The 43,081-nt window shown below is 71.1% G+C and carries 42 protein-coding genes, 1 other RNA gene and 1 riboswitch; of the genes, 33 read left to right on the top strand and 10 right to left on the bottom strand.

Annotated elements, in window-relative coordinates; genetic code table 11:
• Positions 1–136 precede the first annotated feature (136 nt).
• The 3 genes from AC1DXK_RS16125 to AC1DXK_RS16115 are packed head-to-tail and all read left to right on the top strand — an operon-like array spanning position 137 to position 3,870.
• Positions 137–1,765, top strand: coding sequence for a CTP synthase (locus AC1DXK_RS16125; protein WP_457105282.1), 1,629 nt, complete (start codon positions 137–139; stop codon positions 1,763–1,765).
• A gap of 57 nt (positions 1,766–1,822) precedes the next feature.
• Positions 1,823–2,275 (top strand): DNA polymerase III subunit chi, encoded by a 453-nt coding sequence (locus AC1DXK_RS16120; RefSeq protein ID WP_457105281.1) that lies wholly within the window; start codon positions 1,823–1,825, stop codon positions 2,273–2,275.
• Positions 2,275–3,870 (top strand): S10 family peptidase, encoded by a 1,596-nt coding sequence (locus tag AC1DXK_RS16115; protein ID WP_457105280.1) that lies wholly within the window; start codon positions 2,275–2,277, stop codon positions 3,868–3,870. The genes AC1DXK_RS16120 and AC1DXK_RS16115 overlap by 1 nt, the downstream gene beginning before the upstream one ends.
• 51 nt (positions 3,871–3,921) lie before the next feature.
• Here AC1DXK_RS16115 and AC1DXK_RS16110 read toward each other — a convergent pair whose 3' ends face one another.
• The gene (locus AC1DXK_RS16110) at positions 3,922–5,280 is read right to left on the bottom strand and encodes a coagulation factor 5 8 type domain-containing protein (protein ID WP_457105279.1); all 1,359 of its coding nucleotides are present in this window, start codon (positions 5,278–5,280) and stop codon (positions 3,922–3,924) included.
• A 167-nt stretch (positions 5,281–5,447) separates the two neighbouring features.
• A riboswitch (cobalamin riboswitch) is annotated at positions 5,448–5,641 on the top strand.
• 36 nt (positions 5,642–5,677) lie between these two features.
• Here AC1DXK_RS16110 and AC1DXK_RS16105 point away from each other — a divergent pair.
• From AC1DXK_RS16105 to cobJ, 9 genes are all read left to right on the top strand, one after another.
• A complete protein-coding gene (locus AC1DXK_RS16105) occupies positions 5,678–5,860 on the top strand; it encodes a CbtB domain-containing protein (protein WP_457105278.1) in 183 nt (60 codons plus the stop codon).
• A 16-nt stretch (positions 5,861–5,876) separates the two neighbouring features.
• Positions 5,877–6,614, top strand: coding sequence for a CbtA family protein (locus AC1DXK_RS16100; RefSeq protein ID WP_457105277.1), 738 nt, complete (start codon positions 5,877–5,879; stop codon positions 6,612–6,614).
• Positions 6,607–7,008, top strand: a complete 402-nt coding sequence (locus tag AC1DXK_RS16095; protein ID WP_457105276.1) for a DUF1636 family protein — start codon at positions 6,607–6,609, stop codon at positions 7,006–7,008. Before AC1DXK_RS16100 ends, AC1DXK_RS16095 begins: the two co-directional genes overlap by 8 nt.
• Entirely contained in the window at positions 7,005–8,039 is a 1,035-nt protein-coding gene (gene cobW, locus AC1DXK_RS16090) for a cobalamin biosynthesis protein CobW (protein ID WP_477298330.1), read from the top strand. The genes AC1DXK_RS16095 and cobW overlap by 4 nt, the downstream gene beginning before the upstream one ends.
• Before the next feature lie 68 nt (positions 8,040–8,107).
• Entirely contained in the window at positions 8,108–11,461 is a 3,354-nt protein-coding gene (cobN, locus tag AC1DXK_RS16085; RefSeq protein WP_457105274.1) for a cobaltochelatase subunit CobN, read from the top strand.
• A complete protein-coding gene (locus AC1DXK_RS16080) occupies positions 11,458–12,822 on the top strand; it encodes a precorrin-3B synthase (RefSeq protein WP_457105273.1) in 1,365 nt (454 codons plus the stop codon). The genes cobN and AC1DXK_RS16080 overlap by 4 nt, the downstream gene beginning before the upstream one ends.
• Positions 12,819–13,511: a precorrin-8X methylmutase gene (locus AC1DXK_RS16075; protein WP_457105272.1), complete on the top strand. Its 693-nt coding sequence runs from the start codon at positions 12,819–12,821 to the stop codon at positions 13,509–13,511. The genes AC1DXK_RS16080 and AC1DXK_RS16075 overlap by 4 nt, the downstream gene beginning before the upstream one ends.
• The gene (locus AC1DXK_RS16070; RefSeq protein WP_457105271.1) at positions 13,511–14,290 is read left to right on the top strand and encodes a precorrin-2 C(20)-methyltransferase; all 780 of its coding nucleotides are present in this window, start codon (positions 13,511–13,513) and stop codon (positions 14,288–14,290) included. Before AC1DXK_RS16075 ends, AC1DXK_RS16070 begins: the two co-directional genes overlap by 1 nt.
• Positions 14,287–15,048, top strand: coding sequence for a precorrin-3B C(17)-methyltransferase (gene cobJ / locus AC1DXK_RS16065; RefSeq protein WP_457105270.1), 762 nt, complete (start codon positions 14,287–14,289; stop codon positions 15,046–15,048). Before AC1DXK_RS16070 ends, cobJ begins: the two co-directional genes overlap by 4 nt.
• Here the strand turns inward: cobJ and AC1DXK_RS16060 are convergent.
• Positions 15,015–15,812, bottom strand: a complete 798-nt coding sequence (locus tag AC1DXK_RS16060) for a cobalt-precorrin-6A reductase (protein WP_477298327.1) — start codon at positions 15,810–15,812, stop codon at positions 15,015–15,017. The genes cobJ and AC1DXK_RS16060 overlap by 34 nt on opposite strands.
• Between AC1DXK_RS16060 and cbiE the strand changes: the two genes are divergently transcribed.
• Genes cbiE through AC1DXK_RS16040 form a run of 4 tightly spaced genes read left to right on the top strand, consistent with a single transcriptional unit; the run spans position 15,811 to position 19,533 of the window.
• The gene (cbiE, locus tag AC1DXK_RS16055; protein ID WP_457105268.1) at positions 15,811–17,043 is read left to right on the top strand and encodes a precorrin-6y C5,15-methyltransferase (decarboxylating) subunit CbiE; all 1,233 of its coding nucleotides are present in this window, start codon (positions 15,811–15,813) and stop codon (positions 17,041–17,043) included. The two genes, AC1DXK_RS16060 and cbiE, sit on opposite strands and share 2 nt — an antisense overlap.
• Complete coding sequence (locus AC1DXK_RS16050) at positions 17,040–17,444, top strand: cobalamin biosynthesis protein (protein WP_457105267.1); 405 nt, start codon at positions 17,040–17,042, stop codon at positions 17,442–17,444. The genes cbiE and AC1DXK_RS16050 overlap by 4 nt, the downstream gene beginning before the upstream one ends.
• A complete protein-coding gene (cobM, locus tag AC1DXK_RS16045; RefSeq protein WP_457105266.1) occupies positions 17,441–18,217 on the top strand; it encodes a precorrin-4 C(11)-methyltransferase in 777 nt (258 codons plus the stop codon). Before AC1DXK_RS16050 ends, cobM begins: the two co-directional genes overlap by 4 nt.
• Positions 18,214–19,533 (top strand): cobyrinic acid a,c-diamide synthase CobB, encoded by a 1,320-nt coding sequence (locus AC1DXK_RS16040; RefSeq protein WP_457105265.1) that lies wholly within the window; start codon positions 18,214–18,216, stop codon positions 19,531–19,533. The genes cobM and AC1DXK_RS16040 overlap by 4 nt, the downstream gene beginning before the upstream one ends.
• Before the next feature lie 72 nt (positions 19,534–19,605).
• On the opposite strand, the gene AC1DXK_RS16035 is transcribed toward AC1DXK_RS16040, so the two are convergent.
• A complete protein-coding gene (locus AC1DXK_RS16035) occupies positions 19,606–20,040 on the bottom strand; it encodes a helix-turn-helix domain-containing protein (protein WP_457105264.1) in 435 nt (144 codons plus the stop codon).
• Between the two features lie 355 nt (positions 20,041–20,395).
• Between AC1DXK_RS16035 and hmuQ the strand changes: the two genes are divergently transcribed.
• Together hmuQ and AC1DXK_RS16025 are read left to right on the top strand one after the other, a co-directional pair.
• Entirely contained in the window at positions 20,396–20,743 is a 348-nt protein-coding gene (gene hmuQ / locus AC1DXK_RS16030; protein ID WP_477298324.1) for a heme-degrading protein HmuQ, read from the top strand.
• Between the two features lie 357 nt (positions 20,744–21,100).
• Entirely contained in the window at positions 21,101–22,606 is a 1,506-nt protein-coding gene (locus AC1DXK_RS16025) for an undecaprenyl-phosphate glucose phosphotransferase (RefSeq protein ID WP_457105262.1), read from the top strand.
• Between the two features lie 24 nt (positions 22,607–22,630).
• On the opposite strand, the gene AC1DXK_RS16020 is transcribed toward AC1DXK_RS16025, so the two are convergent.
• Positions 22,631–23,116 carry a transcriptional repressor gene (locus AC1DXK_RS16020; RefSeq protein ID WP_457105261.1) on the bottom strand — a complete coding sequence of 162 codons (486 nt, stop codon included), beginning with the start codon at positions 23,114–23,116 and terminating at the stop codon, positions 22,631–22,633.
• 124 nt (positions 23,117–23,240) lie between these two features.
• Between AC1DXK_RS16020 and AC1DXK_RS16015 the strand changes: the two genes are divergently transcribed.
• Genes AC1DXK_RS16015 through AC1DXK_RS16005 form a run of 3 tightly spaced genes read left to right on the top strand, consistent with a single transcriptional unit; the run spans position 23,241 to position 25,050 of the window.
• Positions 23,241–23,375, top strand: a complete 135-nt coding sequence (locus tag AC1DXK_RS16015; RefSeq protein ID WP_457105260.1) for a hypothetical protein — start codon at positions 23,241–23,243, stop codon at positions 23,373–23,375.
• Positions 23,372–24,178, top strand: coding sequence for a metal ABC transporter ATP-binding protein (locus AC1DXK_RS16010; protein ID WP_457105259.1), 807 nt, complete (start codon positions 23,372–23,374; stop codon positions 24,176–24,178). Before AC1DXK_RS16015 ends, AC1DXK_RS16010 begins: the two co-directional genes overlap by 4 nt.
• Positions 24,178–25,050 (top strand): metal ABC transporter permease, encoded by an 873-nt coding sequence (locus AC1DXK_RS16005; protein ID WP_457105308.1) that lies wholly within the window; start codon positions 24,178–24,180, stop codon positions 25,048–25,050. Before AC1DXK_RS16010 ends, AC1DXK_RS16005 begins: the two co-directional genes overlap by 1 nt.
• Here AC1DXK_RS16005 and AC1DXK_RS16000 read toward each other — a convergent pair whose 3' ends face one another.
• Genes AC1DXK_RS16000 through AC1DXK_RS15990 form a run of 3 tightly spaced genes read right to left on the bottom strand, consistent with a single transcriptional unit; the run spans position 25,051 to position 27,778 of the window.
• Positions 25,051–25,914: an SDR family oxidoreductase gene (locus tag AC1DXK_RS16000; protein WP_457105258.1), complete on the bottom strand. Its 864-nt coding sequence runs from the start codon at positions 25,912–25,914 to the stop codon at positions 25,051–25,053.
• On the bottom strand, positions 25,911–27,056 hold the full coding sequence (gene queG, locus AC1DXK_RS15995) for a tRNA epoxyqueuosine(34) reductase QueG (protein ID WP_457105307.1): 1,146 nt from the start codon (positions 27,054–27,056) through the stop codon (positions 25,911–25,913). The genes AC1DXK_RS16000 and queG overlap by 4 nt, the downstream gene beginning before the upstream one ends.
• Positions 27,057–27,085: 29 nt before the next feature.
• Positions 27,086–27,778 (bottom strand): glutathione S-transferase family protein, encoded by a 693-nt coding sequence (locus AC1DXK_RS15990; RefSeq protein WP_457105257.1) that lies wholly within the window; start codon positions 27,776–27,778, stop codon positions 27,086–27,088.
• Between the two features lie 250 nt (positions 27,779–28,028).
• Here AC1DXK_RS15990 and AC1DXK_RS15985 point away from each other — a divergent pair, with 250 nt between their 5' ends.
• The 5 genes from AC1DXK_RS15985 to AC1DXK_RS15965 all read left to right on the top strand — a co-directional run bounded on the left by AC1DXK_RS15985 (position 28,029) and on the right by AC1DXK_RS15965 (position 32,658).
• Positions 28,029–28,832 carry an undecaprenyl-diphosphate phosphatase gene (locus AC1DXK_RS15985; protein WP_457105256.1) on the top strand — a complete coding sequence of 268 codons (804 nt, stop codon included), beginning with the start codon at positions 28,029–28,031 and terminating at the stop codon, positions 28,830–28,832.
• Between the two features lie 156 nt (positions 28,833–28,988).
• The gene (locus tag AC1DXK_RS15980; protein WP_457105255.1) at positions 28,989–30,878 is read left to right on the top strand and encodes a methylmalonyl-CoA mutase family protein; all 1,890 of its coding nucleotides are present in this window, start codon (positions 28,989–28,991) and stop codon (positions 30,876–30,878) included.
• Between the two features lie 40 nt (positions 30,879–30,918).
• Entirely contained in the window at positions 30,919–31,293 is a 375-nt protein-coding gene (locus AC1DXK_RS15975) for a hypothetical protein (protein WP_477298320.1), read from the top strand.
• A gap of 147 nt (positions 31,294–31,440) precedes the next feature.
• Complete coding sequence (locus AC1DXK_RS15970) at positions 31,441–31,890, top strand: hypothetical protein (protein WP_457105253.1); 450 nt, start codon at positions 31,441–31,443, stop codon at positions 31,888–31,890.
• A 48-nt stretch (positions 31,891–31,938) separates the two neighbouring features.
• Complete coding sequence (locus AC1DXK_RS15965; RefSeq protein WP_457105252.1) at positions 31,939–32,658, top strand: glutathione S-transferase; 720 nt, start codon at positions 31,939–31,941, stop codon at positions 32,656–32,658.
• A 15-nt stretch (positions 32,659–32,673) separates the two neighbouring features.
• Here AC1DXK_RS15965 and AC1DXK_RS15960 read toward each other — a convergent pair whose 3' ends face one another.
• Both AC1DXK_RS15960 and AC1DXK_RS15955 read right to left on the bottom strand, forming a co-directional pair.
• Positions 32,674–34,434 (bottom strand): bifunctional protein-serine/threonine kinase/phosphatase, encoded by a 1,761-nt coding sequence (locus tag AC1DXK_RS15960; protein WP_457105251.1) that lies wholly within the window; start codon positions 34,432–34,434, stop codon positions 32,674–32,676.
• The gene (locus tag AC1DXK_RS15955) at positions 34,431–35,969 is read right to left on the bottom strand and encodes a YifB family Mg chelatase-like AAA ATPase (RefSeq protein WP_457105250.1); all 1,539 of its coding nucleotides are present in this window, start codon (positions 35,967–35,969) and stop codon (positions 34,431–34,433) included. The genes AC1DXK_RS15960 and AC1DXK_RS15955 overlap by 4 nt, the downstream gene beginning before the upstream one ends.
• 145 nt (positions 35,970–36,114) lie before the next feature.
• On the opposite strand from AC1DXK_RS15955, the gene AC1DXK_RS15950 reads away from it, so the two are divergent.
• The 4 genes from AC1DXK_RS15950 to AC1DXK_RS15935 all read left to right on the top strand — a co-directional run bounded on the left by AC1DXK_RS15950 (position 36,115) and on the right by AC1DXK_RS15935 (position 38,816).
• On the top strand, positions 36,115–36,375 hold the full coding sequence (locus AC1DXK_RS15950) for a PepSY domain-containing protein (protein WP_457105249.1): 261 nt from the start codon (positions 36,115–36,117) through the stop codon (positions 36,373–36,375).
• 41 nt (positions 36,376–36,416) lie between these two features.
• An RNA gene (gene ffs, locus AC1DXK_RS15945) (signal recognition particle sRNA small type) lies at positions 36,417–36,515 on the top strand.
• 35 nt (positions 36,516–36,550) lie between these two features.
• Positions 36,551–38,413, top strand: coding sequence for a DNA polymerase III subunit gamma/tau (locus tag AC1DXK_RS15940; RefSeq protein ID WP_457105248.1), 1,863 nt, complete (start codon positions 36,551–36,553; stop codon positions 38,411–38,413).
• Positions 38,414–38,492: 79 nt separating this feature from the next.
• On the top strand, positions 38,493–38,816 hold the full coding sequence (locus tag AC1DXK_RS15935) for a YbaB/EbfC family nucleoid-associated protein (RefSeq protein ID WP_457105247.1): 324 nt from the start codon (positions 38,493–38,495) through the stop codon (positions 38,814–38,816).
• 165 nt (positions 38,817–38,981) lie between these two features.
• Here AC1DXK_RS15935 and AC1DXK_RS15930 read toward each other — a convergent pair whose 3' ends face one another.
• The gene (locus AC1DXK_RS15930; protein WP_457105246.1) at positions 38,982–40,601 is read right to left on the bottom strand and encodes a phosphoenolpyruvate carboxykinase; all 1,620 of its coding nucleotides are present in this window, start codon (positions 40,599–40,601) and stop codon (positions 38,982–38,984) included.
• 405 nt (positions 40,602–41,006) lie between these two features.
• Here AC1DXK_RS15930 and recR point away from each other — a divergent pair, with 405 nt between their 5' ends.
• From recR to fmt, 3 genes are all read left to right on the top strand, one after another.
• Positions 41,007–41,612, top strand: a complete 606-nt coding sequence (gene recR / locus AC1DXK_RS15925; RefSeq protein WP_477298315.1) for a recombination mediator RecR — start codon at positions 41,007–41,009, stop codon at positions 41,610–41,612.
• Positions 41,613–41,716: 104 nt separating this feature from the next.
• Complete coding sequence (def, locus tag AC1DXK_RS15920) at positions 41,717–42,232, top strand: peptide deformylase (protein ID WP_457105244.1); 516 nt, start codon at positions 41,717–41,719, stop codon at positions 42,230–42,232.
• A gap of 7 nt (positions 42,233–42,239) precedes the next feature.
• Positions 42,240–43,081, top strand: an 842-nt coding sequence (gene fmt, locus AC1DXK_RS15915; RefSeq protein WP_477298313.1) for a methionyl-tRNA formyltransferase, incomplete at its 3' end; no start/stop codon positions are given.

Raw genomic sequence — 43,081 nt, 5'->3', positions numbered from 1 at the left:
CAGGCGTCTCACCCTTGCCCAGCCGGACCGGCGCCCCGCCGGTCCGCGCCATGCGTTCCGTGATCCCCAGCCCATGCGCGGGCCGGGGCCTCCGTCGTTTGGCAAACGCCAGCAGCTTCTTTATGGACCGAGGCCCATGACGCGGTACGTTTTCATCACCGGCGGCGTGGTCTCCTCCCTCGGCAAGGGTCTCGCCTCGGCGGCCCTGGCGGCGGTGCTCCAGGCCCGAGGCTATCGGGTTCGGATGCGCAAGCTCGACCCGTATCTGAACGTCGATCCGGGCACGATGAGCCCGACCCAGCACGGCGAGGTCTTCGTCACCGACGACGGCGCCGAGACCGATCTGGACCTCGGCCATTACGAGCGGTTCACCGGCGTGCCGGCGAGCCGGGCCGACAACATCACCACCGGCCGGATCTACCAGGACATCATCGCCAAGGAGCGCCGGGGCGACTATCTCGGCGCCACGATCCAGGTGATCCCGCACGTCACCAACGCCATCAAGGACTTCGTTCTCGACGGCAACGACGCGTTCGATTTCGTGCTCGTCGAGATCGGCGGCACGGTGGGCGACATCGAGGGCTTGCCGTTCTTCGAGGCGATCCGCCAGCTCGGCCAGGAGCTGCCCCGCGGCACCTGCTGCTACGTGCACCTGACGCTGCTGCCCTACATCCCGTCCGCCGGTGAGCTGAAGACCAAGCCGACGCAGCATTCCGTGAAGGAGCTCCGCTCCATCGGCATCCAGCCCGACATCCTCCTCTGCCGCTGCGACCGCGACATCCCGGTCGACGAGCGCCGCAAGCTCGCGCTGTTCTGCAACGTCCGAGAGACCGCGGTGATCGAGGCCCGGGACGTGGCCTCGATCTACGAGGTGCCCCTGTCCTACCGTAAGGCCGGCCTCGACAGGGAGGTGCTCGGCCATTTCGGCCTGGAGCACGGCGAAGAGCCGGATCTCGTCCGCTGGCAGACGATCTCAGAGCGCGTCCGCAACCCCGAGGGCGAGGTCTCCATCGCCATCGTGGGCAAGTACACGGGCCTCAAGGACGCCTATAAGTCGCTGACCGAGGCGCTGACCCACGGGGGCATCAGCCATCGGGTGAAGGTCAACCTCGAGTGGATCGAGGCCGAGGTGTTCGAGCGCGAGGACCCCGCGCCGTTCCTGGAGGGTCTGAACGGCATCCTGGTGCCGGGCGGGTTCGGCCAGCGTGGCGCCGAAGGCAAGATCCGCGCGGCCCGCTACGCCCGCGAGAAGCGGATCCCCTATCTCGGGATCTGCTTCGGGATGCAGATGGCCGTCATCGAGGCCGCCCGCTCCCTCGCCGGAATGCCGGATGCGAACTCCACGGAGTTCGGCGAGACGTCCGAGCCGGTGGTCGGCCTGCTCACCGAATGGCTGCGCGGCAACGAGCTCGAGCGGCGTGCCAAGGCGGGCGATCTCGGCGGGACCATGCGGCTCGGCGCCTACGAGGCCAGGCTCGACTCCGATTCGAAGATCGCCCGGATCTACGGGTCGGAGACCATCTCGGAGCGTCACCGCCACCGCTACGAGGTCAACATGGCCTATCGGGAGCGTCTCGAGGCCACGGGCCTGCGCTTCTCCGGCGTCTCGCCCGACGGGCTCCTGCCCGAGACGGTGGAGCATGCCGGGCACCCGTGGTTCATCGGCGTGCAGTTCCATCCGGAGCTGAAGTCGCGCCCCTTCGAGCCGCATCCCCTGTTCAAGGGTTTCGTCGGCGCGGCGATCGAGCAGAGCCGGCTGGTCTGAGCCGCGGCGGCGCGCCGCTGCTCGCCCGGCCGCCCGGAGACCTATATCCTCGGGACCGTGACCGAGATTCTCTTCTACCACATGCAGCGGCAGCCCCTGGAGAAGGTGCTGCCCAACCTCGTCGAGCGCTCCCGCGAGCGCGGTTGGCAGGCCGCGATCCAGGCGGCGAGCGAAGAGCGTCTGCAGGCGCTCGACGACCACCTCTGGACCTACACCGACGAGAGCTTCCTGCCGCACGGCACCGACCGCGAGCCCGATGCGGCCAGCCAGCCGGTGGTGCTGACGCTCCGGGACGTGAACCCCAACGCGGCCTCGATCCGCTTCCTGGTCGAGGGCGCCGACCTGCCGCCGGATGCCGGTGCCTACGAACGGATCTGCATCCTGTTCGACGGGAGCGATCAGGACGCCCTGCTGCGCGCCCGCGAGCAGTGGAAGCAGGCCAAGGCTGCCGGTCACGAGGTCGCCTATTGGCAGCAGGACGAGTCCGGACGCTGGAACAAGAAGGCGTGATGGTGACCCTCAGCAGATCTCTCGCGCACGTCGCGCTCGCCTTCGCCCTCACGGTCGCGGCGCCCGCGACGGCCCCGGCGCAGGACGCGCCGACGGGTCATCCCTCGACGGAGACCAAGCCGGCGCCGCGCGGCCCGGAGGGTCGGCGCCTCCCGCCCGACTCGACGACGAAGCAGAGCGTCACGCTGCCGGACGGCAGGACCCTCGACTTCACCGCCACAGCCGGCAGCCTGCCCCTCGTCGACGAAGGCGGGAAGCTGCAGGCCGAGATCGCCTACGTCGCCTACACGATGGCGCCGAAGGACGGCCAGGCGCGCCCCGTGACCTTCGCGGTCAATGGCGGCCCGGGGGCCTCGTCGGCCTATCTCAATGTCGGGGCGATCGGCCCGTGGCGACTTCCCGTCGGCGGCGACAGCATCAGCCCGTCCCAGCCGGTGGCGCTGACACCCAACGACGGCACGTGGCTCGGCTTCACCGATCTGATCTTCATCGACCCCGTCGGGACCGGCTACAGCCGGTCCGCGGACGGCAACAGCAAGACCTACTGGTCGGTCGAGTCCGATGCCTCAACGCTCGCGGCGGCGATCGCCCGCTACCTGCGCGTCAATGATCGGATGGCGAGCCCGAAATTCTTCGTCGGCGAGAGCTATGGCGGGTTCCGTGGCCCACTCATCACCGAGAAGCTGCAGGAGGAGGTCGGCGTCGGCCTCTCCGGCATGGTGCTGCTCTCACCGGTTCTGGACTTCGGCTGGCTCGAGACGCCACGGGCCAATCCCTGGGGGTACGTGCTGAAGCTGCCCTCCCTGGCGGCCGGCGCCCTCGAACGGGCCGGCACGGTGCCGACGTCCGCCCTCCTCGGTGACGCGGAAACCTACGCGGTCGGCTCCTATCTGGCCGACCTCCTGAAGGGTCCGAGCGATGCGGCCGCCGTTGCGCGCATGACCGAGAAGGTCGCCCCCCTGGTCGGCCTGGATCCCGCGATCGTGCGTGCGCAGGCGGCGCGGCTCTCCACGCGGAGCGCCCAGCGCGAGATCGATCGCGCCGAGGGTCGGGTCACCAGCGCCTACGACACCGGCATCACCGGGTGGGATCCGAACCCGGACGCGGCGCAATCGAGCTTCGAGGATCCGCAGCTCACGGCGCTCCAGGCACCGCTAACCAGCGCCATGATCGAGCTCTACGGGCGCACGCTGAAATGGCCGGTGCCCAACATGCGCTACGAACTGCTCAACGGCGCCGTGAATCGCGGCTGGAGCTGGGGTTCGGGCCGGCAGGCGCCGGAGGTTCTCTCGAACCTGAAGGGCGCCCTGGCGCTCGACGGCCATCTGCGCGTCCTCGTGGCGCACGGGTTCACCGATCTGGTGACGCCGTATTTCGCCTCGAAACTCCTGTTGGCCCAGGTTCCCGCCTATGGTGCCGGCCGCCTGAGCCTCGCGGTCTATCCCGGAGGCCACATGTTCTACACGCGTCCGGATTCCCGCGCTGTGTTCAAGGCGGACGTCGAACGGATGTACACCGAGGCCCTGACGGTCCGCGATACCGGCGCGACACGCCCCGCCGGAACGCCGGCGGAGCAGCTCAGGAAGGCGCCGTGAGACCACGGGTCCGCCACGATTGCGGGCCGCGGTCGACCGGCGCGTGAGGGCTCAGGCATCATCGAAGGCGAGCGCCTCCGCGGGGTAGTCGATCATGGTCCGGCGCTGCGCGTCGCTGTTCTGCCATTCGCCGACCTTCATGTAGCGCCCCTCGAGGTCCCGGACCTCGATCACCTTTCCGATGGTGGGAATCGACTGGAAGCCCTGCGGCCAGTTCGACGCGAAGTAGAACACCTGCTCGACATGGTCCGACAGGTGGCAGATCGCCGGTCCGAACGTACCCAGGCCGAAGACGAGGTAGCGGCCGTTCACCAGGGCGGTGACGTCGGCGATCAACGATTCGCTCTGGATCTCCACCGGCAAGCCACGCCGTTCCGCGTAGGCTTCGACCTCGGCGATCACCGGATTCAGTCGGTTCTCGAAGACGAGCTTCACCGATTGGATCCGCCCTTCCGCCAGGAGGCGGTCGATCACCATCCGGTAGAACGCGAAGGGCGGCTGCGGGTAGTGCGGGTCGACCCAGGTGCTGAAGATGTCCCCCGAGCGGATGTGGATCAGGAGCTGATCGTCGGGCTTGTTCGGGACGCTCCGCGGCAGACCGTTGAACAGGGGCCGGATCACGCCCTGAACGATCGCTCGGGAATCGATCGGTCCCTGCGGCCCGACCACGCGCTCGAACTGCGTCGGATCGAAGTAGAGGCCCGAGAGGAAGTAGCCATCCGTCGGCAGCGGCTCGGTCGGCGGGATGAACGTGATGCCGTCGCAGGTCAGCCGCTCGGTCAGGAAGATTACCTTGCTGCGATCGACCTTCGGGACCTTGATGTATTTCAGGTTGAGCGCCTTCGCGATCGACACGGCGACGATGTACTGGACGAGGCAGTTGCCGAAGGCGCCGTTCTCGAACAGCGACAGGCCGACAAGGTCGCGACCGGTGCGGCCGGGAGAGGCCTCGAGGGCGTAGCTCACGTAGACGTTGGCGCCCGGCTTCTCGTTCAGGAGCGTCACGTCGAGACCGAGGACCGCCCGCAGGGCGATGAGATCGACGGCGGCCTCGTCGGCCCGGATTTCGACGCCGCCGACGCGCGCCGGCTCCGTCGTCGCGATCCGCACGATCCGCGCCCAGGCCCGCTCGTCCGGGGCGAGCACGGCCACCAGGGCGTCGGGCGCGACGGTCCATCCGGCCATGTCCGCCTCGGACCAGCTGACGCCGTCCTGCGAGACCGCCACGGCCACGTCGCCGACCTCCGGGAGGCCGGCCCCCGCGGCCGGACGCAGCGCGACCGAATGCACCGGGAAGCGGCCGCCGAGATCGACCTCGAGCCATTCCCTCCCGGCGGCTGCCACGGCCCGCGGAGGACGGCCGGCTGTGAGATCGACGAGCGCCGGACGTGGATCGTCTGCCAGGGCCATCGGGTCTCCGGAGCTGAAGGGATGCGCCCGCGCCGGACCGACCGGACGTCCGCTGCGGGCGGTGCCCGCATCGGGCCGCATGCGTCAAGCCCAACCCGGATTGTGCGAGCCCCACGGGATTCGGATCCGATCCGTCGGCGCTCCGTTGTGTCGTGGCTGGCATGCGTCTACAACGGCGCGGTGACGGTGCCCCGGCGACGGGGTGAAAAGGGAATGCGGTGAGAGGTGCGAGCCTCGACTCCGTGGCTGCCCCCGCAACTGTGAGCGGCGAGCGTCTGCCGAGCGCCACCGGAGCGATCCGGGAAGGCGGCAGGCGCGCCGAGCCGCGAGCCAGGAGACCTGCCGTCACGACAGGATCCCGCATTGCCGCCGGTGGGGCGGCTGGAGACATTCGACGATGACCACCTCGACCCTCGCCCCCGTCGCCGCCGGCACCCGCTCGTCGGAGCGTCCGATCGCCGTGGCGCTCGCGGCCATGCTGGGCCTCGGCCTCCTGTTCATGGCCGGCTTCTCGCCGGCGATCGCGTTCCACAACGCGGCGCACGACTTCCGGCACACCCAGAACTTCCCCTGTCACTGACGCCATCGTCACAGGGATGATCATCCGGCTTCTGTCGGCGGCGCTGGCCGCCGGCTTCTTCGCGGCTGCCGTCGTGACGGGCCTCGAACTCACGCTGACGTCGCCGCTGATCGTGGCGGCCGAGCGCTACGAGCAGCAGGAACCGTCGCATCAGGCCGCGAAGCCGCTGCCGATCGTCCTGGCGCATGCCGGGCATGACCACGCTGCGCCCGACGCGGCGCCGGAATGGCAACCTGGTCAGGGCCTGCCGCGGATGGCCTTCACGGCGCTCGCGACCCTCGTCGGCGGCGTCGGCTACGCCCTGCTCCTCGGCGCGGTGATGCTCGCCTGCGGCCGGGAGCCGACCCCGCAGGTCGGCCTCGCCTTCGCGGTGGCGGGCTTCGCCAGCGTCGCCTTGGCGCCGGGCCTCGGCCTGCCGCCGGAACTGCCCGGCAGCGCGGCTGCCCCGCTCGCCGCGCGGCAGGCCTGGTGGCTGATGACCGCGGCGGCGACGGGCATGGGCCTCTACCTGATCGCCGTCCGCCGTACGCTGATCGCGATCCTGGGCGGTCTCGTCCTGATCGTCGCCCCGCACGTCGTCGGCGCGCCTCAGGCGCCGGAGGCCGCGTCCGAACTCCCGGCCGCCCTGGCCGCGCAATTCGCCGCCCGGTCCCTGGCCATCGGGTTCGTGTTCTGGATCCTGATCGGGTTGGGGCTCGGCTGGGCGTGGCAGGCGCTTTCGCGGGAGACGGCGCGGGGGACGGCCCGTGCCTGAGACCGTGCTGTACGTCTGCACCACCTGCCGCCGGCTGGACGATGACCCGGACGGCCCCCGCGCCGGGGCGCTCCTGCTGGAGGCGCTCAAAGCGCGGGGCGACGCCGTGCCGGGACTGCGGGTCGAGCCCGTGGAGTGCCTGTCCGTCTGCAAGCGGCCGTGCACCGTGGCGGTCGCCTCGGCGGACCGCTGGACCTACGTGTACGGCGACATGGATCCCGCTACCTCGGCCGACACGATCCTCGCCGGGCTCGCGGCCTACGCGGAGACGCCGGACGGCCTCGTGCCCTGGCGCGCGCGTCCGGCCGCCTTCCGCACGGGCGTGATCGCCCGGATCCCGCCCTTTCCCCACCCTCGCCCGCGTCCCGCCGGCACCCTGGAGGCCGCGGAATGACCCTCGTGAACAAGATCCCCTGCACCATCGTCACGGGCTTCCTCGGCGCCGGCAAGACCACCCTGGTCCGCCACGTCGTCGAGAACGCCAAGGGACGCCGCCTCGCCATCCTGGTGAACGAGTTCGGTGACGTCGGCTTCGACAAGTCCTTCCTGGCCGCCTGCGGGGTCGAGGGCTGCACCGAGGACGCCATCGTCGAGCTGCCGAACGGCTGCATCTGCTGCACGGTGGCGGAMGATTTCGTGCCGGCGCTGGAGACCCTGCTGGGACGCGCCGACCCGCCGGAACACATCCTAATCGAGACCTCCGGCCTCGCCCTGCCGAAGCCGCTGGTCCAGGCCTTCCAGTGGCCGGCGATCCGGTCCCGGGTGACTGTCGACGGCGTCGTCGCGGTGGTCGATGGCCCCGCGGTGGCCTCGGGCGCTTTCGCGGAGGACCCCGAGGCGCTGGCCGCCCAGCGGGCCGCGGACCAGTCGGTCGATCACGACAACCCGCTGGAGGAGGTGTTCGAGGACCAGCTCCTGTGTGCCGACCTCGTGGTGCTCAACAAGGCCGACCTGATCGACGCCGCGACCCGCGCCCGGGTCCGCGCCGAGGTGGAGGGCCATCTGCCCCGGGCCGTGAAGGTCGTCGAGACCGAGAACGGCGCCATCGATCCGCGGGTGCTGTTGGGCCTCGGCGCGGCCGCCGAGGACGACCTCGCCGCGCGCCCCTCCCATCACGGCGAGGGCGAGGATCACGACCACGACGACTTCGAGACCGTGGCGCTGCGGGTCCGTCCGGCGGTCACCGCCGGGGACCTCGCGGCCCGCGTCGAGAAGGCGGCCGAGATCGCCGGCGTCCTGCGCATCAAGGGCTTCGCCGAGGTCGAGGGCAAGGCCATGCGCCTGGTGGTGCAGGGCGTCGGCCGGCGCGTCGCCCACCATTTCGACCGGCCCTGGAAAGCTGGGGAAGCCCGCGACGGAAATCTCGTGGTGATCGGCCTTAAGGGCTTCGACCGTCACGCTGTGGCGGCGGCCCTCGCGGGATGAGTACGCACGCGCGCCCCCGCTCGACCGGCAGCGCGCTCGCCCGCGCGGCCGCGCTCTAGGGGCCGCCGATGCATCTCGTCCGCATCGATTCCGTCTCCCTCGATGATGGTGAGGCGGCGGTGGATCTCGGGCAGGAGCCCGGCGATCTCGTGGTGCTGTCCTTCACCGACAGCGACCTCGCGGCGGTCGGGCAGGCTCACGCCGTGGAGCCCGGCCTGCCGAGCCTTCGGCTCGCCAAGCTCGCGAAGCTGCGGCACCCGCTGTCGGTCGATCTCTACGTCGAACGCGTGGTGGCCCGCGCCAAGGTCGTGGTGATCCGCTGTCTCGGCGGCCTGGATTACTGGCGCTACGGGATCGAGCGGTGTGCCGAGGCGGCGCGGGCGCACGGCGTCGTGCTGGCGGTCCTGCCGGGGGACGACCGGCCCGATCCGCGGCTCGCGACCTTCTCGACCGACCCCGACCTCGCCGGACAGCTCGACGCCTATTTCCGCGCCGGCGGCCCCGACAACCTCCGGCGGATGCTCCGGACGCTCGCGGTCCGGTTGGGCGCCGAAGGCGCGGTCGAGCCGCCGCAGGCTCTGCCGCGCGGTTTCGCCTGGTGCCCCGGCTGCGGCGTCCTCCCCCTGGAGACGGCCGTCGCGGCGGCGGGAACGGCGATCCCGCTCACCGGATCGCGGACGCGGAGCGCGCCTCTCGTGCTCCTCCTGATCTATCGGTCCGCCGTGCTCAGCGGTGACACCGAGCCCTTCGCCGCGCTCGCGGCGGCCCTGCGCGCCCGCGGGATCGGGACGCTGCCGATGGCGGTGTCGAGCCTGAAGGAGCCGGAGGCCGCCGCCGCGATCGCCGAGGTCGTCCGGGTGCGCAAGCCCGACCTGGTGATCGCGGCCACGGCCTTCTCGGCCCGGGAGGACGGCTTCGACTTCGTCCTCGACGGTGCCGATTGCCCGGTGCTCCAGGCCTTCACGGTGGGCGCATCACGGGTGGCCTGGGAGGCCTCCGCCCGGGGTCTCGGCGCGGCCGATCTCGCCATGCAGGTCGCGCTTCCGGAATTCGACGGCCGGCTCTCGGGCTTCCCGATCTCGTTCAAGGAGGAATCCCCGGAACTGGCCGGCTTCGCCCAGCGCCGGGCCGTACCCTACGCTGCCGGGATCGCCGCGCTGGCCGAGCGGGCCGCGGGATGGCTGCGCCTCGCCGCACGTCCCCGGGGAGCGCGACGCTTGGCCCTGGTGCTGTCCGACTATCCGGCCCGGGGCGGCCGGGTCGGCTTCGCGGTCGGCCTCGACACGCCCGAGAGCGTCCGGACGATCGCCGCCGATCTCGCCGCCGCGGGCTACGCGGCGGGCGGTCTTCCGGAACCGGGCCGGCTGATGGCCGAGCTCACGGAGGGTTCGGCCGAATTCCAGGTGCCGCTGTCCACCTACGGGGCGTGGTGGCGAACCCTGTCCGAGGAGACCCGCGCGGCGGTCACGGTCGCCTGGGGCGATCCGGCCTCCGATCCGTCCTGCATCGACGGCGCCTTCCGGTTCCGGATGGTGACCGGCACCGCCCCGCCGACGCGCGACGGCGGCGGCCTCGCGGTCTTCCTCCAGCCGGATCGCGGGCGCGATCCCGATCGCAAGACCGGCTACCACGACCTCGAACGGGCGCCGACCCACGCGTATCTCGCCTTCCATCTCGGGTTGCGGCAGCGGTTCGACGCCCTGATCCAGCTCGGCACGCACGGCACCACCGAATGGCTGCCCGGCAAGGCCGTGGCGCTCGGACCCGCCTGTCTCCCGGCCCTGTGCGTCGGCGGCCTGCCGGTGATCTATCCCTTCATCGTCGACGATCCGGGCGAGGCCGCACCGCTCAAGCGCCGCCTCGGCGGCGTCGCGCTCGGCCACCTGACCCCGGACATCGCAGCCCACGCCCTGTCGCCGGAGGCCGCACGCCTGCGCGAGCTGGTGGAGGAGTATTCCGCCGCCAGCGTGCTCGATCCGCGCCGCGCCGAGCTCATCGCGGGCGCAATCCTCGAGGAGGCCGCGTCGGCCGGTCTGCTCGACGGCGCCGGCATCGTCGCCGATACGCCGATGGAGGAGGCGCTGACGCGGCTCGACGCACATCTGTGCGACCTCGGCGAGACCTCCTTCCGCGACGGCCTTCACGTTTTCGCCCGCACCTCCGACGGGGCGCCCGACCCGGTGGCCGCGTGTGCGGCCTCCGAACGGGACGGCCTGCTCGCCGCTCTCGACGGGCGCTTCGTCCGGCCAGGCCCGTCCGGGTCCCCGTCCCGCGGGCGCGCCGACGTGCTGCCCACCGGACGCAACCTCGCCACCCTCGATCCGCGGGCAATCCCGAGCCGCGCCGCCGCGCTCCTCGGCGAGAAGGCCGCCGCCGCCGTCGTGACCCGCTACCTCCAGGACGAGGGCGCCTACCCGGCCCGGATCGTCATGGACCTCTGGGCGTCGCCGACCCTGCGCACCGGCGGGGAGGACGTGGCGCACGCCCTCGCCCTGATGGGCGTGCGGCCGGTCTGGGATCATGCGAGCACCCGCGTCACCGGGTTCGAGATCCTTCCCCTGGCGATGCTCGACCGGCCCCGGATCGACGTCACCGTGCGGATCTCCGGCGCGTTCCGCGACACCTTTCCGGAAACGCTCGCGCTGATCGACAGGGCCGCCCGCGCGGTTGCAGACCGGGACGAGGCCGATGACGAGAACCCGCTCGCGGCGGCGCGGCGGCGGGGCGAAGCGGCGGTACGGGTCTACGGGGCGGCACCGGGTCGCTTCGGCGCCGGTACCGCCCGCGCCGCCCTGGACGGTGGCTGGGAGGACCGTGCCGACCTCGGCCGGGCCTACCTCGCCGCGAGCACCCACGCCTACGGCGACCGCGAGGTACCGGACGCGGATTTCGGCGCCCGGGTCGCGGCGGCCGATGCCTATCTCCACGCCTTCGACGTGGCGGAGCGGGACCTGTTCGACGGGGATGCCGCCGTCGACGCGATGGGTGGCTTCGCCGCCGCCGCGGCTCTGGAGGGTTCCAGTCCCGCGCTCTACAGCCTCGACGTATCGCGCCCCGACCGGCCGAAGGCCCGGACCGCCCGGGAGGACGCGGCCCGGCTGATCCGCGCGCGCCTCGCCGATCCCCGCTGGATCTCCGCCCAGCTCCGCCACGGGTATCGGGGCGCTCAGGAGCTGGCCCAGGGGCTGGACGCGGTCTTCGTCCTGGCCGCCGCCAGCGACGCGGTGTCCGATGCCGGCTTCGAGACGCTCTACGCGGCCTGGATCGCCGATGCCGACGTGTTCGAGCGCCTGCGCGCCGCAAATCCCGCGGCCACCCGGGCGATCCTGGAGCGCTTCGATGCGGCCCGCGATCGCGGCCTCTGGCACAGCCGGCGCAACGCCCTGCCGGCCGACGCGCTGCTCCGGGAGGCCGCCGAATGAGCGCCGGCCCGTTCGGCTACCGCCGCGTCCTGCCCGAGGCGCCCGCACGCCGGGGGTGGTGCCCCGGCCTCGCCCGCCCGATGCCCACGGGAGACGGGCTCCTGGCGCGGGTGCATCCGCCGCTCGGCATCCTCACGCTCGCCCAGGCCCGCGCCGTGGCCGAGGGCGCGGTGCGCTTCGGCAACGGCCACCTCGACCTTACCGCGCGGGCCAATCTTCAGGTCCGCGGCGTCACCGATGCGACCCGGACGGCCTTGGCCGGCCTGCTCGAGGAGGCGGGGCTCGGCGACGTGCGGTCCGATGCCGGCCCGCAGCGCGTGACGCTCACGAGCCCCAACGCCGGTCTCGACACTGAGGCGGTGATCGACGTCCCGGCGCTGGCCGACGCCATCGAGACGGCGGCGCGCGGCATCCCCGGGCTGCCGCCCAAGACCCTGGTGGTCGTCGCGGGCCAGCCCGGCGTTGCGCTGCCCGAGGCTGACCTCCTCATGTCCGCCCGCGACAGAGGCACGGTCACGATCGCGGCCACCTTCGCGTCGGGCGTGCGGGACCTCGTCACCGGCCCCGAAAGCGAGGCCGCGGATCGCATGGCGCGGCTGCTCGCTGCCTTCGCGTCTACGGGCCGGCGGCGGATGCGCGACCTCTCGGAGGACGAGCAGCGCAGCGTGACCGGAGCCCTGCCGGGACAGCCGCCGCGGCTGCCCGCCTCACCCCCGGCCCGGACGGCGATCGCGGCGCGCGGGAACGATGCGCCGTTCGCGCCCGTGGCCGGGCTGCATGCCGGCGCCGGCCTGGACGTTCTTGTCGTGGATGCACCGTTCGGCCGTTGCACGGCCGCCGCCCTCACCCGCATCGCCGACGCCGCGGAGGCGCTCGGATCGGATACGCTGCGGCTGTCGCCCAATCGCGGTTTCGTGCTGATCGCATCGTCGGTCGGGTTGGCCGCCGCGACGCTGGCGGACCTCGCCGACGTGTTCATCGTCGCGCCCACCGATCCGCGGCGGGCGATCGACGCCTGCACGGGCGCTCCGGGCTGCGCCTCCGGGTCGACTCCGACGCTGTCTGATGCGGCGCGCCTCGCGGAAGCCTTCGGCACCCTGGCGGAACAGGGGCGATCCGCGCATGTTTCGGGTTGCGCCAAAGGCTGTGCGCGGCCTGGTCCGGCCGATCTCACCCTCGTCGGCCGGAACGGCCTGTACGGTGTGGTGATCGGCGGCGGCCCCGGCGATGAGCCGGCGATGGACCTCCCTATCGAGGCCGTGCTGGAGCGGTTAGGAAGAGCCAACACCGTCGGGCTTGCCGCCGCCTTCGCGCCGGAAACCGCCCGGACGGCGTGCGGGAGGACCAGGAGACCGGCATGAGCGCGAGCCAGAACGCCCTGCGCCAGACAGGATCGGAGCCGGCCGCGGCCAGCGAGTCCCCGTCCCGCTACGACTACGTCCGCGACGGCAGCGCGATCTACGCGCGGTCCTTCGCGATGATCCGCGCCGAGGCGGATCTCGGTCGCTGGTCGGGCGCCGCCGAGCGGGTGGTCGTGCGGATGATCCACGCCTGCGGCATGACTGACCTGCCCACCGACGTGGAGATGTCGCCGGACTTTGCCGAAGCCGGCGTCGCGGCCCTGCAGGCCGGTGCGCCGATCCTGTGCGATGTCCGCATGGTCGCCGACGGCGTCACCCGGTCTCGGCTGCCGGCCGACAACAGGGTAATCTGCACGCTGGGCGATCCGCGTGTCCCGGATCTGTCAAAAAGTCTCGGCACGACCCGCTCCGCCGCCGCCATGGAGCTGTGGCGCGAGCACCTGCCGGGGAGCGTCGTGGCGGTGGGCAACGCGCCGACCGCCCTGTTCCGCCTGCTCGAGCTGCTCGACGCCGGCGTGGCACCACCCGCCGCGGTGATCGGAATCCCGGTGGGGTTTGTGGGCGCCGCGGAATCGAAGGACGCCCTCGCCCGCGACAGTCGCGTGCCCTTCGTGGTCGTCCACGGCCGGCGCGGCGGCAGCGCCATGACGGCCGCCGCCGTCAACGCGCTGGCCAGCGAGGTCGAGTGATGGACGGGTTCGACCGCCTGGAAGGCCCGACCGAGGCATTGCCGGTGACGGCGGTGACCGGCACGCTCTACGGGGTCGGGATGGGTCCGGGCGATCCGGAGCTGCTGACCGTGAAGGCGCAGCGCATTTTGATGCACGCGCCGGTGCTGGTGCATTTCTGCAAGCGCGGCCGGCGGGGCAATGCCCGTACCATCGCCGACGCGATCCTGCGCGATCCGGCCCGCGAATTAGCCCTGGCCTATCCCTATACGACCGAGATTCATCCCGAGCATCCGGATTACGTGGCGGCGCTGGCCGGCTTCTACGACGACGCGGCCGGCCGGCTCGCGGATCATCTCGGTGCCGGGCGCGACGTGGCGATCCTGTCGGAGGGCGATCCGTTCTTCTACGGCTCGTTCATGCACCTGTGGCGACGGCTGAAGGACCGCTTCCCCGTCGAGGTCATCCCGGGCGTGACCGGCATGTCCGGCTGCTGGACGCGGGCCGGCAAACCGATCACCTGGGGCGACGACGTGCTCACCGTCCTGCCGGCAACCCTTCCGCTCGCTGCGCTCACCGAGCGCCTGCGCGGGACCGATGCCGCTGTGGTGATGAAGCTCGGGCGCCACCTGCCCAAGGTGCGCGCCGCCTTGGCGGAGGCGGGGCTGCTCGCGCGTGCGGTCTACGTGGAGCGCGGGACAATGGCCGGCGAGCGGGTCGTCATGCTGGCAGACAAGCCGGACGACGAGGCGCCCTACTTCTCCATGGTCCTCCTGCCCGGCGAGGGCCGGCGGCCGTGAGCGGCAGCCTCACCGTCGTCGGCCTCGGCCCGGGCGACGCCGCGTTGCTGACCGGGTCCGCATGCCGTGCGCTGGATGCGGCGGAGGACGTCATCGGCTACTTCCCCTACGTGGCCCGCGTGCCCGAGCGCCCCGGACTTGTTCGGCATGCCAGCGACAACCGCGTCGAGGTCGACCGGGCACGCCACGCCCTGCAGCTCGCCGCCGCGGGCCGGCGGGTCGCGGTGGTCTCCGGCGGCGATCCCGGCGTCTTCGCCATGGCGGCGGCAGTGTTCGAGGCCGTGGAGCACGGCGAGCCGGGATGGCGCGACCTCGCGATCACCGTGGAGCCCGGCATCACCGCGATGCTGGCGGCGGCGGCACGGCTCGGGGCGCCGCTCGGTGGCGACTTCTGTGCGCTGTCCCTCTCGGACAACCTCAAGCCCTGGCCGGTGGTGACCGCCCGGTTGGAGGCCGTGCTGCGCGCCGATCTGGTGATCGCGCTCTACAACCCGATTTCCACCGCCCGGCCCTGGCAGCTCGGGGCCGCGCTGGACATCGCGGCCGGGATCCGGGCACCCGAGACGCCGGTGATGTTTGCCCGCGCCATCAGCCGGCCGGACGAGGCCATCCGGATCGCGCCCCTCGCGGAGGCGCGCGACGTGCCCGCCGACATGGCGACGATGGTGATCCTGGGCGCCTCGACGACGCGGCTGATCCCCCGCGCGGGCCGGCCGCCCCTCGTCTACACGGCGCGCAAGGTCGAGGGACCGGCGTGATCGTCGGTGTCCAGCCAGCGGAGCACCCCGGCGGCATCGGCGACGCTCGGCACTTCGGGCTTGATCGGCCGGCGCACCATCACCACGGGAATCCCGAGGGCACGGGCCGCCGCGATCTTACCGTAGGTCGCCGCGCCGCCGGCATTCTTGCTGACGAGGATCTCGGTCCCGCTGGCGCGCATCAGCGCGATCTCGGCGGCCTCGTCGAAGGGGCCTCGGGCTTCGAGAGCGGTGAGATGCGGCACCGGAAGGATGTCGCCGAGCGGCTCGACGCTGCGCGCGAGATAGGCGTGCTGCGGCGCCGCACCGAACGCGCCGGCCTCCTGGCGGCCAATCGTCAGGAACACGCGCCGCGGCTCCGGGCCGAGGGCAGCCGCGGCCTCCTCCATCCGGTCGACCTCGATCCAGATGTCGCCGGGCTCTCGCGTCCAGGCCGGCCGGCGGATCGCGAGGAGGGCCACACCGGCCAGGGCCGCCGCGCGGGCGGCATGGTCCGACATCGTCGCGGCGAAGGGATGGGTCGCGTCGATCAGGTGCGTGATCGCTGCGGCGCGCAGGTAGCGCACCAGACCCTCGGGACCGCCGAACCCGCCGATCCGGGTCGGCACGGGCTCGGGCTTCGGCGCCGCCGTCCGGCCGGCAAGGGAGAGCATCACGGACCGATCGGCCCTCACGGCCAGCGCGCGGGCCAGGCTGCTCGCCTCGCCGGTGCCGCCGAGGATCAGGATCCGCATCACGCCGCTCGTCATCGGCGCCTTGTCCATGAGCGGTGAGCCCCTGTCGAGCGCCCCTTCGAGCGCCCCCTGGCTGTCGATCGTGGGCATCGGCGAGGACGGACGGGCGGGACTGAGCCCCGCCGCCGCGGCGGCCCTCGACGCTGCCCAGGTGGTCTATGGCGGCCGGCGTCACCTCGTCCTCGCGGGTCCGCTGGACGCGGAGGCCCGGCCCTGGCCGAGCCCGATCCACGACGCCTATCCGGAGATCCTGGCCCGGCGGGGCGCGCCGACCTGCATCCTCGCCACCGGCGACCCGTTCCACTACGGCGTGGGCGCCGAGATCGCCCGGCTCGTGCCACCGGCTGAGATCCGGGCCTTTCCGGCTCCCTCAGCCTTCAGCCTCGCCTGCGCGCGCCTCGGCTGGCCCATGGCCGAATGCGGCCTCGTGACCTTGCACGGCCGCGCGCTGACCCGGATCGTCCCTCATATCCAACCGGGCGCCCGTCTCCTGGCGCTGTCCTGGGACGGCGCGACGCCGGCAGCCCTGGCGGCACTCCTCTGCGCGCGCGGCCTCGGGCCGTCCACGCTGACTGTTCTGGAGGCGATGGGCGGTCCCCGCGAGCGGATCCGCGCGGTGCGGGCCGACGCCTTCGATCTCGGCCCGGTCGATCCGCTCAACACCGTGGCGATCACGGTCGCGGGCGCGGGCCCGGCGATACCGCTCGCGCCGGGGCTCGACGACGCGGTGTTCGAGAACGACGGACAGCTCACCAAGGCGGAGATCCGTGCGCTGACCCTCGCGGCCCTGCGCCCGCATCCCGGCCTTCATCTCTGGGATATCGGCGCCGGGGCGGGGTCGGTCGCGATCGAGTGGCTGCTGCGCCACCCGAGCCTGCGCGCCACCGCGATCGAGGCGCGACCTGATCGCGCCGAGCGCATTCGGCGCAACGCCGAAACTTTGGGCGTGCCCGACCTGACAGTGGTCGTCGGGGCTGCGCCGGCGGCTCTCCACGATCTGCCACGCCCGGAGGCCGTGTTCATCGGCGGAGGCGTCTCCGAGCCCGGTCTCCTCGAAACCGCCCTGGCGGCGCTGCCGTCCGGCGGGCGTTGCGTCGCCAACGCCGTGACGCTTCAGGGCGAGGCAGCGCTGCTCGCGGCCTTCGCGGCGCAGGGCGGGAGCCTGCGCCGCTTCAGCGTCGATCGGGCCAGCCCGGTGGGCGGCCTGCACGGCTGGCGGCCCGCCATGCCGGTGACCCAATGGGCTTGGACCAAGCCATGATGGGTCCCCTCGTCGCCGGGATCGGATTCCGCCACGGCACGGAGGCCGACGAGATCGCTGCGCTGATCGTCCGAGCGCTCGGTCTGATCGGTGCCGACGGTGCCGACCTCGCGGCCATCGCCACCCCGGCCGACCGCGCAGCGGAGCCGGCGATCCGCGGTGCGGCGGCCCGCTTCGGGCTGCCCCCCTCCTCCGTGCCGGCCTCGGCGCTCGAAGCTTGCGATGGGCAGGTCGTCACCCGTTCGGCGCGGATCGAGCGCCTGCGCGGCGTCGGCTCGGTCGCCGAGGCGGCCGCCCTCGCCGAAGCCGGACCGGAGAGCCGACTCGCCCTCCCCCGGATCGCGAGCGGCGGCGCGACCTGCGCCCTCGCGATCCGCTCGACAACGATGCCCGAGCCATGACCGTCCATTTCATCGGCGCCGGCCCCGGCGCGGCGGACCTCATCACGGTGCGCGGCCGCGATCGCATAGCCGCCTGTCCCGTCTGCCTCTACGCCGGATCCCTGGTAGCCCCCGAGATCCTCGGGTGGTGTCCGCCGGGGGCACGGATCGTCGACACCGCCCCCCTCGACCTCGACGCGATCGTGGCGGAGATCGCGGCGGCCCACACGGCCGGGCAGGACGTGGCACGCCTCCATTCCGGCGACCTGTCGATCTGGAGTGCCCTGGCGGAGCAGATGCGTCGGCTCGATGCGCTCTCCATCCCCTACACCGTGACCCCGGGCGTCCCGGCCTTCGCGGCGGCCGCAGCCCTGTTGCGCCGGGAGCTGACCGTGCCGGGCGTGGCGCAATCCGTGGTGCTCACCCGCACCTCGGGCCGGGCGAGCGCCATGCCGGAGCGGGAGACCCTCGCGGCCTACGCGGCCACCGGGGCGACCCTGGCGATCCACCTGTCGATCCACGTGGTCGAGGCCGTCGCGGCGGAGCTGATCCCGTTCTACGGCCCGTCCTGCCCGGCGGCGGCGGTGTTCCGGGCCTCCTGGCCGGACGAACGGGCACTGGTCGGCAATCTCGCGGCGCTGCCGGGCCTCGTCGCGGAGGCCGGCCTGGAGCGCACCGCCCTGATCCTGGTCGGACCGGCGCTCGGCGCCGCGGACTTTCGCGAGAGCGCGCTCTACGCGCACGACTACGACCGGCGTTACCGACCCGGCGGCACCGTGGGCGGCCGGTCGTGAGCGCGCCCGGCCTCCTCGTCGCGGCGCCGCGCTCCAGCTCCGGCAAGACGACGGTGACGCTCGCCCTGATGCGCGCCCTCTCGCGGCGCGGCCTGCGGGTCCGCGGTGCGAAGTGCGGCCCGGACTACATCGATCCGGCGTTCCATCAGGCGGCGACCGGCCGGCCGAGCTTCAACCTCGACAGCTTCGCCATGGCCGCGCCGCTCCTCGACGCCCTCGCGGGCGAGACGGCGGCGCAGGCCGACATCGTGATCGCCGAGGGCTCGATGGGCCTGTTCGACGGCGTCCGGGCGGCCGAGAATCGGACCGGGGCGAATGCCGACATCGCCGCGCGCTACGGATGGCCGGTGGTGCTGGTCGTGGACGTGTCCGGTGCCGCGCAGTCGGCCGCCGCCGTGGCCCTGGGCTGCAAGCTCTACGATCCCCGCGTGCAGATCGCCGGGGTGATCCTCAACAAGGTGGCGAGCGCCCGCCATCGGCGGCTCGTCGAAGCCGGCATGGAGCGTGCCGGGCTGCCCGTGCTCGGCGCGCTGATGCGCGATGCGCAGCTCGTCCTGCCCGAACGCCACCTGGGCCTCGTCCAGGCGGGCGAGACCGCCGATCTGCAGGCGCGCCTCGACCGCTTGGCCGACCTCGCGGACGCTGGCATCGATCTCGACGCCGTCGCGGCCTGCGCGGGCGGCGCCGTGCCGGACTCCGCCGGGCGCCTGCCCCGGCCGCCGGGACAGCGCGTGGCGGTCGCCCGCGACGCGGCCTTCAGCTTCCTCTACCCGCACCTCGAAACCGGGTGGCGGATGGCGGGGGCCGAACTCGTGCCGTTCTCGCCGCTCGCCGACGAGGCGCCGCCGGACGTGTGCGACGTCTGCTGGCTTCCGGGCGGATATCCCGAGCTGCATGCGGGGCGGATCTCCGGAGCCGGCCGGTTCCTCGAAGGTCTGCGCAGCTTCGCCCGAACGCGCCCGGTCCACGGCGAATGCGGGGGCTACATGGTCCTCGGCCGGACGCTCCAGGACGCGGACGGCACCACCCACGCGATGGCAGGGCTGCTGCCCGTCGAGACCTCGTATCACCGGCGCAAGCTGCATCTCGGCTACCGGGTCGCCCGGCTGTGCGGCGCGGGCCTGCTCGGGCAGGGTGGCACGCGGCTCGTCGGCCACGAGTTCCATTATGCCAGCGAGCTGTCGCCGATGGCCCCGGAGGCGACGGCGCTCGCCCGCGTCTCGGACGCGGAGGGCGTCGATCTGGGGTTTGCCGGTCACCAGGTCGGCTTGGTCACCGGAAGCTTCTTCCACCTGATCGCGGCCGAACCGTCCTGAAGCGGCAGCCGCGTTGAGCCACAGGCTGCGTGTCCGAGGCTCGGCAACCTGCGTTCGCGCGTGCGCGGAGCCTCAGGCCGACTCCGCCGGCGGCGGGGCGATCCGGTTCTGCGCGAGACGCGCGGCGCTGCGGACCAGGGCCAGCACGTCGCGGCGCATTTGCTCGTCCTCGATCTGAGCGTAGGCACGCAGAAGCTCGATGGCGCCGTGGGCGCTCAGGAAGCCGAACACGTCTTCCTGGGCGCTCTCGCGCGGCTCGCTCTCCTCGAAGAACGCCGAGACCGGAACCTCGAGAAGGCGCGCGATCTCGCGCAGCCGTCCGGCACCGACCCGGTTCTGTCCCTTCTCGTATTTCTGCACCTGCTGGAAGGTTACGCCGACCGCATTCCCGAGGGCGGTCTGGCTCATGCCCCGGGCCTTGCGCAGGGCCGTGATCCGGATGCCGACAAGGCGATCGACGTCGGTGGTCTGCTTCGGCATGGGCTGGGGCGAGGACTCCTTGTCCATGGGGTGGGATGCCTCCTCCTGGGGCCGCGGTGTCTTCGCCTCGCTATCGCGCCGCTTCACCGCTCGCCCCTAAGTCCCATGTCGTGCACGCCAGGTTCCAGGTTCCACCCATCAGAATCCGGCTAAAGCCCTGATAGCCACACAGGTGAACCGCGCCGCAGTAGGACACCAAGTTGTCAAGCTTCGCAAGTCAAAGCTTACAGCTTCTAGTTTAAACACCCACATCTTTGCAACATTGTTGCTGAAATGTCGATGGCGATGACTGCGCTGATTTTGCGGTGTGCCCTGTCGCCGCATCCGGGGTTCCCGTAGGAGCACAGGAGCTTGTAGGTTTCGCGCCTGGCAGGAGAACAGCATGTTTATCGCGATGAATCGCTTCAAGGTCGTTAAGGACGCGACGGCCGACTTCGAGGCCGTCTGGCTCGGACGCGACAGCCACCTCGGTGAGATGCCGGGCTTCGTAGAGTTTCATCTGCTGCGCGGCCCCGAGCACGAGGATCACGTGCTTTATGCCTCGCACACGATCTGGCGATCCCGTGCGGAGTTTGAGGCATGGACCCGTTCCGAGCAGTTCCGGAAGGCGCATGGCCGCGTTCCGTCGACCAAGCCCCTCTATCTCGGCCATCCCCAGTTCGAGGGCTTCGAGACGATCCAGACCGTCGGGGCCCCGGCCGGAACCCACGCGGACGCGGGCGCCGTCTGACCGTCCTTCCCGGCGTCGAGGGCAAGCCCTCGACGCCGTCGAACACGAGCCGGTCCGTCGCCGGCAACGCCCGCCTAGTTGAAATGACGATCGAAGAAACGCGCCTGAATTGAAATAAGCCCTGCAGAAACAACTCAACGGCACCATAAGCCGCCGCTGCATGCGCTGAACAGTCACTCAGCATTAATTATGTATTGCAACGCCCGAGGGTGGGCCTTAGGTCGCCGTGTCCTCCGTGACTGCGATCGTGAACCCGCGAGGCCCGCGGCTTGCTCCGTCACTGTCACCAGGCGGCGCTGAAACCTTTCGTGTCTCAGACTGGTACAGAGTCCGATCAAGACGGGACGTTCGGGTCAGATGTTTCACGATCGGCTTCCGGAGACGTTTCAGGCGCTTCCCAACTCGGCCGGGCGCCGGCGCAACGTGTGGTCTGCGCTGCTGCCGCGCCGCGGCCGCGCCGTGGCGCGGATCGCCCTGTCGACGGCCCTCGCCGCCACCGACCTCGCGGCGATCTTCGCGGTGACCCTGAGCATCGAACTCGCCTACCACCTCGTCGTTCAGGACGGCACGATTTGGGTGGGGGGCTTGCGCAGCCTGCGGCTCGCGGCGCTGCTCGGACTGGTGATCGTCGCCACGAACGCCCTGCGCGAGGAATACAGCCTTGAGGGCGCGACGACGCAGAAGCCGGGCATCCAGCGGGTGGTGTCCCTGTGGCTGGTCGCCTGGGCGGCGGTGCTCGTCGTCAGCTTCATGACGAAGACGACCAACGATTACTCTCGGCTCGTCTCGCTCGGGACCTTCGTCGCGGGCTTGCCCGTGCTGATCGCGGCCAGGACGGCAGTCCGCCGCTTCGTGCGCGACCGCCTGAGCGCCGGTTCGGCCACGGCCAGCCGGATTCACCTCGTGGGCTACGAGGAGGACATCGCGCGCTTCTACGCGGGCAAGGAGGCCGACCATCTCGGTTCGCGGATCGTCGGGACGAGCTACCTGCGGCGGGTGGACCCGGGCGCCGACGTGGCCACCCGGTACGACCAGTTGCAGGAGGATCTCGACCTTGCGGTATCGGTGGTGCGCTTCCTCCGGCCGGACGACGTCTTCGTCCTGGTCCCGTGGGCCGATACCGCCGAGGTCGAGCGCTGCATCGACGCCTTCCTGCGGGTACCCTCGGCCCTGCACCTGCGTCCTGGCGCCGTCCTGGATCGCTTCCCCGATCTTCAGGTCGCCCGGGTCGGCGGCGTCTCGGGGATCAACATCGGGCGTCGGCCGCTCAATCTGGGCGAGGTGATGCTGAAGCGCGCCCTCGATCTGACAGTGGCGACCATTGCCCTCGTGTCCCTGTCGCCCCTGCTGGCGGCGATCGCCCTCGCGATCAAGCTCGACAGCCCCGGCCCGGTCTTCTTCCGCCAGAAGCGGTACGGCTTCAACCAGCAGCCGTTCGGTGTCTTCAAGTTCCGGTCGATGCGGGCGGAGGCGGATTCCACCTTTCGGCAGGCGACGCGAAACGACAGCCGGATCACCCGGATCGGCGCAATCCTCCGGCGGACGAATCTCGACGAGCTGCCCCAGCTGATCAATGTCCTCCGGGGGGAGATGTCGCTGGTCGGCCCCCGGCCACACGCCCTCGCCCACGACCGGAGCTTCGAGCGGCGGATCGCCCTGTATGCCCGCCGCCACAACGTGCGGCCCGGGATCACCGGCTGGGCGCAGGTCAACGGCTACCGCGGCGAGACCCAGACCGACCTCGCCATGGAGCGGCGCGTCGCCTGCGACCTGCACTACATCGACAACTGGTCGATCTGGTTCGACATCCAGATCATGATCCAGACGATCGTCTCGCGCCGGGCCTACCAGAACGCGTTCTAGGGAAGCGCCGAAAGGCCGCGTCTCCTAGCGCGCCTGCTTCAGGTCGCGGCAGGCGCCGCAATCGCCCTCCACCTCCAGGATGCTGTGGGTCGGCGTGAAGCCGGCCCGCTCGAGCGTGCGCCCGAGACCGCCCTCGACCTCCTGCGACGAGGCCTCATCGACGACTCCGCAGGTGCGGCAGATCAGGAAGATGACGCCCTCCCCGGGCGCATGCTCATGCGCGCAGGGAATGAAGGCGTTCCGGCTCGCGATCCGATGGACCAGACCCTGCTCCATCAGGAAATCGAGGGCGCGGTAGACCGAGACCGGGGCCACGCGCTTGCCCGGCACGCTCAGCCGTTCGGCGATGTCGTAGGCGCCCTGGGCCGTCCCGGCTCCGGCGACGGCCTCCAGCACCTCCCGGCGCAGCGGCGTGAACTGAAGACCGCGCTCGCGGCAGAGGGCCTCGGCCCGCGCGAGCATGTCACCGGTGCCGGCGTGGCACGCGTCGTGACCCTCGTGACGGTGCATGATTGCTCCAGGAATGATCCGCAGGTTGTCGTGCGGGTTTGTTACAGTGTATCACCGCCGCCCAGGACCGCACCAGTAGCCCCGCGTGGTCCCCGCGCCGGCGTGAGCGCGCGACGAGGACGCCTTGCCGACCATTTCCAGACCGAGACGCGCGGCCCGGCGGTCCCTGTTCCAGAGCGGGATCGGCCTGCGCCTTGCGCTCGCCGCGATGCTCTCCATGCTGGTGTGGTCGACGATCGCCTGGGCGCTGTCGGCATGAGCGCGCGGTCGCCGATTTCCGACCCGATCCGCCTCGTCGGCCTGACCCTCGGCTATGACCGTCACCCGGCGGTCCACCACCTCGACGGGACCGTGCGGTCCGGCGACCTGCTGGCCCTGGTCGGACCGAATGGCGCCGGCAAGTCGACGCTCCTCAAGGGCATGGTCGGCGAGATCCGCTGCCTCGACGGCCGGATCGAGCGCGCGGGCGCGATCGCCTACATGCCGCAGGCGGACGAGATCGATCGGAGCTTTCCGCTAAGCGTCCTGGATCTCGCCGGCATGGGCCTCTGGCGGCGCGTGGGCGCATGGCGCAGCCTCACCCGGCATCGCCCGGCAATCGAGGCCGCGCTGGCGACGGTCGGCCTCGACGGTTTCGCGGCGCGCCCGATCGGCACCCTGTCGGGCGGTCAATTCCGGCGCGCCCTGTTCGCCCGGCTGATCCTGCAGGACTGCCCCGTCGTCCTCCTCGACGAGCCGTTCACCGGTATCGATGCGCGGACAGTGGACGATCTCCTGGCGTTGATCCGGACGTGGCATGGCGAGGGGCGGACGGTCGTCGCAGCCCTCCACGACCTTGCACAGGTGCGGGCGCACTTCCCGACGACGCTGCTGCTCGCCCGCGAGCCCGTGGCCTGGGGGCCGACCGCGCGGGTGCTGACGGCCGACAACCTCGCCCGCGCCCGCAACCTGTCCGAAGCCTGGGACGAGGGCGCAGCGATCTGCGCCGGGCCGCGGGCCGTGGCGGCCCACGCCCACGATCACGGCGCCGGCCCGCATCACCACCACGAGGACGCCGCGTGATGGATCCGTTCGGATCCCTGGTCGCGCCCTTCGTCGAGTTCGGCTTCATGCGCCGGGCACTGGCGGGCTGCCTCGCGCTGTCGGTGTCGGCACCGCCCGTGGGCGTGTTCCTGACGCTGCGCCGCATGAGCCTGATGAGCGACGCGATGAGCCATGCGATCCTGCCGGGCGCCGCGGTCGGCTTCTTGGTCGCCGGCCTGTCCCTGCCGGCGATGACCCTGGGCGGTCTCGTCGCCGGGCTCGCCGTGGCCCTGCTCGCCGGGGCCGTCACCCGCGCCACGGTCGTCCGGGAGGACGCCAACCTCGCGGCCTTCTACCTGATCTCCCTCGCCGCCGGCGTTCTGCTGGTCTCGCTGCGCGGGTCGCAGATCGATTTGATGCACTTCCTGTTCGGCTCGGTGCTGGCCCTCGACGATTCTGCGCTCTGGCTGCTCGGCGGCATCAGCACGCTGACCCTCATGGCCCTCGCGGTGATCTACCGGCCGCTCGTGATGGAATGCGTCGATCCGCTGTTCCTGCGGACCGTGAGCCGCAGCGGCGGTCCGGTCCATCTCGCATTCCTGGCGCTGGTCGTGGTGAACCTCGTGGGCGGCTTCCAGGCCCTCGGAACCCTGCTGGCGGTCGGGCTGATGCTGCTGCCGGCCGTGGCGGCTCGCTTCTGGGCGCGCGACCTCGCCGGGCTGATCCCGGTGTCGATGCTGATCGCCGCGATCGCGAGCGTCTCGGGACTGAGCCTCTCCTACCAGTTTGACCTGCCGAGCGGCCCGGCCATCGTGCTCGCAGCCGGCGCGCTCTACCTCGCCTCGATGATGGTCGGTCCGCGGGACGGCCTGCTCCGCCGGCTCGTGCGGCCACGCCATCTCGAGGCCTGATCAGGGCTGATCCTTGAGGGACGCGAGGCCCTCGCGGTAGGTCGGATAGGCGAGCGCGACGCCCAGTTCCTCGCGGATCAACCGGTTCCGCACGCGCTTGTTCTCGCCGTAGAAGCTGCGCGCCATCGGCGACAGGTCGGCGGTCTCGAAATCGATCTCCGGCGGCAGCGGCAAGCCCGTGAGTGCCGCGGCGTGTTCGGTCACGGTCTGCGGTGCGGTCGGCTCGTCGTCGGTGACGTTGTAGATCGCCCCGGCCCGCGGTCTGTCGATGGAGGCGAGCAGCGTCGTGGCGATGTCGTCGACATGGATCCGGTTAAACACCTGTCCGGCCTTGACGATGCGCTGGGAACGGCCCTCCCGCAGCTTCACGATCGGGTTGCGGCCCGGTCCGTAGATGCCCGAGAGGCGGAACACCTGCACGGCCTTGCCGGCCTGTGCACCGAGTGCCAGCCACGCCGCTTCGGCATCGAGGCGCACCTTCGAGCGGGCGCTGCGTGGGATCGCCGGCGTCGCCTCGTCGATCCAGGCCCCGCCCTGATCGCCGTAGACGCCGATGGTGGACAGGTAGCCGATCCAGCCGATCCGACTCGCCGCGATCACGTCCGCGTAGCGGGGAAGCACCGGATCGCCGGCTTCGCCGGGGGGCGCCGAGACGAGCAGCACATCCGTGTCGGCGAGGTCCGCGGCGATCCGGGGATCGTCGGCCTCCGGTCCGAAGGCACGCATGGCGAAGCCGCTGTCCGCCGCGATGCGGTCGGCGGCGTCGGCGTCGGTGACGGTGGCGCGGACGGTCCCGAACCGCGCCCGCGCCCGATCGGCGAAACGGCGGCCGGTGAAACCAAGCCCGAAGACGAAGAGGTTCATGGGGCGGATGTCTCGCCCGCCGGCGATTCCGTCAAGGCGGCGACGGCCAGCCACTCGTCGCGGACATGGGTATCGGTCTCGCGCTCGGCGTGCTGCCGGCGAAGGGCGCGCAGGGCATCCGGCGCGAGCAGCCGGGCGCAGGCCCACACCGCCATGCCGCGCACCAGGGGGGACGCGTCGGTGAGCCGGGCCACCGCCGCGTCCGCCAGGGCGGGATCGCCGGAATTGCCGATCGCGATCATGACGTTGCGCAGGAAGCGGTCGCGCCCCGTGCGTTTGACCGGCGTGCCGGCGAAGAAGGACCGGAATGCCGCATCGTCGAGCCCGGCGAGATCCGCCAGCGACGGGGCGGCCAGATCGGTGCGCGCGGCGAGGCGGGTCTCGGCCGCCGTGCGGGCGAACTTGTTCCACGGGCAGACGGCGAGGCAGTCGTCGCAGCCGAAGACGCGGTTGCCGATCGCCGGCCGGAACGTCGCGGTGATCGGCCCGGCATGCTCGATCGTGAGATACGAGATGCAGCGCCGCGCATCGAGCCGGTAGGGGGCCGGGAAGGCATCCGTCGGGCAGATGTCCAGGCAGGCGCGGCAGGAGCCGCAATGATCCCGCGCAGGCGGATCCGGCTCGAACTCCGCGCTGGTGTAGATCGCGCCGAGGAGCAGCCAATTGCCGTGCGTGCGTGAGATCAGCACCGTGTGCTTGCCCTGCCAGCCGAGGCCGGCCGCCTCGGCGAGGGTCTTCTCCATGACCGGGGCGGTGTCGCAGAAGACCTTCACCCGCACGTCGCCCTTGGCGGACAGGTAGCCGCCCAATTCCTTCAGCCGGCCCTTCAAAACCTCGTGATAATCGCGCCGCTGCGCGTAGGCGGCCACCGCGCCGCGGTCCCGTCGCGCCACCACGTTGCGCGGATCGTCCTCGGGCCTGTAGCTCATCGCCAGAACAAGGATGCTGCGCAGCCCGGGCCACAGGCTGGTGGGACGGGCGCGCTGGTCCGCCCGCTCCGCCATCCAGTCCATGGTGCCGTGCGCGCCCTCGGCCAACCAAGCCGACAGGCGACCCGGCAGGTCGGGCAACCGGTCGGGGCGGGTCACGCGCAGGCCGCAGAAGCCGAGCGTCCGAGCCCGGGTCTCGACGAGGCGGCGCAGATCGGCGCCGAGATAGATCCGTCGGGCGTTCAGAAATCGAGATCCGCGTAATGGGCGGCGGGCGCCATGCCGGCCACCCGATCGGCCAGCAGGCTGCGGAACGAGGGCCGCGACTTGACCCGGGCGTACCAGTTGCGGGCCATCTCGTCCTCGTCCCACGGCACGTCACCGAGATAGTCGACGCAGGAGAGATGGGCGGCCGCCGCGAGATCGGCATAGGTCAGGTTGTCGCCGGCGATCCAGCGCCGCCGCGCGATCAGGTAGCCGATGTACTTGAGGTGGTAGCGCACGTTTGCGCGCGCGGCGCGGATCGCGTTCATGTCGGGCGGGCCGCCGCCCTCGTGGGCCGACATGAAGCGTTTCGAGATCTTCTCGTTGACGAGGTAGGCGGTCACCTCGGACTCGAACTTGACCAGGAACCAGTCGAGCAGGCGCCGCACCTCGACGCGCTCGACGGTGTCCTCCGGCAGCATCCGCCGCCCGGAAAGCCCGAGGCCCCGGGTCTCGTCGAGATACTCGGCGATGACCCCCGCCCCGGGGATGACGAGGCCGGTCTGCTCCAGYAGCACGGGCGTCACCCCCGCCGGATTGATCAGCAGGAAGTCGTCGCGCCGTTCCCAGGGCCGTTCTTCGAACAGCGTCGGCTCCATGCCCATCTCGGCGAGCACGAGACGGATGAACCGGGAATTCGCGCAGAAGGGAAAGTGGTAGAGGGTTGCCATCGAGGCCGTGGTGGACGCTTGGTCTGCCAGCGCGGCCGGTCCCGCGCTCGTCGAGGGTCCTGAAGCGCAGGTCTTCGGCGCGCAGGACTTCGGACGGAGCGTTATTGCCCGACCGTTTCCGAGCCCTTAACACGCCCGGCTCGGCCCGGTAACCGCTCGTCAACCCTAATGGGCGAAGCCTCGGGCTCAACCATTTTGCGTGGCAGGCGGCTCGGCATGCGCCGGAGCGCCCACGGCACAAGGCGTCTCGATGGATCCGGTAAGCATCGGCAAGGCAGTGCTGCTCGCGCTGGTGGAGGGGGCGACTGAGTTCATTCCGGTTTCCTCCACCGGCCACCAGTTGCTGGTCGCCCATTTCATCGGCTTCCACTCGCCAAACAACACCTTCGAGGTGCTGATCCAGCTGGGCGCGATCCTGGCGATCCTGGCGGTGTATTTCCGCCGCCTGCTCGGGATCGCCACCGCGATGCCGACCGACCCCAGGGCGCGCCGCTTCGTGCTCGGGATCCTGGTGGCGTTCCTGCCGGCGGCGATCATCGGCGGCATCTTCTCCAAGATGATCAAGGCTTACCTGTTCAACCCCTGGATCGTCTGCGCGACCCTGGTGGCGGGCGGCCTGGTGCTCCTCGTCATCGACGACACCGATCTCGAGGTGCGGAAGACCGACGTCTACGACTTCTCTCTGCCGATGGACCTGAAGATCGGCATCTTCCAGTGTCTGGCGATGATCCCCGGCGTGTCCCGCTCGGGCGCCACCATCGTGGGCGCGATGCTGATGGGCGCCGACAAGCGCTCCGCCACCGAATTCTCATTCTACCTCGCGATGCCGACCATGGCGGGCGCCTTCGCCAAGGACCTGCTCGACAACTACAAATACCTGTCGGGCGACGATGTCGGCCTGATCGTGATCGGCTTCATCGTGTCGTTCGTCGCGGCGCTGTTCGTGGTGCGAGTGCTCCTCGACTACGTGTCCCGCCACGGCTTCTGGCTGTTCGCGTGGTGGCGGATCATCGTCGGCGCTCTCGGGTTCGCCGGTCTGATCATTCTCGGCTGAGGCGGAGCGCCGCTCCGACCCCGGTTGCGGCCATCAAAAAGCAGTGACCCGCGCCTTGAGGTTTCCTGAACCGTCGGGCGATTGCCAGCGGCGAAACGGCGTGCGACGCAAACGCACGAAAACGGTGCAGAAGACACCGCGGCCTGGGACATTCCGATGGAAGACACACCGCTCGCCGACCTCTTCGAGCCCGCAGACCGGGCACGCTGGCTCGGCCTCGTCGAAGGCGTCCTGAAGGGTGCCGATTTCGAGAAGCGGCTGGTGTCGCGGACAGCCGATGGCCTGCGGATCGAGCCGCTCTACGGCCGGGCCGAGCCGGTGGCCCAGCCCGTGCGCGAGCCGGGTCCGTGGCGGATCGCCCAGCGGGTCGACCATCCCGATCTCGGCGTCGCCAATACCCAGGCGCTGGCGGACCTCGAAGGCGGTGCCGACGCCCTGGTTCTGGCGTTCGCGGGCGCACCGGGCGCCCGTGGCTACGGCCTGACCGCCACGCGCGTCGAGGATCTCGACGCGGCGCTCAAGGGTGTGATGCTGCCGCTGATCGCCCTGCGGATCGACGGCGGCGGCCGCGGCCTGGAGATCGCACAGGTCGTGAAAGCCCTGGCGGAGCGCCGGGGCGAGGATCTCTCGAGCTACGATCTCGATCTCGGCATCGACCCGATCGGCGTCCTGGCCGCCACCGGCAGCCTCGGCGCGGTCTGGAGCGAGATCGCCCCGCAGCTCGCCGCGACCGTGGTGGAGCTGGAGGCGGCGGGCTTCCGCGGCCGGGCGTTCCTGGCCGACGGCCGGCCCTATCACGAGGGTGGCGCCGGCGAAGCGGCGGAACTCGGCGCGGTGCTCGCCACCGCCGTCGCTTATCTGCGCGCCCTGGACTCCGCCGGCCACGACCTCTCTGCGGCCCGCGACCGCATCGCGGTACTGCTGGCGGCCGATGCCGACGAGTTCGTCACGGTCGCGAAGTTCCGCGCGATGCGGCGCCTCTGGGCGCGGGTCGAGCAGGCCTGCGGGCTCGATCCCAGGCCGCTGCGGCTCCACGCCGAGACGGCGTGGCGGATGATGACCAAGCGGGATCCATTCGTGAACATCCTGCGCACCGGCATGGCGGCGGCGTCCGCCGGCATGGGGGGCGCCGACAGCGTCGCGATCCTGCCCTACACGCAGGCCCTCGGCCTGCCCGACGCCTTCGCGCGGCGCGCGGCGCGCAACAGCCAGATCGTGCTGATAGAGGAATCGCATCTCGCCCGCGTCAGCGACCCCGCGGCCGGTGCAGGCGGTTTCGAGGCGCTGACCGCCGACCTCGCCGAGGCGGGCTGGGCGGCGTTCCAGGCGATCGAAGCCGAGGGCGGCATCGTCGCCTCGCTCAGCGTCGGGAAGCTGCAGCGGCGGATCGAGCTGACCCGCGAGGCCCGCGCGAAGGCCGTGGCGACCCGCCGCGAACCGCTCACGGGCGCGAGCGAGTTCCCGAACCTCTCCGAGAAGCCTGTCACAGTCCTCGACGTCTCCCCCGCGACCGGGCCGGGCAGCTCGAATTTCGGCGCGGGCTCGGCCGTCGCCTGCGATGCGTTGCCGTCCCAGCGTCTCGCGGAGCCCTACGAGTCCCTGCGGGACGCCTCGGACGCGAGCTTCGCCAAGACCGGTCGGCGCCCGGTGGTGTTCCTGGCCAATCTCGGCCCGGTGGCGGCCTTCAACGCCCGGGCGACCTTCGCCGCGAATGCCTTCGCGGCGGGCGGCATCGAGGCCATCTCGAACGAGGGCTTCCCGGACGCCGAGGCCGCGGCGGCGGCGTTCCGGGATTCCGGAGCGACCCTCGCCTGCATCTGCTCCACCGACGCGATCTATGGCGAGCACGCCGTCGCCACGGCCGAGGCTCTCGCGAAGGCTGGCGCAGGACCGATCTACCTCGCCGGCCGGCCGGCGGACTTGCTCGAGCCGCTGAAGGCTGCGGGCGTGGCCGCCTTCCTGCATGTCGGTTGCGATCTGCTTGCCCTCCTCAACGCGGCGCTTCGGGCGGCCTTGCGGTCGCCGGCGCCGCAGACGTCGCGCTGACGGGTCACCCGCCTCGCGACGCCAACCGAACCGAAGCCGCATGACGCCCCGTATCGCAGCCGCGCTGCTCCTCATCGGCGCAGCCCCCGCCGCCGCCGCACCGCGCCGGGCGTCCATGCCCGATCGGTACGACGGCACGTGGAGCGTCGAGATCGTCACCGAATCGGGCGGATGCGACCGCGCCTATCGCTATCCGGTGCGGATCAAGCACGGTCGGGCGCGGTTCATCGGGACAGCCTTCGTGGTCGACGGCGGCGTCGCGGGGAACGGCGCGATCCGCGGTTCCATCTCCAACGGCGCCGCCACGGCCGACGTGCGCGGGCGCCTGGATTCCGCCGGGTTCGGAACCGGCACCTGGGTCGCGTCCGGAGCCCTCGCCTGCCGGGGTTACTGGAACGCCGAGCGGCGCGGCTGAGACAGGGAATGGGAAAGAGGTGTTGCCGTCGTGAAACGGTCCGGATCTTGCCCCGTATCGGGCACGTGGACCGCACCGTCAGCCCCGATCCCGACGCAATCATGAGCGAGACCTGAACAGGTTCGGACACCCGACGAGGCCGCCCGTATGAAGACTTCGATCCTCGCCACCTTGACCGTCCTCGCTCTCGTCTCGGCCGCGCAGGCGCGCCCCCACCGGCAGCCCGCCACCCCGGCGGTGAACCCGGCGCAGGCAGAGGCAGAACTGGCACCCCTTCGGCAGGCCGCCACCGCGTGCTTCGCCGATACGGTGCTCTCGAACCCGAAGGCGACCGCAGAGGCCCGGGCGGGCCGCTGGTATGAGGCCGTCGGCATCACGGGCTTCCTGTGCCGCCCGGAAGTCGCCGCGATGATCCAGGCGCATGACCGCCTCTACGGTGCGAAGACCGGCGAACGCTACTTCAAGGGCGCCTACGTCAAGCATCTCGACCAGCAGCTCGCCGAGCGGCTCCAGCCGGTGTTCGTCCGCAAGGCGGTCGCGAGCGCCGAGCCGCCGGTCGACAAGGCGTCCGCCGAGGACGGCGCGACCGGCAACTGATCGGGAAGCGGACGGGCGCGCTCCACCTTCCCGTTCGCGGAGGCGGCGATGCCCTACGAGCTCCATTATTGGCCGATGATCCAGGGGCGTGGCGAGTTCATCCGCCTCGCTATGGAAGAAGCCGGCGCCGAATACGTCGACGTCGCCCGCCGGGATGACGAGGCCGGCGGGATCGAGCCGATGCTCGACCGCCTTACGGATCCCGGGAACAAGCGGCCGCCCCTGGCACCGCCATTCCTGCGCGACGGCGACGTCGTCATCGGCCAGACCGCCGCGATCCTCCTCTATCTCGGCCCGCGCCTCGGCCTCGTCGGCGAATCCGAGCGCGACCGGATCTGGACCCATCAGCTGCAGCTGACGATCGTCGACGCGGTCGACGAGGCCCACGACACGCACCATCCGTTGGGCGTCGGGCTCTACTACGCGGATCAGAAGCCCGAGGCGCTCCGCCGGGCCGCGGAGTTCCGGGCCGAGCGGATCCCGAAATTTCTGAGCTATTTCGAGCGGGTGCTGTCGTCCAACGGCAGCGACCGGCTCGTCGGCGAAAACGTGTCCTACGTGGATCTGTCCCTGTTCCAGCTCGTCGCGGGCCTGCGCTACGCCTTTCCCAGGGCGACAGCCGCGGCCCTGCGCGCGAACCCGAACGTGGCGCGTCTTCATGAGGCCGTCGCGCAACGCCCGCGGATCGCCGCCTATCTCGAGAGCGAACGCCGGCTCCCGTTCAGCGAGGACGGCATCTTCCGCCGTTATCCCGAACTCGATCCCTGAGCCACGGCCCCGGGCTCACCGCACCCGCCCGCCGACCAGGATCGCCGCGAGCGTCAGCGCCACGAGCCCGAGCACCAGCGAGAGCAGGCGCCAGAACAGCAGCGGATCGCGCTCGAGCAGCGAGGCCCGCCGGGCGTCCGTGAAGGCTGGGTTCGGATGCCGGAGGTCATGCACGAAGGCAGACAGCGCTTGATAGCGCCGCGCCGGGTCCGGATGCACGGCCTTGCGCAGCGCCCCGTCCACCCAGACCGGCAGCAGCGGCCGCACGGCGAGGGCCGAAGCATAGCGCAGCCGGCGCTGCGCGGCGCGTGTGCGCGCCCGAGGGACAGCATCGCCATAGGGAAGCCGCCCGGTCAGCATCTGGTAGGTGATGACGCCAACCGCGAACACATCCGATCCGGCCGTGGCCGGCGCGCCGAGGAAGCACTCGGGGGCCGTGTACTGCACGGTGCCGAGGATCTCCGCCGGATCGATCCGCGGATCGCCCTCGACCACCCCGGCCACCTGGGTGGCGCCGAAATCGATGACCTGGACGGTCCCCGCCGTGTCGATCAGCACGTTGTCGGGCCGCAGGTCCTGGTGGACCATCTCCCGCCGGTGGAAGGCCTGGACGCCCCGGGCGAGCTGCTCGACGAGGCCGCGCGCCGCCTCGAGCTCGGGGGCGGCATGGTCGCGCATCCACTGGGTCAGAGTCTGGCCCTCGACGTAGCGCATGACCGTGTAGAGGTGGCTGCGGCGGCGCGCTTGGGTATGGGCCTTGAGAACGTGGGGATTGTCGATCCGCCGCGCGATCCACTCCTCCATGACGAAGCGCTTCCGCTGCGCCGGATCGTCCCGCAGATCCAGCGACAGGACCTTCAGGGCGACCTGTTCGCCCGTCTCGGCCTCCACGGCGAGATAGACGCGGCTGCGGGGGCCGGAATGGAGGATCCGCAACAGACGGAAGCCGTCGAGGTCGGCCGGCGGGTCGAGCAGCGGCGCCGGATCGAGCCCCTCGGTGTCCCCGAGGAGGTCGGCCGGATCCCCGGCCGGCACGGTTTCCACCCGCACGATCTGGATCGTCAGGTTGTCGGGGCTGCCGGCGGCCAGGGCCGCCTCGGCGATGGTGCGCGCCGCGGCATCCAGGGATTCGGCCTGCGTGATCGCCGCCACCATGTCGCGGGGCCGGACGTGCTCGTGGACCCCGTCCGTCGTCAGCACGAACGTGTCGCCGGCCGCGATGCCGAACGCGTGGTAATCGATCTCCACGCGGGCGGTCGCCCCGAGGGCGCGGCCGAGATAGGATTCCGCCGCGGAGACGACCACACGGTGGTCCTCGGTGAGCTGTTCGAGGGACCGCCCGGACACGCGCCAGATCCGGGCGTCGCCCACATGGAAGAGGTGGGCCGTGCACGCCTTCAGGACGAGGGCATCGAAGGTCGTGACGTAGCCCCGGTCGGCATCGTTCGGGTCGGCGCCCCGCCGGGTCTGGGCATACAGCCAGGAGTTCGCCGCCGCGACCACGCGCTGCGCCGAAGTCTTCACCGACCACGTGTCCGGCGTGGCGTAGTAATCGCCGAGGAAGCTCTTCACCGCGGTCTCGCTCGCCGCCGCGCCGGCGGCGCTGCTGCTGATCCCATCGGCGAGCGCCACGGCGATCCCCTTCCGGCTGAGGCCCGGCTGGGGCGGAACCAGGGTGCCGTGGAAATCCTGGTTGGCCGCCTTGCGACCGGCGCTGCTGTACTGGCCGATGGAGACCGTCAGATCCGCGGGCGACCCGTTCGATCGGGCGCTCAAGCGGCGACCGCCGCGCTGTCGCCACGGCCCCGATACGACAGGGCCTCCGCCAGGTGCAGACGTCGCACCTGCGCTTCCCCGTCGAGGTCGGCCAGGGTCCGCGCCACGCGGAGGGTCCGATGAAAGCCCCGGGCGGAGAGCCGCATGGTCTCCGCCGCCTGCCGGATCAGCGCCGTGCCGTCCGCGTCGGGGCTCGCGACCTCCTCGATGAGGTTGGCCGGACAGGTCGCGTTGGTCGTGGAGGCGGGCAGTCCCCGCCCTGTGAAGCGTTCCGCCTGGAGCGCCCGAGCCGCCGAAACCCGGGCGGCCGCCTCGCGGGAGCCCTCGGCCGGCGCTGGCAGGATCAGGTCGGCGGCCGTGACCGCCGGCACTTCGATGCGCAGGTCGATGCGGTCGAGCAGCGGGCCGGAGATCCGCGCCTGATATTGCGCCATGCAGCGCGCGTTCGGTCCGCGCCGGCAGGCGTAGCCCGGCTCGAGGCCCTGGCCGCAGCGGCAGGGGTTCATCGCGGCGACGAGCTGGAAGCGCGCCGGATAGGTGATCCGATGGTTGGCCCGGGCAATCATCACGGCGCCCGATTCCATCGGCTGGCGCAAACTGTCGAGCACCTGCGGCGAGAATTCGGGCAGTTCGTCCAGGAACAGCACCCCGCCATGGGCGAGGGAGATCTCCCCCGGCCGCGCCCCGAGCCCGCCGCCCACCAGGGCGGCCATCGAGGCGGAATGGTGTGGCTGCCGGAACGGGCGGCGGTTCGAGAGGGCGCCGCCCTTCAGCTCGCCCGCCACCGACTGGACGATGGAGATGTCGAGAAGTTCGCGGGGATTGAGCGGTGGCAGGATCGAGGGCAGCCGCGCCGCCAGCATGGATTTGCCGGAGCCGGGGGGGCCGTTCATCAGCAGGTTGTGGCCGCCAGCCGCCGCGATCTCCAGCGCGCGCTTGGCGCCTTCCTGACCCTTGATGTCGGCGAGGTCCGGGAGCGGCCCGGCCAGCGCGGCGACGGCGGGCTCTGGCCGGGCCATGACCTGGCTGCCCTTGAAGTGGTTGGCGAGCTGGATCAGCGAGCGTGGCGCGAGCACGTCGAGGTCGCCCCCGGCCCAGGCCGCCTCCGGACCCGTGGAGGCCGGGCATATGAGCCCGAGCCCCCGGGCGCCGGCCGCCATGGCGGCCGGCAGCACGCCGTCGACCGCCGTGATGCTGCCGTCCTGGGCGAGTTCGCCCAGCACGCAGTAGCCGGCGAGGGTGTCGGCCGGGATCGCGCCGATCGCCGCCATGACTCCGAGGGCGATCGGCAGATCGTAGTGCGAGCCCTCCTTGGGCAGGTCGGCGGGCGCCAGGTTGATGGTGATGCGCTTGGCCGGCAGCGCCAACCCGGACGCGATCAGGGCGCCGCGAACCCGCTCGCGGGATTCGGCCACCGCCTTGTCGGGGAGGCCGACGATGTTGAAGACCACCGCCCCTGGGATGATCTGAACCTGAACGTCGACCGCGCGTGCCTCGATGCCCTCGAAGGCCACGGTGGCGACACGGGTGACCATCGGCAAGGATTCCTCGCGCCGCAGTCCGGCGCAGCCAAGATGTGCGGGAGAATCATAGGAGGCTCAAGCAGATCGTGAGCCCGCAGGAACTCTGCCGCCGCATTCCTGTTCACAGCCGGAAACAATCGACGCACCGGAGACAGCCATGCGCCTCGCCACATCCATCCTCGCACTGACCCTGGTTGCCGGCTTCAGCTTGGCGGCCCGCGCCGATCAGAAGCTTCCGCCGGACCAGCAGGCGAAGGTCGAAGCCATGCTCAAGCAGGAGGGCTTCACCAAGTGGAAGGAGATCGAACTCGACGACGGAATGATCGAGGTCGATGACGCCATCGACGCCAACGGCAAGAAGTTCGACCTGAAGCTCGATCCGAAGACCATGGCCATCGTGAAGCGCGAGGCCGAGTAGGCGGCGCTTGCGTTCGGCGGACGGCGCGGCCATATAGCCGGCGGGGGGTTGGCGAGGGACGTTTCACTCGCCAACCGGGTCAGGTCCGGAAGGAAGCAGCCCTAACGAGACCGAGCGGGTCTTCGTCCAGCCTCCCACCTTATTCCAGCGCGCGGCAGCCCGATCCCGACACGGCATGGACGCTTCGACCGGCACGCCTGACGACGAGCCGGGCCTGCCCGGGTTCCCAGCGCCGCCCGCCGCGGCAACGCCCTACCGGGTGCTCGCGCGCAAGTATCGCCCGACCAATTTCGGCGACCTGATCGGCCAGGACGCGATGGTGCGCACCCTGGCCAACGGGTTCGCGGCCAACCGCATCCCCCAGGCCTGGATGCTCACTGGCGTCCGCGGCGTCGGCAAGACCACCACGGCGCGCATCCTCGCCCGCGGCCTCAACTATGCCCGCGCCGGCCAGCCCGATACCGGGCCCACCGTGTCGATGCCGGAACTCGGCCTCCACTGCGCGGCGATCATGGAATCCCGGCACATGGACGTGCTGGAGATGGACGCCGCCTCGCATACCGGCATCGACGACGTCCGGGCGATCATCGACGGGATCCGCTACGGGCCGGTCTCGGCGCGCTACAAGGTCTACATCGTCGACGAGGTCCACATGCTGTCCGAGAAGGCGTTCAACGCCTTCCTGAAGACGCTGGAGGAGCCGCCGCCCCACGCCAAGTTCGTGTTCGCCACCACGGAGATCCGCAAGGTTCCGGTGACGATCCTGTCCCGCTGCCAGCGGTTCGACCTGCGCCGGGTCGAGGCGCCGACCCTGCACGCGCATCTCGCGAAGGTCTGCGCGGCCGAGGGCGTCTCCGTCGAGGACGAGGCGCTGGGCGCCATCGTCCGCGCCGCAGAAGGATCCGTGCGCGACGCCCTCTCGCTGCTCGACCAGGCGATCGCCCACGGCGCCGGCACGATCACTGCGCAGAGCGTGCGCGACATGCTGGGTCTCGCCGATCGCGCCCGCATCCTCGACCTGTTCGAGGCGGTGATGCGCGGTTCGGTGCCGGCGGCCTTCGCGGAATTGCGGGCGCAGTACGATTCCGGCGCGGACCCCTCGGTGGTGCTCTCAGATCTCGCGGCCTTCACGCACCTCGTGACCCGGCTCAAGGTGGTGCCGGAGACCGCCGCCGATCCGACGCTCAGCGAAACGGAGCGCGTCCGGGGCGCCCAGTTCGCCGATAAGCTCTCGATCCGCGCCCTGTCGCGGGCTTGGCAGATCCTGCTTAAGGCGATTCCCGAGGTCCAGGCAGCCCCGCGCCCGCTCGCGGCGGCCGAGATGGCGATCGTCCGCCTCGCCTACGCGGCCGATCTTCCGACCCCCGACGAGGCCCTGCGCCAGCTCAAGGCCGAGGCAGCCGCCGCGCCCACGGACGAGACCCCCGCCGTGTCGGCGCGGCCGCCGCTGCCGCCGATCCCGGATCTGCGCGGCGGTGGCTCGGCGGCGCTGGCGGCTTCGCCCCGAACGATGCCGGCGGAGCTCCCGCCCGTGGCGGTCCCGACAGCGGTGAGCGCCCCGGCCCCGAGACCGGCCCCCGTCGCGCCGCCGTCCCCGCGCCTCGGCCGGTTCGAGGACCTCATCGCCCTGGCCGATGCCAACCGCGACATCCTGCTTCGGACCGCGCTGGAGCGGGACATCCACCTCGTGCGCTTCGAGGAGGGTCGGATCGAGTTCCGGCTCGCTCCGGGTGGCCGTCCGAGCCTCGCCACCGACCTCTCCGCCGCCATCGAACGGTGGACCGGACGGCGGTGGGCGGTGGCCCTGTCCAAGGAAGAGGGCGCGCCGACCCTCGACGCCGCGGCCCGTGCCGCCACCGAGACCCGTCGGGAGAACGCCGCCGCCGACCCGTTCGTCCGCGAGGTCCTGACGCGCTTCCCCGGCGCCGAGATCGTCGACGTGCGAGAGACCGCCTCGGAGGCCCTGCCTATGGGCGAGGCTGAGGCTCTCGGAGACGATGAGGCCCCCCGGCTCGACGGCGCCGAGGACGACGCCTGAGGCGCCATCCGGCACGTGGTAGCGCGGCGGCGGTCCCATACCCAGATCAGATCAGACAACGAACCGGAAAGAGAGCCGCATGCGCGACCTGATGGGCATCATGAAGCAGGCTCAGGCCATGCAGGATAAGATGGCGAGCCTTCAGGCCGAGATGGACGGCCTCGAAGTGACCGGCGCCTCGGGCGGCGGCTCGGTGCGGGTCACGATGACGGCCAAGGGCCAGATGAAGGGTGTCAGCATCGACCCGACCCTGATGGTCGCGGACGAGCGCGAGATCCTTGAGGACCTGATCGTCGCCGCCTGCAACGACGCCCGCGGCAAGGCCGACGCGACGATGCAGGAGCGCATGGCCGAATTGACCAAGGGCCTGCCCCTGCCGCCGGGGATGAAGCTGCCGTTCTAGGCGCGCGATCGGGACGGGACGATCGAATCCGTCGCCGTCTTTGCGAGCGCAGCGAACCAATCCAGAAGCGCCACGCTTGCCGACGACCCGCGGCCCTGGGTTGCTTCGCTGCGCTCGCAAAGACGGGCGGGGACGGGCGGCCCTGCGGGCCGCCCGGTCGCGTTTTCAGGCCGCGATCGCCTGTGCGGTCGGCCCGGCGGCGCGCACGTCGGCGTCGACATGGCCTTCGAACCGCTTGAAGTTGTCGTCGAACATCTTCACCAGCCGCGCCGCCGTCTCGACGAAGGCCCCCTTGTTGGCCCAGGTCTTCACCGGGGTCAGGATGTGCGGCTCGACGCCCGGTACCGAGACCGGCACCGCGAACCCGAAATACGGATCGCGGCGGAACTCGGCCTGGGCGAGGGAGCCGTCCAGCGCCGCGCTCAGCAGGCGACGCGTCACGCGGATCGGCATGCGCCGGCCGGTGCCGACGCCGCCGCCGGTCCAGCCGGTGTTGACGAGCCAGCAATCGACGCTGTGCTTGGCGATCAGGTCACGGAGAAGGTTTCCGTAGGTGCTCGGGTGCCGCGGCATGAACGGTGCACCGAAGCAGGTAGAGAAGGTCGCCTCCGGTCCGGTCAGGCCGCGCTCGGTGCCCGCCACCTTCGCGGTGTAGCCCGACAGGAAGTGGTACATCGCCTCGGCGCCGGTGAGCTTGGCGATCGGCGGCATCACCCCGAAGGCATCGCAGGTCAGCATCACGATGTTCTTCGGATGCCCGGCCCGGCCGGTGGCGCTGGCATTGGCGATGAAGTCCAGCGGATAGGCGCAGCGGGTGTTCTCGGTGAGCGAGGAATCGTCGAAATCCGGTGCCCGCGTCACCGTATCGATCACCACGTTCTCCATCACCGTGCCGAAGCGCTCGGTGGTGGCGTAGATCTCCGGCTCGGCGTTGCGCGAGAGGCGGATGGTCTTGGCGTAGCAGCCGCCCTCGAAGTTGAAGATGCCGGAATTCGACCAGCCGTGCTCGTCGTCACCGAGGAGCTGGCGGGAGGAATCGTTCGACAGGGTGGTCTTGCCGGTACCGGAGAGGCCGAAGAAGATCGCCGAGCCGCCCTCGGCGTCGAGCGCCGCGTTGGCCGAGCAATGCATCGGCATCACGCCCTTACCCGGCAGGATGAAGTTCAGGTAGGTAAAGACCGACTTCTTCATTTCGCCCGCGTAGGCGGAGCCGCCGATCAGCACGAGCTTCTTCGTGAAGTCGATGGCGATCACCGTCTTGGACCGGCAGCCATGCCGGGCGGGATCCGCCTGGAAGCTCGGCAGATCGATGATCGTCATGTCCGGCACGTAGGACGCGATCTCGGAGCGGTCCGGCCGGATCAGCAGGTTGCGGATGAACAGCGAGTGCCACGCGAACTCGGTGAACACCCGGGCCTTCACCCGGTAGGCCGGGTCGGCACCGCCGTAGAGATCCTGTGCGAACAGCTCCCGGCCCTCGGCGTGCTTCAGGAAATCCTGGCGCAGGGCCTCGAACTGCTCCGGTGTGATCGCGCCGTTGTTGTCCCACCAGACTTCGGCCTCGGTGCTGGCATCCCGGACCAGGAACTTGTCCTTGGGCGAGCGGCCGGTATGACTGCCGGTGGTGGCTACCAGGGCGCCGCCGCGGGCGAGCTGCGCCTCCTTGCGGGACAGGGCCTCCTCGTAAAGACGCGGAGCCTCGAAATTCCAGTGGACGGCCTTGAGGTCACGGAAGCCGGCAGCATCCGCGCCGTGGGCCGCGTTGTGATCACCGATGTTGGTCAAGATCGTATCTCCCGGGCCCCTGTTCGACCGTCGACGCGACTGAGCCGGACGGGTGCACCGTCCGGATTTGCCCGGGGGACGTCCGCGCGGTCGTACAGGTCCGCCGCGCGCAGGTTCACCGTTCCCCGGCCGCTTCCCGTCCCACTCTCGAATGAGGCGGCGAAGCTTCGCTGTCATTATGGGCTCCGCCAGGAGCCCGCAACGTGGACAAACAGGTTAGACCGCAGTCGTGGACTCAGGAACCCAAGTCTGTAAGCAGTTCCGTTCGTCGCGCAGCATGCTGCAATCGACGGAGCGGCTCTGGAATACCCATATACCACACACGGGTGCCTGGACCCTTGCGCGCCGCCCGGCGGCGTCTATGCCCGTCCGGACGACCAGTCCTTACCTCGCCCCAGAGGCACGATGCCCCAAGCCGTCGCCGGCCCCGAGATCGAGCGCCTGATCCAATTGCTGGCCCGCATGCCGGGCCTCGGACCCCGCTCGGCGCGGCGGGCCGCCCTCCAGCTCATCAAGAAGCGCGATACGCTGCTCGGGCCGCTCGCCGACGCCATGCGGGTGGCCGCCGACCGCATCATCGTGTGCTCAAGCTGTGGCAATGTCGACACCTCCGACCCCTGCACGATCTGTCGCGACGCCGAGCGCGACCCGACGACGCTCGTGGTGGTGGAGGATGTCTCCGATCTCTGGGCGCTCGAGCGCTCCGGCGCCGTGAAGGCGCGCTACCACGTGCTCGGGGGCGTCCTATCTGCTCTGGACGGCGTGCGGCCGGAGCACCTCAACCTCGCGAGTCTCGTGGACCGCGTGGCCCGGCCCGAGGTGAGCGAGGTCATCCYGGCACTCAACGCCACCGTCGACGGGCAGACCACCGCCCATTACGTCACCGAGTCGATCCGCCATTGCGGYGTGAAGGTGACGCGCCTCGCCCACGGCGTACCGGTCGGCGGCGAACTCGACTATCTCGACGAGGGCACCCTGTCGGCGGCGATCCGCAGCCGCACGGCATTCTAAGGTGCGAGAACCCGCATCGATCGGGCATTTGACCGGTCCACGGCCGCATCCTATTCGACGCTGAGCCCGGACCCGTGCCGGCGCCTTCCCTGCCGGTTTCCGCCATGACCATCCGCCCGCTCGTCATCCTTCCCGATCCCGTCCTGCGCCTGGGTTCCGAGCCGGTCGGCCCGATCACCGGCGAGATCCGCACCCTGGTCGCCGACATGTTCGAGACGATGTACGACGCCCCCGGCGTCGGGCTGGCGGCGATTCAGATCGGTGTGGCCAAGCGCGTCGTCACGATCGACACGTCGAAGGAGGAAGGCGTCCGCGACGGGCGGGTCTTCATCGACCCCGAGATCGTCTGGTCCTCGGAGGAGATGCGGGTCTACGACGAGGGCTGCCTGTCGATTCCGGACTACTACGCCGAGGTCGAGCGGCCGGACCGGGTGCGCGTGAAGTTCCGCGACCTCGACGGCAAGGAGCAGGAGATCGAGGCCGGCGGCCTGCTCGCGACCTGCATCCAGCACGAGATCGACCACCTCAACGGCGTGCTGTTCATCGACCACCTGTCGAAGTTGAAGCGCGACCGGGTGATCAAGAAGTTCACCAAGGCGGCCAAGCGCGACGCGGCCTGACCCGGCCATGCGCGTCGTCTTCATGGGCACGCCGGACTTCGCGGTCCCGACGCTCGCGCGGCTCGCACAGGACGGGCACGACATCGCCGCCGTCTACACCCGCGCGCCCGCGAAGGCCGGCCGCGGCATGAGCCTGCGCCCCTCGCCGGTCCACGCGCTCGCCGACACGCTCGGCGTGCCGGTCCTGACGCCGACGACGCTGCGCACTCCGGAGGCGGCCGAGACCTTCGCGGGCCATGGGGCCGACGTCGCCGTGGTGGTGGCCTACGGAATGCTGCTGCCGCAGGCGATCCTCGACGCGCCGAAGCACGGCTGCCTCAACCTCCACGGATCCCTGCTGCCGCGCTGGCGTGGCGCGGCGCCGATCCAGCGTGCCGTGATGGCGGGCGATGCCGAAAGCGGCGTCGGCGTGATGCGGATGGAGGCGGGGCTCGATACCGGTCCCGTGGCGCTGGAGGCCCGGCTTCCGATCGCGCCAGGCATGACGGCGGGCGCGTTGCACGACGCGCTGATGCCGCTCGGAGCCGACCTGATGGCCCAGGCCCTCGCCCGGCTGGAGGCGGGCACGCTGGCCTTCACGCCGCAGCCGGAGGGCGGCGTCGTCTACGCGCACAAGATCACCAACGCGGAGGCGCGGATCGACTGGTCCCGGCCGGCCGTCGAGGTCGCCAACCGGATCAATGGGCTGTCGCCGTTCCCCGGCGCGTTCTTCGAGATCGATCTCGGCAAAGGGCCTGAGCGCGTGAAGGTTCTGCGCGCCGACCCGGCGGAAGGCGCGGGCGAGCCGGGCACGCTGCGCGATGCCGAAGGCACCATCGCCTGCGGGGACGGCGCTGTGCGGCTGACTGA

The organism is Methylobacterium sp. P3_A11 (assembly GCF_056403155.1).
Note: the sequence above shows the minus strand (reverse complement) of the source record. Positions and strands in the feature narration are given on the sequence as shown.

Coding starts and splice junctions, on each gene's coding strand:
- AC1DXK_RS16010 (WP_457105259.1), top strand. CDS start 23,372: ATGAGCGCGCGGTCGCCGATTTCCGACCCGATCCGCCTCGTCGGCCTG.
- def (WP_457105244.1), top strand. CDS start 41,717: ATGACCATCCGCCCGCTCGTCATCCTTCCCGATCCCGTCCTGCGCCTG.
- AC1DXK_RS16035 (WP_457105264.1), bottom strand. CDS start 20,040: ATGGACAAGGAGTCCTCGCCCCAGCCCATGCCGAAGCAGACCACCGAC.
- AC1DXK_RS15985 (WP_457105256.1), top strand. CDS start 28,029: ATGGATCCGGTAAGCATCGGCAAGGCAGTGCTGCTCGCGCTGGTGGAG.
- cbiE (WP_457105268.1), top strand. CDS start 15,811: ATGAGCGGTGAGCCCCTGTCGAGCGCCCCTTCGAGCGCCCCCTGGCTG.
- AC1DXK_RS16005 (WP_457105308.1), top strand. CDS start 24,178: ATGGATCCGTTCGGATCCCTGGTCGCGCCCTTCGTCGAGTTCGGCTTC.
- AC1DXK_RS15980 (WP_457105255.1), top strand. CDS start 28,989: ATGGAAGACACACCGCTCGCCGACCTCTTCGAGCCCGCAGACCGGGCA.
- AC1DXK_RS15950 (WP_457105249.1), top strand. CDS start 36,115: ATGCGCCTCGCCACATCCATCCTCGCACTGACCCTGGTTGCCGGCTTC.
- AC1DXK_RS16050 (WP_457105267.1), top strand. CDS start 17,040: ATGATGGGTCCCCTCGTCGCCGGGATCGGATTCCGCCACGGCACGGAG.
- AC1DXK_RS16100 (WP_457105277.1), top strand. CDS start 5,877: ATGATCATCCGGCTTCTGTCGGCGGCGCTGGCCGCCGGCTTCTTCGCG.
- AC1DXK_RS16110 (WP_457105279.1), bottom strand. CDS start 5,280: ATGGCCCTGGCAGACGATCCACGTCCGGCGCTCGTCGATCTCACAGCC.
- AC1DXK_RS16000 (WP_457105258.1), bottom strand. CDS start 25,914: ATGAACCTCTTCGTCTTCGGGCTTGGTTTCACCGGCCGCCGTTTCGCC.
- AC1DXK_RS16105 (WP_457105278.1), top strand. CDS start 5,678: ATGACCACCTCGACCCTCGCCCCCGTCGCCGCCGGCACCCGCTCGTCG.
- AC1DXK_RS15965 (WP_457105252.1), top strand. CDS start 31,939: ATGCCCTACGAGCTCCATTATTGGCCGATGATCCAGGGGCGTGGCGAG.
- AC1DXK_RS16080 (WP_457105273.1), top strand. CDS start 11,458: ATGAGCGCCGGCCCGTTCGGCTACCGCCGCGTCCTGCCCGAGGCGCCC.
- AC1DXK_RS15940 (WP_457105248.1), top strand. CDS start 36,551: ATGGACGCTTCGACCGGCACGCCTGACGACGAGCCGGGCCTGCCCGGG.
- AC1DXK_RS15955 (WP_457105250.1), bottom strand. CDS start 35,969: ATGGTCACCCGTGTCGCCACCGTGGCCTTCGAGGGCATCGAGGCACGC.
- AC1DXK_RS16025 (WP_457105262.1), top strand. CDS start 21,101: ATGTTTCACGATCGGCTTCCGGAGACGTTTCAGGCGCTTCCCAACTCG.
- AC1DXK_RS16070 (WP_457105271.1), top strand. CDS start 13,511: ATGGACGGGTTCGACCGCCTGGAAGGCCCGACCGAGGCATTGCCGGTG.
- hmuQ (WP_477298324.1), top strand. CDS start 20,396: ATGTTTATCGCGATGAATCGCTTCAAGGTCGTTAAGGACGCGACGGCC.
- AC1DXK_RS16075 (WP_457105272.1), top strand. CDS start 12,819: ATGAGCGCGAGCCAGAACGCCCTGCGCCAGACAGGATCGGAGCCGGCC.
- AC1DXK_RS15975 (WP_477298320.1), top strand. CDS start 30,919: ATGACGCCCCGTATCGCAGCCGCGCTGCTCCTCATCGGCGCAGCCCCC.
- cobN (WP_457105274.1), top strand. CDS start 8,108: ATGCATCTCGTCCGCATCGATTCCGTCTCCCTCGATGATGGTGAGGCG.
- AC1DXK_RS16125 (WP_457105282.1), top strand. CDS start 137: ATGACGCGGTACGTTTTCATCACCGGCGGCGTGGTCTCCTCCCTCGGC.
- cobM (WP_457105266.1), top strand. CDS start 17,441: ATGACCGTCCATTTCATCGGCGCCGGCCCCGGCGCGGCGGACCTCATC.
- AC1DXK_RS15935 (WP_457105247.1), top strand. CDS start 38,493: ATGCGCGACCTGATGGGCATCATGAAGCAGGCTCAGGCCATGCAGGAT.
- AC1DXK_RS16060 (WP_477298327.1), bottom strand. CDS start 15,812: ATGGACAAGGCGCCGATGACGAGCGGCGTGATGCGGATCCTGATCCTC.
- AC1DXK_RS16020 (WP_457105261.1), bottom strand. CDS start 23,116: ATGCACCGTCACGAGGGTCACGACGCGTGCCACGCCGGCACCGGTGAC.
- AC1DXK_RS16115 (WP_457105280.1), top strand. CDS start 2,275: ATGGTGACCCTCAGCAGATCTCTCGCGCACGTCGCGCTCGCCTTCGCC.
- AC1DXK_RS15970 (WP_457105253.1), top strand. CDS start 31,441: ATGAAGACTTCGATCCTCGCCACCTTGACCGTCCTCGCTCTCGTCTCG.